Origin of the sequence: Variovorax sp. DXTD-1 (assembly GCF_003984625.1) — a bacterium.
GTDB lineage: Bacteria > Pseudomonadota > Gammaproteobacteria > Burkholderiales > Burkholderiaceae_C > Variovorax.
Window position 1 is genome coordinate 1 of record NZ_RWKH01000016.1, and the last position, 54,873, is coordinate 54,873.

Sequence of the window (54,873 nt, forward strand, 5' to 3'; positions counted from 1 at the left end):
AGCGGCAGCGGCCGCATCCTCAATCGTTGATGAGGTTGAGGATGTTGCCGTCCGGGTCCTTGAACCAGGCGACCTTCATGTCGCCCATGACATGGATGTCGCCTTCGAGCCGCGTATCGGGCATGTCGTAGTGCTCGAAGCGCACGCCCTTGGCCTTCAGCGCGGCCACGATGCGCTCGATGTCGCCATCGACCGGCCAGGTCACGGCCGTGGCCTGGTTGGTTCCGGCGAAGGCCGAGCGGTACACATTGATGCGCGAGGTGCCGCTGCGGTAGACGATCACCTCGTCGCCTTCCGCATCGACTTGCGTGAGTCCCAGCGTGTCTTCGTAGAAGCGGCGCGCCACGGCGAGATCTTTCACCGCGAGATTGGCAACCGCGTTGACGTTTCCAAGCATGCGAGTCTCCTGTGAAGCCCATCGTGCGGTGGAAGCGCGGCGGGCGAGCCAAAAATACTCAACCATCCGGTGAAGTATTCGACGTCCGCGGGCGGCTGTCAATCCGTCGGAAAATACCCCGCCAGCCAATAAGGGCCTCATCGCGAATGAAGAATCCACGCGGCCCCGCTTCCGGCACACTGCACCCCCGGTGCAGTGACCGCCATCCACGGCTGCAACCCCGAATCGTTCACACAAGAGACAAGCAACCTATGATCCGCAGACAACTCGGCACGCTGGCCCTCGCGCTCGCATTTCCCCTGGCTTTCACGGCGGCCACCGCGCACGCGCAGACCGCGGCCTATCCCGCGAAGCCCATTCGCATGATCGTGCCCTTCCCGCCCGGCGGCGGCACCGACATCCTGGCGCGCCTGGTGGCCCAGAAGCTCACCGAGACCAACCACTGGACCGTGGTGCCCGACAACCGCGGCGGTGCCGGCGGCACCATCGGCATTGCCGAGGCCGCGCGCGCCGCGCCCGGCGGCTACGACATCGTGATGGGCCAGAAGGACAACATGGTCGTTGCGCCCTGGCTCTACAAGAACCTGAGCTACAACCCGGTGAAAGACCTCACCGCCGTGGCCCATGTGGCCTACACGCCGGTAGTGATCGTCACGCAGGCCAACTCCAGATTCAAGACGCTCAACGACGTGGTGACCGCCGCGCGCGCCGCGCCCGACACCGTCACCTACGGCTCGCCCGGCAACGGCACCACCATTCACCTGGCCGGCGAAATCTTCAACGGCGCCGCGCAGATCAAGATGCGCCACGTGCCCTACAAGGGCTCCAATGCGGCCATGATGGACGTGCTCGCGGGCAACGTCGACCTGATGGTGTCGTCGGTGCCTTCGGCGCTGGCGCAGATCAAGGCGGGCAAGCTGCGCCCGCTGGCCGTGACCTCGGCCAAGCGCAGCACCTCGCTGCCTGACACGCCCACCGTGGCCGAGCTCGGCTACAAGGGCTTCGACGTGTCCACCTGGTACGGCCTGTTCGTGCCGGCCAAGACGCCGAAGGACGTGATCGCCACGCTGAATACGGAAGTGAACAAGCTGCTGGCCACGCCTGAAATGAAGGCCGCCATCATTGCCCAGGGCGCCGAGCCGCAGGCCATGACGCCCGAACAATTCGAGACACTGCTGAAGACCGACTACGACAAGTGGAAGGGCATCGTGCAAGCCTCCGGCGCGACTATCGAATAAGCGCCGGGCATCGCAGAATGTTGTCTCCACAACAGGCCGCATCGGCGGCATGGAGACAGCGATGGCACAGCGCAAGAATTCCAACAACGCCTTTCTGCTGAACACCGCCGCGCTGGCCGCGGCGGTGGTCGCCCTGTTGCAGGGCTGCGCGCAGACGCCGCAGCAGCAAATGGCCCCGTCGCAGGCCAGCGTGGCTGCGCATGTCGCCACCGCCACGCGCGCCGCCGGCTCCGACCTGACGGCGCTGCTGACCCTCTGCAAACCCGCTCCCGCCACCCGGCCGCCCCAGGCCGAGCTGGACAAGGGCCTGGCCGCATTCATCGCGCGGCCCGCGCCGCCGCCGGGCCAGGCATTCGACAACCTGTATTTCGTGGGTGCTGACTGGGTGAGCGCCTGGGCCATCAAGACCTCGGACGGCATCATCCTCGTCGATGCGCTCAACACCCAGGCCGAAGCCGCGGCGCTCATCGAAGGCGGCATGCGCAAGCTCGGGCTCGACCCGGCGCAGATCAAGTACGTGATCGTCACGCACGGCCATGGCGACCACTACGGCGGCGCGCCCTACCTTGCCGAGAAGTACCGCGCACGCGTGGTAATGAGCGAGGCCGACTGGACCATGACCGAGACCCGGCTCGAGTTTGCGACGCCGATCTGGGGTGCGCCGCCCAAGCGCGGTCCACGCGACATTTCGGCAAAAGACGGCGACCGCATCACGCTGGGCGACACCAGCGTCACGCTCTATCTCACCCCGGGCCACACCATGGGCACGATCTCTCCGGTGTTCGACGTCACCTCGAACGGCCAGAAGCACCGCGCCATGCTCTGGGGCGGCACGGGCTTCAACTTCGGCAAGGACGTGCCGCGGCTGGACAGCTACATCGGTGCAACGGAGCGCATGGGCGCCATCGTGCAGACCCAGCGCATCGATGTGCTGCTGTCGAACCACTCCAACATCGACGGCTCGCAAGCCAAGCTCGCCGCGCTGCGGCAGCAGCCTGCTCCGGCCGCAAACCCCTTTGTGCTCGGCACGCCCACGGTGGAGCGGTCGCTGGCGGTAATGGGCGGGTGCGCGCGGGCGCAGCGCGACAGGTTCCTGTTGCAGTGACGTTGCCCTGCTCCTTCCCCCTCTGGGGGAAGGCTGGGATGGGGGCAGTTCCTGCGCTTGAGGCTGCGCGGCAATGAAGGCCGTCGTGCCCCCGCCCCTGCCCTCCCCAGGAAGGGGAGGGAGAAAGACCGGGTCAATCCGGCGTGAACTTCTTGTTGAAGATCTCCACGTCCGATGCCAGCTCGAACGTTGCCACCTGCCCCATCTTTCCATCGCTCAGGCGGCAGGCGGAGAAAAGGCTGTAGCGGCCCTTGAAGTAGAACTCGTCCATCACGATCAGCGCGTAGGGGTACGGCACGAAGACCTGGTGCTCGAAGACGATGCGGTGCACGTTCCTCGGCGAAGGAAAGAGCTTGTAGTCGTTGGTGTCGATCGACTTTGCGGTGGCCATGTTCGTTCTCGGTTGCTTGTGCGCGGCGTTCAGGCCGGGTCGCGCACGTCGGCCACGGGGTTGCTGCCGAAATCGGCGCGCGCCAGGTACTTGAGCACCTTGGCCGCGGCGGTCTCGGGACTGTCGAGCATGCCTTCGTTCTTCAGCTTTTCGAAGCGTCCGCGGTCTGGAAACTTCTCGGCCGAGGCGCCGCGCAATTGCACCTGCATGTCGGTGTCGATCACGCCCGGCGCCAGAGACACGATGCGCGCGCCGTTCGGCAGGTGCGCCTCTTCGAGCGCCACGGCGCGCGAGTAGTGGTCCATGCCCGCCTTCGCGGCGCAGTAAGGCGCCTGGCTGCCCATGGCGTTGCGGCCCAGGCCCGACGAAATGTTCAGCACCTTGCGTGTGCCGCGCCATTCGCGGGTGGCGCCCAGGAAGGCGGCGGTCAGCAGCATCGGCGCTTCGAGGCCGATGCGCAGGGCCTGCGCCAGTTCGGCCGGCACCGCGCTCGCGAGCGGCGCCGGGTTGCCGACGGTGCCGGCGTTGTTGATCAGGGTCACGCCGTCGAAGCGCTGGCCGTCGAGTGTCTTGAGCCATGCGGAGACGCGCGCCGCCGCGGCCACAGGCTCCGACAGGTCCTGCTCCCACTGGATGAGCTCGGCGCCGGCCTTGGCGGCCAGCTCGGCCAATTGCGGGTCTTGCCTGCGCGAGATGCCGAGCACCATGTGGCCGGCCTGCAGCAGCTGCGCGGCCATGGCACGGCCCAGGCCGCGCGACGCGCCGGTAATCAGGGTGAGTTGGGAGGTAGTCATCAAAAGAACTTTCTTGAACGAAGGCGGGAGGTTAAGCGGTATGCAAACAAGGGCTCGGCGGCTCAACCGGTGCGGAACTGCGTGCGCAGGAAGTTGCGGTGCCGCGCGATGTGCTGCAGCTGTGCGGGTGCGATGGTGCCGCCAAGGTCGACCTCGTCCGCACCGTTGAGCACCGCGTTGGCGTGGGTCATGGCGCGCGCCACGACTTCTTCCTCGCTCACGCCGAGTTGCGCCGCAAGGTCGAGGGCCACGCGCCGCATGGCGCGCTGCGAGAGCATCCACATGGCGCCGAAGCGGTCCCATGCAAGAGCGGCCTCGTCGGCCTTCTCGCGCTCGGCAAGAATTTCGGCAAGCGGCTTGGCGAGCACCGCATCGAGCGCATCGAGCTTCTCGGTGAGCGCCTCGTTGCGTGCCATCGCTTCTTCGAGCGTGGGGCCGGTCTCGCCGGTGTCTGGTTTGCGCGTCTCGGGCGGCGGAACAAGGGCCGCTTCGGCATTCGCGGAAACGATCTGGAGCTGGTCTTCGAGGGTCATGAGGTTTCCGTTTCCGGTGAGGTGTTCTTCTTGTTCGATATCGCGGTCGCGCGCAGGCCCGGCAGGTCGAGCACGCGCAACCCACCGTACTCCACACGGATCAACCCCTGCGCCGAAAGGCCGTTGAGCGCCTCGTTCACGCGCTGGCGCGAAAGGCCGACGAGGTAGGCCAGCTCCTGCTGCGTGATGCGCAAGACTTCGCCCACGCCGGGGTACAGCACCGGGTTGAACAGCGACACCAGGTTGCGCGCCACGCGCGCGTCGGGGTTGTTGAGGCGGTCGATTTCCAGCGCCGCAATGAACTGGCCGAGCCGCTCGTTGAGCTGGTTCATCACAAAGCGGTTGAAGCCGATCGAGTGGTCCAGCAGCCAATGAAAGCTGTCGATCGGCAGGCCCGCCACCACGCTGCGTCGCAGCGCCTGGATGTTGTAGCGGTAGGGCTCGCGCTTCATGACCGTGCCTTCGCCGAACCATCCTCCGGGCGGTATGCCGGTGTAGGTGACGGAGCCGCCGTCGGCGTTGTCGTTGCTCATCTTGAGCAGGCCCTCGACCACGCCGAACCAGTAGGTGGGCGAGCGGCCGACGCGGCAGACCAGGTCGCCGACCTCGGCCTCGCCGACCACCAGCGCGGCTTCGGCACGGCGGCGCTCGGTGGGCGTGAGCGTGGGCAGCCACGGAATGCCGTCGAGCTCGGCGGCCTTGGCGGAGCGCACCCGATCCCTGATCGAACTGCCTGGCGTGCTGTGGTTTGAATGGCCGTGAAGCATCGGGAAACTTCGGGGAGTAGTGTCCCTAGGATTGTCGTTGGAACGACAACGCAGCGTCAAAGTGAGGCCTACGATCCGCCCACTGTGCAAACCACCGACCCCACCTTTCCCCGCCTGCTGCTCGCGCACGCCCAGGCCCAGCCCGATGCGCCCGCCGTCCGCGAGAAGGACCTTGGCATCTGGCAAACCTGGAGCTGGAGCGCCGTGGCCCAAGAGGTGCGCGAGATGGCCTGCGGCCTCGCGAGCCTGGGCTTCAAGCCCTTCGACAACCTGTCCATCGTCGGCGCCAACCGCCCGCACCTGTACATGGCGGTGCTCGCGGCGCAGAGCCTGCGCGGCGTGCCGGTGCCGCTCTACCAGGACGCGGTGGCCAGCGAAATGGTCTTCATGCTGCAGGACGCGGCCATCGACTTCGTGATCGTCGAAGACCAGGAGCAGGTCGACAAGCTGCTCGAATGCCGCGAGCTGCAAAAGAACGAGCAGCACGGCATCCGCCACATCATCTACGACGACCCCAAGGGCCTGCGCCACTACGACCAGCCCGGGCTCATGAGCTACGACCAGTTGCGCGAACTGGGCCGCGCCTTCGACAAGGCCAACCCCGGCTACTACGACCGCGCGGTGGCCAGCGGCGAGGCGGTCGACGTCGGCGTGATCCTCTACACCTCCGGCACGACCGGCCGGCCCAAGGGCGTGTGCCAGACGCATGCGAGCTTCATTGCGGCGGGCCGCGGCGGCGTGGAAACCGACAAGCTCGGCCCCGGCGACAACATCATGAGCTACCTGCCGATGGCGTGGGTGGGCGACCACCTGTTCTCGGTGGCGCAGTGGCTGGTGGGCGGCTTCACGCTCAACTGCCCCGAGTCGAGCGAAACGGTGATGAACGACATGCGCGAGATCGGGCCAAGCTACTACTTCGGCCCGCCGCGCACCTTCGAAGGCCTGCTCACGGCCGTGTCGATCCGCATGGAAGACGCGGCGGCGCCCAAGCGCTGGCTGTACGCAAAGTTCATGGCGCTCGCGCAGCGCGTGGGCGCGGACATTCTCAACGGCGCGCCGGTGGGCACGGGCGATCGGCTCATGTACGGCCTGGGCAACCTGCTGGTGTACGGGCCGCTGCGCAACGTGCTGGGCATGAGCCGCATCCGCGTGGCCTACACAGCCGGCGCGGCCATCGGGCCCGACCTGTTCCGCTTCTACCGCTCCATCGGCGTCAACCTGAAGCAGTTCTACGGCCAGACCGAGACCTGCGCCTACGTGTGCCTGCAGCAGGACGGCAAGGTCAAGCTGCAAACGGTGGGCACCGCCGCGCCGGGCATCGAACTGAAGATCGCCGACGACGGCGAGGTGCTGGTGCGCGGCGTGTCGGTGCTCAAGGAGTACTACAAGCGCCCCGACGCCACCGCCGAAGTGCTCGATGCGAACGGCTACTTCCACACCGGCGACGCTGGCGTGCTCGACAGCGAAGGCCACCTGCGCATCATCGACCGCGCGAAGGACGTGGGCCGGCTCGTGAGCGGTGCGATCTTTGCGCCCAACTACATCGAGAACAAGCTCAAGTTCTTCCCGCAGATCAAGGAAGCCGTGTGCTTCGGCAACGGGCGCAGCGAGGTCTGCGCGGCCATCAACATCGACTTCGAGGCCGTGGGCAACTGGGCCGAGCGGCGTGGCCTGGCCTACGGCGGCTATGTCGACCTGGCCGGCAAGCCCGAGGTGCTGACGCTGGTGGGCGAATGCATCGCCAAGGTGAATGCCGACCTTGCGAGCGAAGACGGCATGGGCGAGACGCAGATCGCGCGCTTCCTGGTGCTGCACAAGGAGCTCGACCCCGACGACGACGAGCTCACCCGCACGCGCAAGGTGCGCCGCGGCTTCATCGCCGAGAAATACGCGGTGCTTGTCGATGCGCTCTACGGCCGCAAGACCGAGCAGTACATCGAGACCCAGGTCAAGTTCGAGGACGGACGCACGGGGGTTGTCAGCGCCACGCTGAAGATCGTCGGGGCCCAGACCTTCCCCATCGTGAAGGCCGCCGCATGAGCAACCGAAAGATTGGCGACGTCATCCTCGACGTCCAGAACATCTCCTTGAGCTTCGGCGGTGTGAAGGCGCTCACCGACATCAGCTTCAACGTGCGCGAGCACGAGGTGCGGGCCATCATCGGCCCCAACGGCGCGGGCAAGAGTTCGATGCTGAACTGCATCAACGGCGTGTACTGGCCGCAGCAGGGTTCCATCACCTTTCGAGGCCAGACCTTCAAGCACATGAACTCGCGCCAGGTGGCCGAGATGGGCGTGGCGCGCACCTTCCAGAACCTGGCGCTCTTCAAGGGCATGAGCGTGCTCGACAACATCATGACGGGCCGCAACCTCAAGATGAAGAGCGGCCTGTTCGCGCAGGCGCTGCGCTGGGGCCCGGCCGAGCGCGAAGAGCTGAAGCACCGCGAGTTCGTCGAGCACATCATCGACTTTCTCGAGATTCAGGCGCACCGCAAGACGCCCGTGGGCCGCCTGCCCTACGGCTTGCAAAAGCGCGTCGACCTGGGCCGCGCGCTGGCCATGGAGCCGCAGGTGCTGCTGCTCGACGAGCCGATGGCCGGCATGAACGTGGAAGAAAAGCAGGACATGAGCCGCTTCATCCTCGACGTGAACGACGAGTTCGGCGCCACCATCGTCCTCATCGAGCACGACATGGGCGTGGTGATGGACATCTCCGACCGCGTGGTGGTGCTCGACTACGGCAAGAAGATCGGCGACGGCACGCCCCACGAGGTGCGCAACAACGAAGACGTCATCCGGGCGTACCTGGGTGTGGAGCACTGACATGGGCTTTTTTCTAGAGACACTGTTTGGCGGCCTCATGGTCGGCATGCTCTATTCGCTGATCGCGATTGGCTTCGTGCTGATCTACAAGGCCTCGGGCGTGTTCAACTTCGCGCAGGGCGCCATGGTGCTGTTTGCGGCGCTGGCCATGGCGCGCTTTGCCGAGTGGTTTCCGCAGTGGTTCGGCTTCGAAAGCCAGATCCTCGCGAACATCCTGGCCTTTGTCGCGGCCATGGGCGTGATGGTGATCGTGGCCTGGCTCATCGAGCGGCTTGCGCTGAGCAAGCTGGTGAACCAGGAAGGCATCACGCTGCTGATGGCCACGCTGGGCATCGCCTACTTTCTCGACGGCGTGGGCCAGACGATCTTCGGCAACGACATCTACAAGATCGACGTGGGCATGCCCAAGGAACCGCTGATGGTGCTGCAGGGCACCTTCCCCGGCGGGCTGCTGCTGAGCCAGGAAGACCTGATCGCCGCGCTGGTGGCCGCGGGCCTTGTGGTCGTGCTGGCCATCTTCTTCCAGAAGACCGCCACGGGCCGTGCGCTGCGCGCGGTGGCCGACGACCACCAGGCCGCGCAGTCCATCGGCATTCCGCTCAAGCGCATCTGGGTGATCGTGTGGTCGGTGGCCGGCTTCTCGGCACTGGTGGCCGGGATCATCTGGGGATCGAAGCTGGGCGTGCAGTTCTCGCTTTCGCTGGTGGCACTGAAGGCGCTGCCGGTGGTGATTTTGGGCGGGCTCACCTCGATTCCGGGCGCCATCATCGGCGGCCTGCTGATCGGCGTGGGCGAGAAGCTTTCTGAAATTTATCTCGGCCCCATGCTCGGTGGCGGCATCGAGATCTGGTTTGCCTACGTTCTTGCCCTGGTCTTCCTGCTGGTTCGCCCGCAAGGCCTGTTCGGCGAGAAGATCATCGATCGGGTTTGAGATGTTCTATAGAGAAAACGGCCAATTCAAGTCGAGCTACAGGGCCGACCAGCAGATCTTCCCGATCGCGCAGGACCGCATCGCCATCCTGGTGCTGCTGCTCGTGGCTTTCATCGTGGTGCCGCTGGGCGTGTCCGACTACTGGATGCGCGCCATCCTCACGCCCTTTCTCATTCTTTCGCTCGCCGCGCTGGGCCTCAACATCCTGGTCGGCTACTGCGGGCAGATCTCGCTGGGCACCGGTGCCTTCATGGCGGTGGGTGCGTATGCGGCCTACAACTTCCAGGTGCGCATCGACGGCATGCCGCTGATTGCATCGCTGCTGCTCGGCGGCCTGTGCGCCACGATCATCGGCGTGCTGTTCGGTATTCCCAGCCTGCGCATCAAGGGGCTGTACCTCGCGGTGGCCACGCTGGCGGCGCAGTTCTTTACCGACTGGGCGTTTCTTCGCATCCAGTGGTTCACCAACAATTCGTCCTCAGGTTCGGTGAGCGTGGCGGGGCTCAACGTGTTCGGCGTGCCGATCGAGTCGCCGGTCCAGAAGTACCTGTTCTGCCTGGTCTTCGTGGTGGTGTTCGCGCTGCTTGCCAAGAACCTGGTGCGCAGCGCCATCGGCCGCGAGTGGATGGCCATGCGCGACATGGACGTGGCCGCCGCGGTGATCGGCATTCGCCCGGTGTACGCCAAGCTCACGGCCTTTGCGGTGAGCAGCTTCATCGTCGGCGTGGCCGGCGCGCTGTGGGGCTTCATTCACCTGGGCGCCTGGGAGCCCGCGGCCTTCAGCATCGACCGCTCGTTCCAGCTGCTCTTCATGGTGATCATCGGCGGGCTCGGCTCGATCATGGGCAGCTTCTTCGGCGCCGCGTTCATCGTGCTGCTGCCGCTCTTTCTGAACCAGCTGCCCGGGTGGCTGGGCTTCTCGATCTCTACCGCGCTGGCCTCGCACCTGGAGACCATGATCTTCGGCGCGCTGATCGTGTTCTTCCTGATCGTGGAGCCGCACGGCCTTGCAAGGCTGTGGTCCACCGGCAAGGAGAAATTGCGGCTCTGGCCCTTCCCCCACTGATTTTTTGACTCGTTCGTAGAAACCGGCACAGAGGTGCCCACATAAGGAGACAGGCATGAAACTGAAATCGCTCGCTCTGACCGCCGCCCTGGTGGCCGGCACCGCCGGCACGCTGCTTGCGCCATCGCTCGCGCAAGCCCAGGCCAAGGAACAGTTCTTCCCGCTGCTGGTGTACCGCACCGGGCCCTATGCGCCCAACGGCACGCCATGGGCCAACGGCAAGCAGGACTACATCAAGTACGTCAACGCCGCAGGCGGCATCAACGGCGTGAAGATCGCATACGAGGAATGCGAAACCGGCTACGCCACCGACAAGGGCGTGGAGTGCTACGAGCGCCTGAAGGGCCGGCCCGGCGTGACGCTGTTCGACCCGCAGGCCACCGGCATCACCTTTGCGCTGACCGACAAGGTGCCCACCGACAAGATCCCGCTCATCACGCTGGGCTACGGCCTCTCGGCGTCGCAGGACGGCAGCGTGTTCAAGTGGAACTTCCCGCTGATGGGCAGCTACTGGACCGCGGCCGACATCCTGATCCAGCACATCGGCAAGAAGGAAGGCGGCATGGACAAGCTCAAGGGCAAGAAGATCTCCCTTGTCTATCACGACTCGCCTTTCGGCAAGGAGCCGATTCCGCTGCTGCAGGAGCGCGCCAAGCAGAACGGCTTCGAGCTGTCGCTCATCCCGGTCACCGCGCCCGGCGTGGAGCAGAAGTCCGCCTGGCTGCAGGTGCGCCAGTCGCGGCCCGACTACGTGCTGCTGTGGGGCTGGGGCGTGATGAACTCCACCGCGCTGAAGGAAGCCGTGGCCACGGGCTACCCACGCGAGAAGATGTACGGCGTGTGGTGGGCCGGCGCCGAGCCTGACGTGAAGGACGTGGGCGCCAATGCCAAGGGCTACAACGCGCTGGCGCTCAACACCTCGGGCACCGAGCCCAAGGTGATCCAGGAAATCCTCAAGCAGGTGCACGACAAGGGCCAGGGCACGGGGCCGAAGGAAGAAGTGGGCTCGGTGCTCTACACGCGCGGCGTGATCATCCAGATGCTCGGCGTCGAAGCGGTGAAGCGCGCGCAGGAGCGCTTCGGCAAGGGCAAGGTCATGACGGGCGAGCAAGTGCGCTGGGGCATGGAGAACCTGGCGCTCGACCAGAAGAAGCTCGACTCGCTCGGCTTCTCGGGCGTGCTGCGTCCGCTGAGCACGTCGTGCCAGGACCACATGGGATCGACCTGGGCGCGCGTGCACACCTGGGACGGCGCCAAGTGGGGCGGCATGTCCGACTGGTACCAGGCCGACGAGCAGATCATCAAGCCGATGGTGAAGGTTGCGGCCGAGAAGTACGCGGGCGAGAAGAAGCTCACCCGCCGCGATGCGGCCGACTGCAGTTCCTGATCACTAGTTGATGAACCGTGGCGGCTCGCAAGAGCCGCCATTCGCAAGAACAGCCTCTTTGCTGTCGTTGTTCTTTCGAATGCTTCGGACCACACCATGAGCGAATCCAAAATCCTTCTCGACGTCAACGGCATCGAGGTCATCTACAACCACGTGATCCTCGTGCTGAAGGGCGTTTCGCTCACAGTGCCCGAGGGCGGCATCGTGGCGCTGCTCGGCGGCAACGGCGCGGGCAAGACGACCACGCTGCGCGCCGTGAGCAACCTGCTCGCGGGCGAACGCGGCGCGGTGACCAAGGGCACCATCGAGTTGCGCGGCGAGCGCATCGAGGCGCTCTCGCCCTCCGAGCTGGTGAAGCGCGGGCTGATCCAGGTGATGGAAGGCCGCCACTGCTTCGCGCACCTGACGATCGAGGAAAACCTCATGACCGGCGCCTACACGCGCACCGACGGCAAGGCGGCGGTGCAGCAGACGCTGGAGAAGGTGTACGCGTACTTCCCGCGCCTGAAGACGCGCCGCACATCGCAGGCGGCCTACACCTCGGGCGGCGAGCAGCAGATGTGCGCCATTGGCCGCGCGCTGATGGCCAACCCGACGATGGTGCTGCTCGACGAGCCCTCGATGGGCCTGGCGCCGCAGATCGTCGAGGAAGTGTTCGAGATCGTGAAAGACCTGAACACCAAGGAGCGCGTGACCTTCCTGCTGGCGGAGCAGAACACCAACATGGCGCTGCGTTATGCCGACTACGGCTACATCCTGGAGAACGGCCGCATCGTGATGGACGGCGAGGCCAAGAGCCTGCGCGAGAACGAGGACGTGAAGGAGTTCTACCTTGGCGTCGGCGGTGCGGACCGGAAGAGTTTTCGCGACGTGAAGAGCTACAAGCGGCGCAAGAGGTGGCTGGCGTGAAGCCCTTTCGTGGTTTGGGGTGCTCCTGTTCAGGGGGCGCACCCGCCGACTGGGTACCTTTCTCCGCGAATGTCCCCCGCCCTTCGGCCTCCTCCTTTATTTCGCTGCGCAAGGCACCCCATCGACGTGCGCGTTATGAGCGATGGTCGTTGATCGGCCGCACACCAACAGCGTGCCCAAGTGCACAGGGCATCGGGTGCTCCGCACAGCGAAATAAAGGAGGAGGCCGAAGCCCGGGGGACATTCGCGGAGGGGAGTACCCGGTGGCCTTTGCACAAGCCCTGAAGGCTCCCGCACAGCGCCCGCAAACCAGCCTCACGGAATAACAGAACTGAAAGATGAAGGGTACGGACATGACCGACCACTACGACAAGCTAGAAATCCGTGACCCCGCCGAACGTGAGCGCGACCTCCTGGCTGCGTTGCCGAAGCAGATTGCGCAGGCCCAGACCGCCGCGCCCGCTTTCGCAAAGATCCTCGACGGCGTAAAGCCCGCCGACATCACGACACGCGAAGCACTCGCCAGGCTGCCCGTCACGCGCAAGACCGAACTGCTCGAACTGCAGAAGCAGCGCCGCGCCGACGATCCCTTCGGCGGCTTCTCGACCATCGGCCGCGGCACCCGCATGCCCCGCGTGTTCGCAAGCCCCGGCACCATCTACGAGCCCGAAGGCGAAGCACGCGACTATTGGCGTACCGCGCGTGCATTGCATGCAGCGGGCTTTCGCACCGGCGAGCTCATTCACAACAGCTTCAGCTATCACATGACGCCGGCCGGCTCCATCATGGAGAGCGGCGCTCGTGCCATGGGTTGCACCGTGTTTGCGGGCGGCACCGGCCAGACCGAGCAGCAGCTCGAAGCCATGGTCGACCTGAAGCCCGAAGGCTATGCGGGCACGCCGAGCTTCCTGAAAATCTTGCTGGAGAAGGCCGAAGAGAAAGGCCTGAAGTTGCCCTCGCTCACCAAGGCGCTTGTTTCCGGCGAAGCCTTTCCGCCCAGCCTGCACGACTGGATTGCCGCGCACGGCGTGAAGGGCACCCAGTGCTATGCCACTGCCGACCTCGGCCTCATCGCTTATGAGACCAGCGCACGTGAAGGCCTGGTGATCGACGAAGGCGTGCTGGTCGAGATCGTGCGTCCCGGCACCGGAGATCCGGTGCCCGACGGCGAGGTGGGCGAGATCGTGGTGACCACCTTCAACCCCGACTATCCGCTGGTGCGCTTCGGCACCGGAGACCTCTCCGCGGTGCTCGCGGGCACCTGCCCCACGGGCCGCACCAACAAGCGCATCAAGGGCTGGCTCGGCCGGGCCGACCAGACCACCAAGGTGCGCGGCATGTTCGTGCATCCTTCGCAGGTCGCCGAAATCGCTCGGCGCTTTCCGGAGATCGTGCGTGCGCGCCTCGTGGTGTCGGGCGAGATGGGCGACGACCAGATGACCTTCAGGCTCGAGTGCGCCGGCGCGCCGGCCGGGCTCGATGCGCGCATTGCCGATGCGGTGCGCGAAGTGACCAAGCTGCGCGGCACCATCGAGCTGGTGGCGCCGGGCACGCTGCCGAACGACGGCAAGGTGATCGAGGACGCGCGCAGCTACAAGTAGCGGCGGTAGAAGCGGCGCGTGATGGCGCGCACCAGCACCACCAGCAGCACCAGGTAGACCGCTGCCATTGCAACGGCGAGCATCAAGAGGTTGCCGTCGCTGCCGCGGCCCGAAAAGCTCACGCTGGCAACCCACACCAGCCCGCCGACCGCGAGGGCGATGCAGACCGCCTGCAGCAGGCCAAAAGCCGTGACCGCCGCCGCCACGGCCCTGAAGGGACGCGCTTGCGCGGGCGCCGGTGCGGCACCGAGCCATGCGCCCCAGAACGCCAGCCCATGGACCAGCAGCGGCACCGCGAGCCAGCCGAGAAGAAGCGGCACCAGGTCGGAGTCCCTCGACGTGTCGACCCAGCCGCTCGCGACGTTGCCGATCCACATCTGCAGCGAGACGAACATCGCGGCGATCACGAGCGCCACCGCGCGGCGGGTCGGTGCCGCGGCGGCGGGCGTTTCATCCTCGATGGCCATGCCGCGCTCGCGCAGCGCGAAACGGGCGGCAAGCCACACGCTCGCAACGAGAACAATCATCTGGATGACCGACTGCACCAGCATCGACATGGCCATGATCGAGCGCAGGCCGTACATGTCGACCGTCTCGTGCAGCGAGCCGCCCGGCATGAAGAGCACCTGCGCCTGGTAGAAGAGCGGCGTCAATGCAAGCGCATTGACGACCATCGCCGGCAGGAACACGGCGGCAAAACGGCTCGTTGGACTGCGAAGCTGCGCAACACGGGCGGCGCCGCGCTCGTCGAGCGCCTTGCGCGCATGGCACCACGCCAGCGTGGCGGCCAGCAGCCACACCGTGGCAACGCGGGACAGCAGCGGAACCCACACGCCCGGCTGCGCGTACACCCTGCGCATCTGCTCGCTGTGCGGCGATGAAGGCAGCAGCTGCACCGTCATGTTCACGATGAAGAGGGCCGCATCGATCGCCACCACGATCCATGCGAAGTCTCTGGGCAGGCGCTGCGCGCGCTCGAAAGATGGGGATGCCGCCATACGATGGGAATACTTTCGCCTTGATGAATCCGTCGCCCGGCGTGCGTGGGCCGGGCGATTCGAAAACGGCGAGCGTACCGGAACGCGGCGGCAATCCGGAGCCCACGCGATGCGGCCTGCTTGAGCTCAGTGCGCGAGCGCGGCCTCGGCCTCTTCAGGCGCGGGCCCCACGTACACCGATTGCGGCCGTATCAACCGCCCCTTCTTCACCTGCTCGCGCGCATGCGCAATCCATCCGCTCACGCGGCCGGCGGCGAACACGCAGGTGAAGCTCTCGCGGCCGAAGCCCAGGGCTTCGAGCAGCAGCGCGGTGTAGAACTCCACATTGGTTTCCAGGGCGCGGCCGGGCTTCTTCTCGCGCAGGATGGCGAGCGCTGCTTGCTCGGCGGCCTCTGCCAGTTCAAAACGCGCGACATTGACGCCGCCATCGACGCTCAAACGTCGCAGCGCCCCCTTCAGCGCATCGGCGCGCGGATCGCGCACGCGGTAGATGCGATGGCCGAAGCCCATCAGCCGCTGGCCGCCGGCCACGGCCGCTTCGAGCCACGCACGGGCATTGGCCGCGGTTCCGATGGCGTCGAGCGCGTCGAGCACCGGGCCCGGCGCACCGCCATGCAGCGGCCCCTTGAGCGCACTGATGCCGGCGAGCACCGCCGACGCAAGCCCAGCGCCGGTCGAGGCCACCACGCGCGCGGCAAAGGTCGACGCATTCAAGCCGTGGTCGCACACGGTGACCAGGTAGGTGTCGAGCGCGGCGACCTGCGCCTCGGTGGGTGTGCGGCCGTGCAGCATGCGAAGCATGTCGGCAGCCTGCGGCAGCGCTTCGTCGGGTGCGAGTGCCTGCACGCCCAGCCGCCAGCGCATCACCGCTGCGGTGTAGATCGCGGGCGCCGCCACCAGCCGCAGCGCGGTGGGCAGGTCGTCGCCGTCGGGCAGGCGCGCGAGCAGGGCGCGAACCGCTTCGATGGGCGGCAGCTTGCGCAGCATGGCTTCGTCATTGGGTTGCAGCCGCTCGAAGGCCTCGCGCCGTGCGCGGCCCAGCCCTGCGCGCAGGCCGGCTGCGTCGGGCAGTTTGTCGACGAAGCCCTGGAACAGCAGCGCCACCGCGTCTTCGTAGCGCCAGTGCTGCGCGATTTCATCGAGCTCATGGCCACGGATCACCAACCGGCCGGCGGCGCCGTCCACTTCGGACAGCACCGTGTGCGCGGCCACCACGCCTTCGAGGCCGCCATCTTCGTCGTTCATTTCTTGCATTCCTTGATGAGATGGCGTTCATTCTGTCGGCGCTAATATTGACGTCAATCTTGATTTATTCCATCAACATGACCAAACCACCGCTCTGGTTGCCCGCTGCCGAAGCACTCGAACTGATGCAGGTGCGCCCGCAGACGCTCTACGCCAGCGTGAGCCGCGGCCGCATCCGGGCCAAGCCCGATGCGGCGGACCCGCGCCGCAGCCTCTATCACCGTGACGACGTGCAGCGCATTGCCGCGCGCACGCGCGGGCGGCGCAGCAGCGAGGCGGTGGCAAGCGAAGCCATTCAATGGGGCGAGCCGGTGCTGGCGTCCGCCGTATCCACGGTGGCCGAGGGGCGGCTCTGGTACCGCGGGCAGGACGCCTGCCTGCTGGCGGAGCATGCGACGCTGGAAGACGTGGCGGGGCTGCTGTGGGAGAGCGCACCGCCGCGCTTCGCATGCACTGACTCCTTATCGGTGAACAGCACAGAGCAAGCGACGCCCCTGCAGGCCGGTCTGCTCGCACTCGCGGCGCGCGCCGCGGTCGATCCGCCCTCGCGCGGCCGCTCGCGCGCGGTGCTGCAGGCCGAGGCCGCGGAAGCGATCGGTACGCTCGCTGATGCACTGCTGGGCCCGGCCTCTTCCGCCGCCCTGCCCTTGCATGCGCGGCTTGCCGCGGCATGGCGCCGCCCCAAAGCGGCCGACGCATTGCGCCGCGCACTGGTGCTGATGGCCGACCACGAACTCAACGCGTCGACTTTCGCGGCGCGCGTGACCGCATCGACCGGTGCTTCGATGGCGGCGTGCCTGCTCACCGGACTTTCGACTCTCACAGGTCCGTTGCATGGCGGCGCCGCGGCGGCGGTCCAGGCGCTCGTGCGCAGCGCCGCCGCGTCGGGCAGCGAGGCCGCGGTGCGCGAGTGGCTCGCGCACGACCGGCCGCTCGCGGCTTTCGGCCATCCGCTCTATCCGCAAGGCGACGCGCGCAGTGCGGCGCTGCTCGCGGGCATCGAGCTTCCACCCGTGTTCGCGGAGCTGCGTGCCGCGGGCGAAAGGCTGCTGGGCGAAGCGGTGAACATCGACTTCGCGCTGGTGGCCATGGCAGCCGTGCACAAGCTGCCGGCCGATGCGCCGTTCACGATTTTCGCGCTCGCGCGCACAGTCGGCTGGGCGGCCCACGTGCTCGAGCAGCAGGCCACAGGGCAACTGATAAGGCCGCGTGCGCGCTACACAGGGCCGGGGTTCACGCGCTGAACGCAGCAGAACCCTTTTCAGCCCGCATCAATGAATGGCGTCTTCGTAGGCGAGTTCGAACACCTTCGTCATCTCGCGGTTGAATGCCGGCAGGTCATCGGGTTTGCGGCTCGTCACCAGGTTCTGGTCGACCACCACTTCCTTGTCGAACCACTGCGCGCCGGCGTTCTGCAAGTCTGCGCGCAGCGACGGCCACGAGGTCAACTTGCGGCCCTTGACGCCGCTCGCGTCGATGAGCGTCCACGGGCCGTGACAGATGGCGGCAATGGGTTTGCCCGCTTCGACGAATGCGCGCACGAAGGCCACGGCCTTCTGGTCGATGCGCAGCGCATCGGGGTTGACGACACCGCCGGGCAAAAGCAGTGCATCGAAATCATCGGCATTGGCGTTCTTGAGCGGCACGTCGACTTCGAAGGTGTCGGCCGGGTCGAGGTGTTTCCAGGCGCGCACGCTGCCATCGAGCGGCGAAACGATCTGCGTCTGTGCGCCGGCGGCGTCGAGCGCCTTGCGCGGCTCGGTCATCTCGGCTTGCTCGAAGCCGTCCGACACGAGAATGGCAACCTTCATTCCGTCGAGTGAAGATGAAATAACGGGCATGGGTGAAGACTCCTTAGACAAGAGTTCACCCTAAAGCCCGCCCCCGCGCCGTGCATCGGCACCAGCCGGGTCCGCCTGTCGGACAGTTCGACAGGCGGAAAACTTCTCTTACGCTTGGCCTGCCGTTACTTGCGGCAAGAAACCGGCAAGGCTTTTTGCGACAGGTCGTCGCCGGCCACGCAGTTCCAGGAAATGCCGTCTTCGGTCGCCGATGGCTCCATGCGCAGCGTGCCCTTTGCCTTGGGGAGCTCCACGTCGACCACCATGGTGTCTGTGTCGAGCGTCAGCACCGAGCCGCCGGGCAAGGACTCTGGCGCGCCGGCGGTTGCAAGCGATTCGGGAATCTCCTGCTTCTCCTTGTAGTAGTTGCCGAGCGCTTCGCGCACCGGTGCGGCTTCCGACCAGGCCTGCGAAACCGCGGCGCGCGACTCGTACTCCTTGTAGGCCGGCAGGGCCACCGCAGCGAGCACGCCGATGATGGCCACCACCACCAGCAGGCCGAGCGCGCCGCCGCCGGCGCGGCCGGTGTAGGGCACAAAGATCGCGAGCACATACGCCAGCGGATTGCGGCTCGGCAACTTGGCGGCCGGGTCGATGGTGCGCGCCACGCGCTTGGTGAGCCACGGATAGCCGGCGATCAGTTCATGGAACGAGGCCCAGAAACCGCTGTTGCCGGCCGATTGGTTGGCATAGCGCTGCAGGTCGACATTGCGCCATTGCTGCGCGCCGGCCGCCAGTGCCACGAGTGCGCGGGGTGGGGAGTCGGCCTGCTCGCAGCAGGCGGCGCCGTGCAGGTCGCAGGTGTATTCCTGCGCGCGCGAATAGGCGGCGCCGAGCAGCGGAATCCAGAGCACCGGTGCGCGCCAGATGTGGCCCGTGAGGTGGCCACGGCGGATGTGGCCGAGTTCGTGGCCGATGTAGAAGTTGATGCCGTCGGGCTGCGCTTCCATGGCGTCGACCACGTCGGACAGCAGCACGACGAAGTTGCGGCCGAAAAAGCGCGTGGCAAAGGCATTGAAGATGCCGTCGCCGTGCAGCAGGTAGGCCTCGGGCGGCTCCTGGATGCCGAGATAGCCGCAGCACGCCTGGAAGCGTGCATGCAGTTCAGGCAGCTGCGTGGGCGAAAGCTTGACGGCCGTGCCCTTGATCCAGGCGATGACGGCAGATTGCGCGAACACGTAGCCGATGAAACCGAGCAGCACATAAATGAGTGCAATGCCGAAAGTGCCGAACACCAGCGCCGCCCAGACCAGCAGGCCGAGCCCGAGCGTGATGTTGCCGAGCCAGCGCTCGCGCGGATAAACCCAGGGGTCCATTGAAATTCCTCCTCGATGCGGCCTTGGGCCAGCAGTGTTGTGGTTATTTTTCGCGCCCCCTCAGGCGCGAGTTGCGAGCGCGCATCATGCCCCAGGAAAGGGCATATTTCGGGCCCACCCTAAGGGCTATTCGCTAGATGTCAGGTCGCGGTCAGCCCTTATGATCGCGGCCATTTTCAATTTCACCGTCTCGGGAGACACCATGAAGAAACTGCTTGCACTCACGGCACTTGCCGCTGCCGCCCTCGGCGTCCACGCCCAGGATTTCCCCGCAGGCAAGACCGTCACCATCGTGGTGCCGTTCACGGCCGGCGGCCCGACCGACCGGGTGGCCCGCGACCTGGCCGAATCCCTGCAGAAGACCCTCGGCGCGACCATCGTGGTGGACAACACCGCGGGCGCCGGCAGCTCCATCGGCACCGCCAAGGTGGCCCGCGCCGCACCGGACGGCCACACGCTGCTGCTGAACCACATCGCCATGTCGACCATGCCGGCGCTGTACCGCAAGCTGCCGTTCAACGTGGAGAACGACTTCGAATACCTCGGCATGGTCAATGAAGTGCCGATGACGCTGATCGGCAAGCCGGGCCTGCCGGCCAACAACTACAAGGAACTGACGGGCTGGATCGAGGCCAACAAGGGCAAGATCAACCTCGGCAACGCCGGCCTGGGCGCTGCCTCGCACCTGTGCGGCCTGCTGTTCCAGAGCGCGCTCAAGACCGAGATGACGCCGGTTCCCTACAAGGGCACGGCGCCGGCCATCGCCGACCTGCTGGGCGGCCAGATCGACCTGTTGTGCGACCAGACCACCAACACCACGTCGCAGATCGAAGCCAAGAAGGTCAAGGCCTATGCCGTGACCACGTCCAAGCGCCTGACCACGCCGGCGGTGCTGAAAGACCTGCCCACGCTCTCCGAATCGGGCCTGAAGGACTTTGAAGTGACCATCTGGCACGGCGTGTACGCGCCCAAGGGCACGCCGGCGCCGGTGCTGAAGAAGCTCAACGAAGCCATCAAGGCCGCCATGAAGGACCCGGGCTTCATCAAGCGCCAGGAAGGCCTTGGCGCTGTGATCACGACCGACAAGCGCGTCGAGCCGGCCGAGCACAAGAAGTTCGTCTCGGCTGAAATCGCCAAGTGGGGCCCGATCATCAAGGCCGCCGGCGTGTACGCCGACTGATCGTTTTCGAATCTTCGGACAAGTAAAAAAGCCGCCGGACCTCAGGTCCGGCGGCTTTTTTTAATGCTGCGGCTCGTTGCTTTACTTGGGCCGGATCGCGTCCGCCGTGCCCTGGATGAAGGCCTTGATGCTCTCGATGTCGTCGCTCGAGAGCTTGCCCGTGAAGTCGGGCATGCCGCGCGCCATGGCCGGGCCCTTGAGGATGAACTTGTCGAGGTTCTCGATGTAGGCCGCATCCATGTAGCCGAGGTTCGGAATGTTGCCGCCCCGGTCCACACCCGGCACGCCGTGGCAGAACACGCAGTTGCTCACGTACAGCATGGTGCCGGCCTGGACCTTGGCGGGGTCGTACTTCACGCCCTGCACCAGCTTGTCCATGCGGTACTGCACGAAGTCGGGCATCTTGGCGGTGCCGCCGATCGCGAAGGTGTAGACCGTACCCGGCCCCTGCCGCTCGGTGGCGCGCTGCGCGAGGCCATAGACGCCGCCCCAGCCCACCGCGACCGACACGTACTGCCTGCCGTCGACCATGTAGGTCGACGGGGCCGCGACCACGCCGGTGCCGGTGGGTGTTTCCCAGAGCTTCTCGCCGGTCCTGGCGTTGTAGGCCAGCAGGCGCCCGTCCGCCGTGCCCTGGAACACCAGGTTACCCGCGGTCGTGAGCGTGCCGCCGTTCCACGGCGAGCCGTAGTCGACGCCCCACGCCTCCTTCTGCGCCACCGGGTCCCAGGCCACCAGCCGGCCGAAGGGCTTGCTCTTGGGCGGCTCGGCATTGGCGAACATGGCGGTGTTCCAGCCCATGGCGCCGTGCGGACGGCCAGGCACGTTCTGGTCGAACTTCCAGTCTTTGTCGTCCATGAGATTGAGCGGCACGTGCTGCGCGGGCACATAGGCCAGGCCCGTCTGCGGGTTGAACGACATCGGGTGCCAGTTGTGCGCGCCGAAGGGCCCGGGAATGCTGTCGCCGGGCTTTTCGTTCTGGCGCGCGGCGGCAATCTCGATCGGGCGGCCGTTGGTGTCGTAGCCGGTGGCCCAGTTCACCTCGACAAAATTCTTGGCCGAGATGAACTTGCCGTTGGTGCGGTCGATGACAAAGAAGAAGCCGTTCTTCGGCGCATGCAGGATCACCTTGCGCGGCTTGCCGCCGATCTGGATGTTGGCCAGGATCATGGGCTGGGTCGAGGTGTAGTCCCAGTTGTCGCCGGGCGTTTCCTGGTAGTGCCACACGTACTTGCCGGTGTCGGGGTTGAGGGCCACCACCGAGCCGAGGTAGAGGTTGTCTCCGCCGCCGGGACTGCGCTTGCTGCGCGCCCACGGCGAGCCGTTGCCGGTGCCCACGTACATCAGGTTGAGCTCGGGATCGAAGGCGAAGGTGTCCCACGCGGTGCCGCCGCCGCCGGCCTCCCAGTACTTGCCGCTGGGGTCCCAGGTCTTGGCCGCGCGCGCCATCGACTCGTCCTCGAAGGGCTTGGACGGATCGCCCGGCACGGTGAACCAGCGCCACTTCTGCTCGCCGGTGGCGGCATCGTAGGCCGTGACGTAGCCGCGCACGCCGTACTCGGCGCCGCCGTTGCCGATGATGACCTTGCCCTTGAAGACGCGCGGCGCGCCGGTGATGGTGTAGGAGCCCTTCTGTCCCTCGATGGTGTTTTTCTCCCAGACCTTCTGGCCCGTGGCCGCATCGAGCGCGATGAGGCGCCCGTCGTACGCGCCGACGTAGACCTTGCCCTCGTACAGCGCCACGCCGCGGTTCACCACGTCGCAGCAGCCCCTGAAGCCCTTGGACTTGTCGACCTGCGGATCGAAGGTCCAGAGCCGCTGCCCGGTGCGCGTGTCGACGGCATGCACCACGCTCCACGAGGCCGTGACGTACATGATGCCGTCCACCACCAGCGGCGTGGCCTCCACGCCGCGCGTGGACTCCAGGTTGTACGACCACACCAGGCCGAGCTGCTTCACGTTGCCGGCGTTCACCTGGTCGAGCTTGCTGAAGCGCGTCTCGGCGTAGTCGAGGCCGTAGCTTGGCCAGTCGGGTGTCTTCTTCCGGGCCGCGTTGGCGCGGATGAAATCGCCGTTCACCTTCTTGACGGCAGCGCCCGCGCGGTCTTGTGCGCTGGCGGAACCCTGCGCGGTGGCCATCGGCGCGCACAGGCTCAGCAATGCACCGGCAAGCGCAAGCAAGCCGGAGTGGATCTTTTTCATCGTGAGTCTCCTTTGTGCCGCAAGGATCGTTTTTGCCGTCCTTGCGTTCACCTTCGGGATTTCCCCAGTCCGGCGCTGTTCCATTGCGGAACACATTCGCAGGGGTCAGCAACTCCCCTTCGTCCCCTCCGATTACCCACTCCGAGGAGCAGCGAACAGCATGGCTTTCGAAAGGCTGGGCAAGGCCAACGCGCCGCGCCAACTCTTTTCAACGACGCCGGCGCAGCGCGTGGCGCTCGCGCGGCAGCAGTTCTTCGAGGAAGGCGTGCGGCCTTCGGGGCTGGTCGGCGAAGCGGTGATCCAGTCGTGGCTGCGCTGCACCCGCACGCACAGCGACAGGCAGCGCATCGTTCCCTTCGACGCGGTCACGCCCAGCCGGCTGCACGCCACGCTGGCGCGCAACCGCGAGCTGCTCGAAGTGGCGCGGCAGGAACTCGCGAGCATGGAAAGCGCGCTCGCGGGCACCGATTGCCGCGTGATCCTGACCGACGGCGAAGGCGTGGTGGTGCATGTCACGCAGCAGCCGGCCGCCGCATACCAGCCGGTGCTGCGCAAGACGGCGCGCGTGGGCGTGAACATTTCCGAGCGCATCGTCGGCACCACCGCGCCCGGCATCGTGGCGACCACCGGGCAGGCCTGCACCGTCGATGGGGCGGAGCACTACTTCGACGTGCTGTCGCAGATGCAATGCGCCGCAGCGCCCATTCGCGGCGTGACCGGCCAGCTCGCCGGCGTGCTCGACATCACGATGGAAGCGCGGCGCTTCGGTTTCGACGCGGCGTCGATGGTGGCGCTGTACGCGACGATCATCGAGAACCGCTTGCTGCAGGCGCAGTCGCGCGACCACCTGATCTTGCGCTTTCAGGCCAGCCCCAACCTGCTCGGCACGCCGATGGAAGCGCTGGCCGGCGTGGCGCCAGACGGCACCATTGCCTGGCTCAACGGCGCCGGCGCGCGGCTGATCGGCCGCCTGCCCGAAGACAGCTGCGAGCGCGACGTCGAATCGATGCTGGGCCACGATCTGGCGAGCCTGCTCAGGCTGGGCCGTCGCGAGTCCGCGCAGCCGATGCGCTTGGCGAGTGGCCTCGGTGTTTGGGTGCAGGCGCGGCTGAAGGCTGCGGACGGCGCGGACTTCAGGCACGCGGTGGCCATGCCCGGCGAGGCGGCGCCGGTGTTGCCGATCGAACCTGCAGCCGCGATGAAGGCGCCTGCGGCAGAAGGTTGCGCGGACCCGGCCATGCCGAACCCCATGCACGCGGAAGCGGCGCACGGTGAGACCCTGCGCGAGCACAGCCGCAAGCTGATCGAGGAAGCACTGGCGGCGCAAGGCGGCAACGTGTCGCAGGCGGCGCGCCAGCTCGGCGTGTCGCGCGGCACGCTGTACCGGCGCTTGCGCGGCTGGCGCGAAGAGGACGGCCAGGGCGCGCCGCTCGCCGCCGGCTGAACCCTCAGCGCTTGGGCAATGCGTAGGCGATCACATGATCGCCCGTGCGCGTGCCGAGCGAGCCATGGCCGCCCGCGGCCACCACCACGTATTGGCGTCCGTCGCTGCCGGTGTAGGTCATGGGCGTGGCCTGTCCGCCGGCGGGCAGGCGGCTGCGCCATAGCTCCTTGCCGTTGGCGACGTCGTAGGCGCGCAGGTAGTAGTCGAGCGTGCCCGACAAGAAGGCCACGCCACTGGCCGTCATGATCGGCCCGCCGAGGCTGGGCACGCCCATCGCAAAGGGCAGCGGCAACGGCGAACTGTCGCGCACGGTGCCGTTCTTGTGCTTCCATACCACCCTGCCGGTGCGCAGGTCCGCCCCCGCCACGTGGCCCCAGGGCGGCGCCTGGCACGGCAGGCCCAGCACCGAGGTGAAGGCGCTGAGCTGCACCGCGAACGGCGCGCCGAAGTTCTCGTTGAGCGCGGGCAGGCTGTCGTTGGGACGGTCCTTGCCTTGCACGTAAAGCGAGGTGTCGTCCTTGCGCGGAATGAGCTTGGACACGAAGGCCAGCGAAGCGGGCGTGGTGAAGGCCATCTGCCGCTGCGGATCGACCGCGACGCTGCCCCAGTTGAAGACGCCGAAGTTGCCCGGGTAGATCAGCGAGCCTTCGGTCGAAGGCGGCGTGTAGCGGCCCTCGTAGCGCAGGCGATGGAATGCGATGCGGCACGCGAGCTGGTCGAACACGGTGCCGCCCCACATGTCGGCCGGCGTGAGCGCGGGCGGATCGAAAGACAGGTCCGACACGGGCTGCGTGAGCGAGGTGTGGTCGCCTTCGGCCGGGCCTTGCGGCGCGGGCCGCTCATGCACGTTCACCACCGGCTTGCCGTCGCGCCGGTCGAGCACGAACAGCTCGCCTTGCTTGGTGGGCTGCACCAGCGCAGGCACCGTCTCGTTGCCGACGCGCAGGTCGATGAGGCTGGGCTGCGAGGGAACGTCGTAGTCCCACAGGTCGTGGTGCACGGTCTGGAAGCTCCAGCGCACGCGGCCGGTGGCCAGGTCGAGCGCCACCACCGACGACGAGTAGCGCTCGGCCCCTTCGGTACGCTTGCCGCCCCACTGGTCGGGCGGCTGGTTGCCCATGGGCACGTAGACCATGCCCAGCGCCTCGTCGACGCTGGAGATCGACCAGCTGTTGGGCGAGTTGGCGGTGTACGTGCGGTCGGCCGCGATGGGCGCGGTGTCGTCGGGGTTGCCCGAATCCCAGTTCCACACCAGGGCGCCGGTATCGATGTCGAAGGCGCGGATCACGCCCGAGGTCTCCTGGGTCGAGACGTTGTCGAGCACGGTGCCGCCGACGATGATGAGCGAGCGCGTCACGACCACCGGAGAAGTCGAATAGTACGAACCCGGCTTCACATTGGGCATGTTCTTCCAGAGATCGATCTGCCCGGTGCCGCCGCCGAAGCGCATGCAGGGCTTGCCGCTCTCGGGATTGAGCGCGAGGATGCGGCCATCCGCAGTGGGCATGAAGAGCTTGGCGTCGCAATCGCCACCGGCGGGTGCGGGTGCTGGCGCAGCGGGTGCCGGCGTAGCAGTGGAAACAGCCGCGGGCCGAACGGCACTGCCCGGGTCATACGAAAGGCCGCGGCAGGTCAGGTGCTGCAATGCGAGCGGGCGGCGAATCTCGGGCGTGTAGCGCCACAGCTGTTCGCCGGTGGTCGCGTTCAGCGCCACCACCGACTGGTGCGGCGTGCAAAGAAAAAGCCGCTCGCCGATTTTCAGCGGCGTGACCTCGAAGGTCGTCTCCTCGGGGTCGCCGCTCTGCCCGCGCACGTCGCCGGTGCGAAAGTGCCACGCCTCCTGAAGCTGGCCGACATTGGCCGGCGTGATCTGGTCGAGCGCCGAATAGCGCTGGCCCATGGCGTTGCCGCCATAGGCGGTCCAATCCTGCTTGGCGGGCGGCGGGCTGGCCGGTGTGGCGGCGGCCACAGGTGCCGTGGGTGCGGGCATGGTGCCTTCCACGCGCGTGGGGTCGCGCGTCCACGAGACCACCGCGGCCAGCAGAAAGGCCAGCAGCACCACGCCGAGAAAACCGCGCGCGGGCGCCACGCCAACGGCATTGCGGCGCGCGAGTGCGCGCGCCACCCACGGCGTGAGCAGGAACACGCCGATCACGAAGAACACATCGCCACGCGCCGCCAACGGCCACCAGTCGAAGCCCACCTCCCACAAGGCCCACGCCAACGTGACTGCCACCACGAGCGCATAGACCCACAGGCCCGCGCCGCCTCCGCGCGGCAGCAGCACCGCGGCAACGATGAGTCCGAGCCCCGCGGCCAGGTAGTACCAGGAGCCGCCGAGCACGACGAGCCATGCGCCCGCCGCAGCCAGCGGCAGGCCCGCAAGGCCGATGACGACGGCAGTGACAGTCAGCAGCGTGGAAGATGGCGCACGTAGGCGCGCGGCGGCATCGGCCATGGCATGAAGCTCCTTGTTGTTCCCGGGTTCTCGGAGACTGCGAAGTCAAGAACCTAGGCCAAGGCCACGGCGACGTGCGTAGGCGGTTTGCGCATGTGGCCGTGCAATGCCGGTGGCGATACCGCTTTGAAGCGAGTCGTTTAGTTCGAAGGTACTCGGTCTTCGCGCGCGGCGCGGGCACGGCGCGTGCGCGCATCGGGCTGCAGCGGCCGCAGGTATTCATGCAGCGCCAGCGCCGCCGCTCCGACAGCGGCCGCAAGCTCGCCGTAGCGCGCCAGGCGCAAATCGGGCGCGGGCATGCCGACTACGTCGGCTTGGCGCTTGACCACCTCGAAGGCCGCTTGCAACAGGGCGCGATGGTTGGTGCACGATTTGCCGCCGAGCACGATGGCGCGCGGATCGAAGGTGACCCACAGGTTCTGCAGCAGCACGCCCAGGACAGCCGCTGCATGCGCCATGCCGGGCCCTTCGCGTTCCAGCGCACGCGAGCCGAAGAAGGCTTCGGCGCAGCCATGGCGGCCGCACGAACACAGCGGCCCGTCGATCTGCAGGATGGTGTGGCCGATCTCGCCGGCCATGCCTTGCGCACCGGTGAAGAGGCGGTCGTTCAGCACCACGCCGGCACCCACGCCCACGTCGCAGCTGACGAAGATCAGCGGGTCTCCGCCTTCGCTGCCAAAAAATTCATACTCGCCGAGCGCGCCGGCATCGGCATCGTTCTGCAGCTGCACCGTCACACCTGGCAGGCCCACCGCGGCAAAGGCTTTTTCGAGCGCGGGCAGCAGGCTCACGTTGCGCCAGCCAAGGTTGGGCGCAAAGCGGACCACACCGGTGCAATCGTCCACCGCGCCCGGCACGCCGACACCGATGCTCGAGAGGCGCAGCCCGAGGCTTTTCAGCCGCGCATGCGCCGCCGCGGCCATGCGCGCGACCTGCGCACACGCGCCCGCGGGCGTGCCGTCGGCCAGCGCTCGCGTGTCGGCATGAAGCACCTCGCCCTGCAGCGAGACGCAGACGAGGCGCACGGTTTCGACCGCGATCTCGACGCCCATCAATGCGCGCACGCCGACGTTGATCTGCAGCGGCGTGGAAGGCCGCCCGAGCCCGTCGGCCACGGTGGCACCGGCTTCGCTGAGCCACCCCTCGTCGAGCAGTTCGCGCACCAGCAGGCTCACGGTCGATTTGGTAAGCCCGCTTTCCGCCGCCAGCCGCGCACGTGAGAGACCGGGCCGCGCGCGCAGCAGGCGCAGCAGTGCGCTGCGGTTCATGCGCTTGAGGAGTTGCTGGTCGCCGATGGTCATGAACCAGCCCCCGGCGCACGGACCACGACCGCGTTCACCTGTGCGCCTGCTCTTTTCCTTCGGGGCGCTTGCCGGCGATGATCATGCCGAGCACTTCGTCTTCGGTAACGTCAGCGGTGCGGTAGGTGCCCACGAGCTTGCCGTTCTTCATGACGGCGACGCGGTCGCTGAGCGAGAACACATCGGGCATGTCGTGCGTGATCAGGAAGATGCCGACGCCGTCGGCCTTGAGCTGCTTCACGAGCCCGCCGACCATGGCGGTTTCTTCGGGGCCGAGGGCGGCACAGGGCTCGTCCATGATGAGAATGCGCGCGTTGAAATACAGCGCACGCGAGATCGCCACCACCTGCCGCTGTCCACCCGAGAGCCTGCGCACCGGAATGCGAATGTTGGTGAAGTTCTTGTTCAGGCGCTGGAACACCTTGCGCGCCTGCACTTCCATGAAATGATCGTCGAGCGTGTTCCAGCGCGTCATCTTCTCGCGGCCGAGAAAGAGGTTGGACACGGAGTCGAGGTTGTCGGCCAGCGCGAGCGTCTGGTAGATGGTCTCGATGCCCAGCGCCTGCGCCTCGGCGGGGGTGCGGATGTGGACCTTCTCGCCCGCGATCAGCGTGTCGCCCGAATCGATGGGGTAGGCACCGGCGAGCATCTTCATGAGCGTGGACTTGCCTGCGCCGTTGTGGCCCAGCACTGCGACCACTTCTCCAGGGTGGAGGTTGATGCTCACACCGTCCACGGCTTTTACGCCGCCGAAGGCTTTGCGGATTTCGCGCAGTTCGACCAAAGGTTTTGCGGTGTCTGGCGTGGTCATCTGGTTTCCGTTGCGATTTGCGCGTTGTTTTTCAGGGCGAGTGCAAAGGCCACCGGGTACTCCCCTCCGCGAATGTCCCCCGGGCTTCGCCCTCCTCCTTTATTTCGCTGCGGGGAGTACCCGATGCCCTGTGCACTGAGGCACGCTCTCGGTGTTTGGCTGACCAACGACTGCTCCGCACAGCGCACTTTCATCTAGTTCTCCCCAAACTTGCGCCGATACAGCACGTCGAACACAACGGCCACGATCAGCACCTGCCCGATGATCACCATGCGCTTGCCGATCGGTACATCGAGCAGCAGCATGCCGCTGTCGAGCGACTGCATGATGAGCGCGCCCAGCACCGAGCCAAAGATGGAGCCGGTGCCGCCCGCGAGTGCGGTGCCGCCGATGACGGCCGCCGCGATCACGTACAGCTCCATGCCGGTGCCCAGCGAGTTGGTGCCGGCATTGAGACGCGCAATCGATACGATGGCCGCCACGGTGACCAGCACCGCGAGCAACGCGAACAGCATCAGCGTGACGCGCTTTACCGGAATGCCCACCAGCGCCGCTGCATCCGGGTTGCCGCCCATCGCGAACACGTAGCGGCCGAAGCGCGTGCGGTGAACGATGAACGAGAGCACGATGGCCACCACGGCCCAGATCAACACCGGAATCGGCAGCCCCTGTGGAGCATCCTTCGAGGCAATCTGGTAGTTGTTCATGACCGCCGCGAAGACGAACACCACGGCTGCTGGCACTGCCGTCAGCAGCACCTCCATCCACAGAGGCTCGTTGGGCATTTCATGACGGGCGCGCGCGCGGCGCTTCTGCAGCATTCGGGCGAACAGCACCAGTGCCACGAAGGCCGCGATGGCCCATGTTGCGGTGGTGCCGATGCCGCCGTCGTAGCCTCCGCCGAGCCGCTGAAAGAACTCGTCGTTCACCGGCTGTGTCTTGCCGTCGGCCACCAGGAAGGCCGCGCCGCGAAACGACATCAGGCCGCCCAGCGTGACCACGAACGACGGTACGCCCAGCATCGCCGTGAGCCACCCCTGGTAGATGGACACCAGCAGTGCGACGGCAAGGCCCGCCAGGCAGGCCGTGGGCCACGACCAGCCCGACGTGTATTGCAGGTAGGCGATCAGGACGCCGACGAAGCCCATGACCGAACCGACTGAGAGATCAATGTGGCGCGCGACGATGACCAGCACCATCACCGTCGACACGATGCCCACCACGGCCGTCTGCTGCGCCACGTTGTAGAGGTTCTCGGGCGAAAGAAACACGCCGCCGGACATCACGTTGAAGACCACGCCCATCGCGATCAGCAGCACGCTCATCAACAGCAGCCGCAGGTCGACGCCGGTGCGCCGCCACCAGCCTGGTGTTTGGTTGCTCATTTTTTTGTGCCCTCTCGAAGCTACGGGTGCGCGGCGGCTCTCCGGCCGGGCCCGCGGGCCGGCCGGCGCAGTGCTGCGCGGATCAACAGCGCGCGCTCGGGCTCGCTGCCGTTGCTGTTGTCGTTGCTACTTGCAGGCCGCGGGCGCGCTGGCCGCCGGGACGCCCTTGCAGAGCTCGTCCTTCTTGATCCAGCCAGCCTTCACGACCACGTCGAGGTTGTCGCGCGTGATCGGCACCGGCGTGAGCAGGCGGGACGACAGCGAGATCTTCTTCGGACCGGAATTCCATGGCGCGGCCTTTTCGACCGGCTTGCCCTGCGACAGTGCGATGGCAGCGCTGGCGGCCTCGCGCCCGAGTTCGCGCGAGTCCTTGAAGATGGTGGCGGTTTGCGTGCCGAGTGCGATGCGGTTGAGCGCCGCAAAGTCGGCGTCCTGGCCCGACACCGGAATGCCGCGCAGGCCCTTGGCCGTGAGCGCGGCCACCGCGCCGCCCGCCGTGCCGTCGTTGGCCGCCACCACCGCATCGACCTTGTTTCCGACCTTGGTGAGGATCTGCTCCATGTTCTTTTGCGCGACCTCGGGCTTCCAGCCTTCGGTGTATTCGTCGCCGACGATCTTGATGTCGCCCTTCTTCACGGCGGCGTCCAGCACCTCCTGCTGGCCCGCGCGCAGGAAGTCGGCGTTCGGGTCGCTCGGCGATCCCTTGATGATCACGTAGTTGCCCTTGGGCTTGACCTTGAACACCTCGCGCGCCTCCATGCGGCCGACCTCGACGTTGTCGAACGTGATGTAGAAAACACCGGGCGCTTCGATCAACCGGTCGTAGGCCACCACGGGCACCTTCTGGCGCGTGGCCTTGGTGACAGCAGGCAGGATCGCGTCCTTGTCCATCGCAAGCACGATGAGCGCCTTGGCGCCCTTGGACATCAGCCCCTCGATGTCGCCCAGTTGCTTTTCAGGCGAGCCACCCGCATCGGCGCTGATGTACTTGGCGCCGAGCTTCTCGAGCTGGGCCTTGATGGCGGCCTCGTCCGTCTTCCATCGCTCTTCCTGAAAGTTGGACCAGCTCACGCCGACCACGGTCTGGGCCAATGCGCTCACTGCGGTGAGGCCGAAGGCCATGGCGGCCAAGGTGTGCTTGAGTTGCATCGATGTCTCTCCTGTGGTGGTGCCCGGCGAAAACGCCGTGTAAGAAATTAGTTAGTTTGAAGGGCGAACTAACTATCCCATTGGTGTTGGGCCAAGGTCATCCGGGAATTCCCGATAAGCCTGGTTTCAAAGTGCAAGGCACTGGACCGTTGCGAAGCATTGAAGAAATCGATGCTCAGCGAGGAAATATATCGTTTTCGGTTATGAGGACTGCTGCTTAAAGTTTGCCCACCTTCAACTCCCAGCCGCGATGTCCGCCATGAATGCTCCTCACGAAAGAATCCCTTTTCACCTGGCTTTTCCGGTGCGCGACATTGCCGAAGCACGTGCGTTCTATGGCGATCTGCTCGGATGCCCCGAGGGCCGCAGCGCGCCGGAATGGGTCGACTTCGATTTCTACGGCCACCAGATCGTGGCGCACCTCGCGCCCGATGAATGCGGCCACAAGGCCAGCAGCGCGGTAGATGGCCACGAGGTGCCGGTGCGCCATTTCGGCGCCATTCTTCCGATGGAAAAGTGGCAGGCCATGGCCGACAAGCTCGTCGCGCGGCAAACCAGGTTCGTGATCGAGCCCTACATCCGCTTCAGGGGCGAGCCGGGCGAACAGGCGACGATGTTCTTTCTCGATCCCTCGGGCAATGCCATCGAGATGAAGTCGTTCGCGAATCTGGATTCGCTGTTCGCCGTTTGAGAAAGAAGCACCGCGTGAAAACACATTTGCTCCTCGCGGGCGCCACTGCCGCGGCTCTCCTGCTTTCGGCAGTAAACGCGTCCGCGCAAACCGATACCCTGAAGAAGATCAAGGAATCCGGTGCCATCACGATGGGCGTGCGGGACGCTTCGGGCGCCATGTCCTTCACGCTCGGACCGGGCAGCTACACGGGCTTTCATGTCGAAGTCTGCGAACGTGTCATTGCAGACATTCGAAAGGCGCTGCAGCTCGAGAAGATCAACGTGAAGTACCAGTTGGTCACGCCGCAGAACCGCATTGCCCTGGTGCAGAACGGAACGGTCGACATCGAGTGCGGCACCACCACCAACAACACGGCGCGGCAGAAAGACGTGGCGTTTGCGCCCACGCTCTACGTCGAAGGGGTTCGCATCGCCGTCAAGGCAGCTTCCGGCATTGCTTCCCCGGCCCAGCTTGCCGGCAAGGCCGTGGCCGCGACAACGGGCACCACGTCTGTACAAATCCTGCGAAAGCTCAAGCGCGACGGTGCCGGCGAGATTGCGGAAGTGCTGGCCAAGGACAACAGCGAGGGCTTCCTGCTGCTCGAATCGGGCCGCGTGGAGGGCTTTGCGGCCGACGGCCAGATTCTTGCCACGCTGATTTCCAAGAGCAGGGAGCCGGCGCAGTACAAGCTGCTCGACCAGGTGCTCAGCGTGGAGCCGATTGCAATCATGCTTCCAAAGGGCGATGCGGCATTCAAGAAGCTCGTCGACCAGAGCGTGGTGTCGCTCGCCAGGAGCGGAGAGGCGGCACGTATCTACGACAAGTGGTTTGTGCAGCCCATTCCGCCCCACAACTCGAAGGTCGGCCTGCCGGCAAGCGCACTGACCAAGGCTGCTTGGGCGAACCCGACCGACAAGCCGATGGAAGAGTACGAGGCGCGGTAGCGGGTCCGATGCATGACTCCGAGCGATGAGTCGTTGAACCGGGCATCGATTCTTGAGATGCTCGGGCCATGATCAACGAGCTCAGAACCTTCATCGCCGTGTGCCGCCACGGCACGTTTGCCGCCGCGGGCGAGCGCATCGGCCTGACGCAATCGGCCGTCAGCAGCCAGATCAAGCGGCTCGAGGAAGCGCTGGGCTTCGAGCTCTTCGACCGGACGGGCCGGTCGGCCACGTTGAATGCGGCGGGCGAGACGACGCTGGGGCGCGCGGAAGAAATCTGCGCGCTCTATGCAAAGCTCGGCGAGCTGCCGGAGGATGCCGCCCACGGCGGGCTGCTGCGGATCGGCGCCATTGCCTCGACGCAATCGACGCTGCTGGCGCGTGCGCTTGCCAGCCTGCGCAAGGAGCTTCCGCAACTTCGCGTGCATGTGTCGCCCGGCGTGTCGATGCGGCTGATGGACGACCTGGACGCCGGTGTCATCGACGCGGCGGTGATCATCAGGCCGCCCTTCGGCATTCTTCCGGACCTGACGTGGCAATCGCTGGTGCACGAGCCGTACGTGCTCATTGCGCCCAAGAAGATGCCGGGGAAGGACTGGCGCACCCTCATCCAGGAGCAACCGTTCCTGCGCTACGACCGCGCATCGTTCGGCGGACGCATGGTGGAACGGTTCCTGCGCCGCGAAGGCATCGTCGTCAACGATTCGATCGAGCTCGACGAAATTCCGGGGCTCATCCACATGACATCCAAGGGGCTGGGCGTTGCCTTGGTGCCGCTGGTCGAGGCGCACCTTCCGCTGCCTGCGAGCGTTCGCGTGCTCTCGCTTGGCGAGCTCACGTTCTACAGGGAAGTGGGCCTTCTGCAACGAAAGCCGCGAGCCAGTCCGCCCATCGTGGGACGGCTCGCGCACTGCTTGCAAGAAGCGGCCGAGGCAACCGAGACGCGTCGGGGGTAAGCCCCGTGCCGAAGGCTCGTCACGCTTGATACCATTTTTTCCCATGCGCCCGCATCACCGGCGCTGGAGACACAATGGATTCGAGCAATTCAAGCGCCACGCCAAGGATCCTCGGCGAGGCGCTGTACCGCACCATGGTGCGCATCCGCGCATTCGAGAACGCCGCCGAAGCGGCCAGCCAGGGCGGCGTGAGCGCCTATGGCCAGCAGGCCGCCGGTTCCGCCAAGGTGCGCGGGCCGCTGCATCTTTCAACCGGGCAAGAGGCGGTGCCGGCAGGCGTGTGCGCCCACCTGCGCGTGAGCGATTACCTCACCTCCACGCACCGCGGCCACGGCCACACGCTGGCCAAGGGCGCTGACCTGGCCCGCATGATGTGCGAGCTGTTCGGCAAGGCCACGGGCTTCAACGGCGGCAAGGGCGGCTCGATGCACATTGCGGACTTTTCGGTCGGCATGCTCGGGGCCAACGGCGTGGTGGCGGCCGGCCTGCCGATTGCCGTGGGCGCGGCGCACGCCCAAAAGGTGCTCAAGAAAAACGGTGACATCACGGTCTGCTTTTTCGGCGACGGCGCAATCAACCGCGGGCCCTTTCTCGAGGCGCTGAACTGGGCACGCGTGTACGACCTGCCGGTGCTCTTCGTCTGCGAGGACAACCGCTGGAGCGCGACCACGGCGAGCGGGCCGATGACGGCGGGCGAAGGCGCATCGGCACGCGCCGCATCGATGGACATCGCAGCCACGCAGGTCGATGGCAACGACGTGTTCGCGGTGCACGAAACCGCCGCGCGGCTGGTGCGCGACGTGCGCGACGGCGGCGGGCCGCGCCTGCTGCATGCGCTGACCTACCGGGTGAAGGGGCATGTCTCGGTCGATCTCGCGGCGTACCGCGATCCGGCCGAGCTCGCCGCGGCGCTCGAAACCGATCCAATTGCGCGTGCGCGCGGGCATCTGCTCTCGCATGGCGCGAGCGCTGCCACGCTCGACGCGATTGAGAACGCTGCTCGCGACGAGGTCGATACCGCCCTGGCCATTGCCGATGCGGCACCCTGGCCCGACGCCGCCGCCGCTTTCACCGACGTGCAGACCATCGGAGCAGGCCAATGGCACTGAACAAGGATTTAAGCTATTCCGAAGCCGCGGTGCTCGCGGCTCAACGCGAAATGGAAGCCGATGCACGCGTGGTGGTGCTCGGCGAAGACGTGGGCCGCGGCGGCATCTTCGGCCAGTACAAGGGGCTGCAGCAGACCTTCGGCGCCGAGCGCGTGATCGACACGCCGATCAGCGAGGCCGCGATCATGGGTGCCGGCGTGGGCATGGCGCTCGCGGGCCTGCGCCCGGTGGTCGAGATGCGCGTGGTCGACTTTGCACTCTGCGGCATGGACGAGCTGGTGAACCAGGCCGCCAAGAACCGCTTCATGTTCGGCGGGCAGGGCCGGGTGCCGCTGGTGGCGCGCATGCCGGGCGGCATCTGGGACGCCTCGGCCGCGCAGCATTCGCAGTCGCTCGAGGCCTGGTTTGCGCACCTGCCGGGCGTGGTGGTGGTGAGCCCCTCGACGCCGCAGGACAACTACAGCCTGCTGCGCGCCGCGCTGCAGTGCGGCGATCCGGTGGTCTACATCGAGCACAAGACGCTGTGGGGCCTGCGCGGCGATGTGGACGAAGACATGGCCGTGCCGCTTGGCAAGGCGCGGCGCGTGCGCGAGGGCAGCGCAATCACGATCGTGAGCTGGAGCAGGCAGGTGCAGGCATGCGCGGCCGCCTGCGATGCGCTCGCGGCCGAAGGCATTGCGGCCGACCTGATCGACCTGCGCACGCTCTGGCCGTGGGACCGCGAGACGGTGCTTGCTTCTTGCGCGCGCACGCAGCGGCTGCTGGTGGTGCACGAGGCGGTGCAGGTGGCGGGCTTCGGCGCAGAGATTGCGGCCAGTGCCGCCGAAGCCACCGGGTGTCGCGTGGCGCGGCTCGGCGCGCCGCGCATTCCGGTCGGCTATGCGCCGGTGCTGGAGGCGCAGTCGCGCGTCGGTGCCAAAGCCGTGGCGACGGCCGCGAAAAAGCTGCTGGGCTGATGTCGGGCCTTTGGAGGCCCATCAACTCGGCCGTTCAAGCCGCGAAGCCGCCGTCGATGTTGAGGCTCGCGCCCGTCACAAAGGCGGCCTCGGGGCTGGACAGGTAAGCCACCATGCCGGCGATTTCTTCGGGGTGCGCATGGCGGGCGAGCGCCATCAGCCCGTGCATGGCGGCGGCGTTCGGGCCGTCGACCGGGTTCATGTCGGTGTTGACCGGGCCGGGCTGCACGTTGTTCACCGTGATGCCGCGCGGGCCGAGGTCGCGCGCAAGGCCCTGCACCAGCCCCTTGAGCGCCGACTTGCTCATGGCATAGGCGCTGCCGCCGGGCCAGGGCATGCGCTCGGCGTTGGTGCTGCCGATGTTGATGATGCGGCCGCCCTCGCCCATATGGCGCGAGGCCGCCTTGGCCGCGACGAACACGGCGCGCACGTTGATGTCGAGCGTCTTGTCGAAGTCCTCGAGCGAAAAGTCGTCGAGGCTGCCGCCGAGGAACACGCCCGCGTTGTTCACCAGCACATCGATCTTGCCGAACGTGCGGGCTGCCTCGTCGATACCGGCCGTGAGCGCGGCGGCGTCGGCGCTGTCGATTTTCAGCGCCAGTGCGCGGCCGCCTTCGGCTTCGATGCTGCGTGCGAGCTTGTCGGCGGGAGCGCTGGAACTGGCGTAGCTGAAGGCCACGGCGGCGCCGTCGCGGACCAGGCGGCGCACGATGGCAGCGCCGATTCCGCGCGAACCGCCGGTGACGAAAGCGACCTTGCCGGCCAGGACGGGAGTAGCGGATTGGGGGGTGGATTGAGGGGTGGAGGCCATGTGTTTTCCTGAAGTTGTGAACTGGAAGACCTTCAGTGTCAGGATTTCATTACCCTCCCGGTAGCCGTCAATTGGTGCAATCAAATTCAACCATTGGTTGAAAATAAGCGAATGGAACCGCTCAATCACCTCGATTCTTTTGTCCAGAGCGCGGAAAGCGGCAGCTTCTCGGCCGCCGCCCGTCGGCTGGGGCTCACGCCCGCGGCGGTCAGCAAGAATGTTGCGCGGCTCGAAGCGCGCCTGGGCGTCCGCCTCTTTCAGCGCAGCACGCGCCGCCTGACGTTGACGGAAGGTGGTGAACGCTTCCTGGGGCAGATCGGCGGGGCGCTCGCAACGCTGAAAGACGCCGTGGCCGATGTTTCGAAGGACGACGGCCAACCCGCCGGAACGCTGAAGGTGAGCATGGGCCAGGCGTTCGGCCGGGAGCACGTGTTGCCGCTCATGGGCGACTTTCTTGCGCGGTACCCCTCGATCCTGCCCGACTGGCATTTCGACAACCAGCAGGTGGACCTGGTGGGTGAGGGCTTCGACGCAGCCATCGGCGGCGGCATCGAGCTGTCGCCCGGCATGGTCGCGCGTGAGCTGGCGCGCATCCACGTGGTGGCGGTGGCCGCGCCGGGGTATCTGGCAGGCCGCGCGTTGCCCGGCCATCCGGCGGAGCTGGCGCAATTCGATGCGCTGCTGCGCCGTTCTTCGCCCACGGGCCGGCTGCGCAGCTGGACGCTGCAGCACGCCAACGGCGACCAGACGACGGTGGAGCTTCCGCGGCCGCGCGCGATCTTCAACGACCCGGAGGCCATCGCCCATGCCGCACTCATGGGCCTGGGGGTGGCCATGCTGCCGATGCCGTTCGTCGAGCGGGGGCTGCGCACCGGCGATCTGGTGCGCCTGCTGCCCGAGTGGCATTTCGATGCGGGTGCGGTCTGGCTTTATTACCCGAGCAAGAAGCTGCTGCCGGCCAAGACGCGGGTGTTCATCGACTTTGTTCTCGAGCGCTTTCGCCGCGAGCGCTTCGCCGAGCGGATGCAGGTGGCCTAACCGGCATAACCGGCGCGCCACCGGGGTTTTTACCCGCGACGCACCATGCCCTTCACCTGTACAAACGCGCGCATGACTTCTTCAACTTTCAAATCGAATCGCCGGGCTGCGCTTGCCGCTTCCGCGGCAGTGATCGCCCTTGCGGCTGTTCCTTCGTGGGCCCAGAACACCTGGCCGAACAAGCCGGTGCGCATCGTCGTGCCCTTTGCAGCCGGCGGCACCACCGACATCCTGGCGCGCGCCGTTGCGCCCGAGCTCTCCAAGGCCTTCGGCCAGCAGTTCATCGTCGACAACCGCGCGGGCGCGGGCGGCAACGTGGGCGCAGAGCTTGTCGCGCGCGCGCCGAACGACGGCTACACGCTGCTGATGGGCACGGTGGGCACGCACGGCATCAACCGCGCGCTCTATCCCAAGCTGCCGTTCGACCCGATCAAGGATTTCGCGCCGATCACGCTGGTGGCGGCCGTGCCCAACGTGATGGAAATGAACGCCGACAAGGCCAAGACCCTGAACATCCGCAACGTGCAGGATTTCATCAAGTACGCCAAGGCCAATCCGGGCAAGCTCAACATGGCTTCGAGCGGCAGCGGCACGTCCATCCACCTGGCGGGCGAGCTCTTCAAGAGCATGACCGGCACCTACATGGCGCACATTCCGTACAAGGGCTCGGGCCCGGCGCTGCTGGACATGGTGGGCGGCAATGCCGACGTGATGTTCGACAACCTGCCCTCGTCGATGGCGCAGATCAAGGGCGGCAAGCTCACGGCCCTGGCGGTGACCAGCGCCCAGCGCTCGCCGGCGCTGCCTGATGTTCCGACCGTCGAGGAAGCGGGTGGCCCGGCGCTCAAGGGCTTCGAGGCGAGCTCGTGGTTCGGCTTGTTGGCGCCGGCCGGCACCCCGCCCGACATCGTGAACCGCATCCAGCAGGAAGTGGCCAAGTCGCTCGGCACGCCCGCCATCAAGGAAAAGATGCTGGCGCAAGGCGCCATTCCGAGCGGCAATTCACCGGCCGACTTCACCAAGCTGATTGCCAGCGAGCATGTGAAGTGGGCCAAGGTGGTGAAGGACTCCGGCGCGAAAGTAGACTAACCCCCAGTCTTCGCGCACTTCGTGTCGCTTCGCCAACCCCCTTTCAGGGGGCAACACCAGCGGCCCGGCAAAGCCGGTTCCGCGGTGTTTCTCGAAGGAGGCAGGGCTGGAATGCGCGCCGGTCAGGTGCCCCAGGTGACGTCTTTTTTCTCGGCCAGCGAATCTCGCAGCATGTGAAGCAGCGGCGCGGCGCGCTGGTGCAGGCTCACATGCTGCTTTTCGGCGTCATCGGCGTGGCCTTCGACGACGTGGTCGTCGTGGTTGTGGGGGGCGTTGCTGGCTTCGCGTGCCAGCGCGGACTCGAGCGCCGCGATGGCGGCGGGAATCTGCTCGACGGTGATGATGCCCTGGGGCGCGGCCGGCTTGCCGACGATGTCGAGCAGCTGGCGCGCATGCACCTCCAGCATCACGAAGTCAGGCGTAGCCCGCGATTGGAATTTGTACAGCATGGTTGTTTTTACTCACTTGTAGATGTAGTCACGGGCAAAAGGGTACACCGATTGCGAACCGCGCAGCGCACCGTGCTCCACCCTGCCGTCCGGCTTGGTGGAAAGCATCTGGTGCAGTGAGATCCAACCCTGCTCGAAGCTCATGGCGGAGCCCGCCAGGTACAGACGATAAGCCCGCAAGATGCGCTCGGCATTGCGGCTCTGGGGCCCGCCGGTGCGCTCCAGCACTTCGCGTGCGGTGTCGAGCTGCGCCTCGAGCGCGTCCGACCAGGCCCAGAGCGTGCGCGCGTAGTGCGGGCGCAGGCTTTCGGTGTCGACCATCTCCAGGCCCGCGGCGGCCGTTTCGCGCAGCACATGCGTCACGTGCAGCAATTCGCCGCCGGGGAAGATGTACTTCTCGATGAAGTCACCCATGCCCGCGCCCAGCTGCCGGTAGTCGAGCTGACCCGAGGTGATGCCGTGGTTCAGCACCAGGCCGCCGGGCTTCAGCAGCGAATGGATCTTGCGGAAGTAGGTCGGCATGTAGGCCGCGCCCACGTGCTCGAACATGCCGACCGACGCGATCTTGTCGAAAGGCGCATCGGCGGAAAGCTCGCGGTAGTCGCGCAGCTCCACGCGCACCCGGCCCTGCAGGCCTTTTTCTTCGATGAGGCGCTGTACATGCGCATGCTGGTTCTTCGACAGCGTGATGCCGGTGGCGTCCACGCCATAGTGCTCGGCGGCCCACATCAGCAGCCCGCCCCAGCCGGAGCCGATGTCCAGGAACCTCTCGCCGGGCTGCAGCAGCAGCTTGCGGCAGATGTGGTCGAGCTTGGCTTCCTGCGCCTGGGCAAGCGTCAGGTCGGGGGTGCGGAAGTACGCGCACGAGTAGACCCGGCGCGGGTCGAGCCACAGGGCATAGAAATCGTCCGAAACGTCGTAATGGAACTGGATCTGCTCCGCGTCCTTGTTCAATGAGTGCGAGCCGCGGGACTTGGCCAGCCGGGCCAGGCGTGTCCACCAGGTGGTGTTGGTCTCGGCGGGGTTGCCGGGCAGCATGCCGACCGTTGCGTCGATCAGGTCGCGCATTGCGCCTTCGATCTGGACCTTGCCTTCTACATACGCCTCGCCAATGGCGCCCACTTGCCTGGCCGCCAGCTTGGCGAGCGCCGACCACTCGCTGAACGCCAGGGTGACGCGGGACCCCGGCTTGGCAACTCTTCGGCCATCAGGCAATTCCAGCGCGATGGGCACGGGCAGCGACGCAAGCTGCGACTCGATCTTGGGTATCAAGCTTTGCATGGTGCGGCCATGGTATTGATTTTTTCAGTTTTTTGCATGACATCGCACAACCCATGCGGTACCCCCCGTGGTAGTGGTCCCGTTGACAGCAGATTGTTTATGCTTAAACTATTCAATCATGAACAGCCTTACCGCCGGCGCTTCCGCCGCACCCGCCATGGACCTTCAGCGCATCCTGTGCATCGGCGGCGGCCCCGCCGGGCTGTATTTCGCGCTGCTGATGAAGGCGCGCAACCCTGCGCTCGACATCACCGTGGTCGAGCGCAACCGCCCGTTCGACACCTTCGGCTGGGGGGTTGTGCTCAGCGACCAGACGCTGGTCAACCTGGCCACGGCGGACGGCGAAACCGCGGCGCTCATCGGCAACGAATTCCATCACTGGGACGACATCCAGGTCTTCTTCAAGGGCCGCCAGGTGCGCTCGGGCGGCCACGGCTTCTGCGGCATCGGCCGCAAGCGGCTGCTCAACATCCTGCAGGAGCGCTGCCTGGCGCTGGGCGTGAAGCTGGTGTTCGAAACCGACGCGACGGACGACCAGGCGATTGCCGCCCAGTACAACGCCGACCTGGTGATTGCCAGCGACGGCCTCAACAGCCGCATCCGCCAGCGCTATGCCGATGTGTTCAAGCCCGACATCGACCTGCGCAACTGCCGCTTCGTGTGGCTGGGCACGCACCAGACTTTCGACGCATTTACCTTTGCTTTCGAGCAGACCGAGCACGGCTGGTTCCAGGCGCATGCCTACCAGTTCGACGACAAGACATCCACCTTCATCGTCGAAACGCCCGAGGCGGTGTGGAAGGCCCACGGCCTCGACCAGATGGAGCAGCCCGAGGCCATTGCTTTCTGTGAAAAGCTGTTCGCCAAGTACCTGGGCGGCCATCCGCTCATCAGCAATGCCACGCACCTGCGCGGCTCGGCCAACTGGATCCGCTTTCCGCGCGTGGTGTGCGAGCGCTGGACGCACCGCATCGACGTCGAGGGCCGCTCGGTGCCCGTGGTGCTGATGGGCGACGCGGCGCACACGGCGCACTTCTCGATCGGCTCGGGCACCAAGCTCGCGCTCGAAGACGCGATCGACCTGGCGAATGAGTTCGAGCGCGGCGGCACGGTCGACCACGTGCTCGAGGGGTACGAGGCGCGCCGCAGCGTCGAGGTGCTCAAGATCCAGAACGCGGCCCGCAACTCCACCGAATGGTTCGAGAACGTGCCGCGCTACACCGGCATGCAGATCGAGCAGTTCGCCTACTCGCTGCTCACGCGCTCGCAGCGCATCAGCCACGAGAACCTGCGCGTGCGCGACACCGAATGGCTCGGCGGCTACGAGCGGTGGCTCGCGGGCGGCAAGCCGGTGGCGCCCATGCTGATGCCGCTGACCGTGCGCGGCCTCACGCTGAAGAACCGCATCCTGGTGTCGCCAATGGCCACCTACAGTGCGGTCGACGGCGTGCCTCAGGACTTTCTGCTGGTGCACCTGGGTGCGCGCGCGCTCGGCGGCGCCGCCATGGTGTTCGTGGAAATGACGAGCCCGACGCCCGAAGGCCGCATCACCCCCGGCTGCACCGGCCTCTACAACGACACGCAGCAGGCTGCGTTCAAGCGCATCGTCGACTTCGTGCACACGCAATCGAGTGCGAAGATTGCGATGCAGCTTGGCCACAGCGGGGCCAAGGGCTCGACGCGCGTAGGCTGGGAGGGCACCGACGAGCCACTGGAGAGCGGCAACTGGCCGCTGCTGTCGGCCAGCGCGGTGGCTTATGGCGAACAGAACCAGTTGCCGGCCGCCATGACGCGCGAGCAGATGGACGACATGCGCGAGCGGTTCGTCGAATCCACCCGCCGAGCCGCCGAATGCGGCTTCGACTGGCTCGAGCTGCACTGCGCGCACGGCTACTTGCTGTCGGCCTTCATCAGCCCGCTGACCAACCTGCGCACTGATGAGTACGGCGGCGACATCGAAGCGCGCTGCCGCTATCCGCTCGAAGTGTTCCGCGCGATGCGCGCCGCCTGGCCTGAAGACAAGCCGATGAGCGTGCGGATCTCGGCGCACGACTGGGCGCCCGGCGGCAACACCGATGCGGACGCGGTCACCGTCGCTCGCCTCTTCAAGGAAGCCGGCGCCGATTTCATCGACGTGTCGTCGGGCCAGACCACGAGGGCCGCGAAGCCGGTGTACGGGCGCATGTACCAGACGCCGTTCTCGGACCGCATCCGCAACGAAGTCGGCATTTCGACCATTGCAGTGGGTGCCATCACCGATGCGGACCAGGCGAACAGCATCATTGCGGCCGGGCGTGCAGACCTCTGCGCCATCGCGCGCCCGCACCTCGCCGACCCTGCCTGGACCCTGCACGAAGCGGCCAAGCTGCAGAGCCGCGATGTCGATTGGCCGAAGCAATACCTGAGCGGGCGCGACCAGATGTACCGCGAGATCGCCAAGCAGCAGCAGATTGCCGCGGCGGCCAATGCCGCAATGGCCGCGCAGAACAACGAGGAGACGCACTGACATGGACCTCGAAGCGCGCGCGCACAGCGAACACCCCGAAGCCCTGCGGCTCTGGCTGCGGCTCCTTACCTGCACGCAGCTGATCGAGAAGCAGGTGCGCAACGAACTGCGCTCGCAGTTCTCGACCACGCTGCCGCGCTTCGATTTGATGTCGCAGCTCGAGCGTGCGCCCGACGGCCTGAAGATGAACGAGCTCTCGCGCCGCATGATGGTGACGGGCGGCAACGTGACAGGCATCACCGACCAGTTGGTGACCGAAGGGTTGGTGGAGCGCGTCGACGTCGAGGGCGACCGGCGCGCCTGGCGCGTGCGTCTTACCGCGCGCGGCCGCAAGCTCTTCAACGAAATGGCGCAGCAGCACGAAGACTGGATCGTCGACGCCTTCGCGGGCCTCAGCGCCAAGGAAATCGCGCAGCTGCACAAGCTGCTCGGCAAGGTCAAGCAACACTCACACAGCCAGATGGCGGAGGCCGAATGAAGCACTACATCGGAGCGGGCAATCCCATGCGCGCGCAATTCGAGGCCAAGGCGCCTTACAAGGCCAAGCACTTCGCCTGGAGCTATGAGGCCGGCGTCGGCACCGTTACGCTCGATCGCCCCGAGCGCAAGAACCCGCTCACCTTCGATTCGTACGCCGAGCTGCGCGACCTGTTCCGCGCGTTGAACTACGCCACGGACGTGAAGGCCATCGTCGTTACCGGTGCCGGGGGCAACTTCTGCTCGGGCGGCGATGTGCACGAGATCATCGGCCCGCTCACCGGCATGCGCATGCCCGAGCTGCTCGAGTTCACACGCATGACGGGCGACTTGGTCAAGGCGATCCGCGCATGCCCGCAGCCGATCGTCGGTGCCATCGACGGCGTGTGCGCCGGCGCCGGCGCGATGATTGCGCTGGCCTGCGACCTGCGCTACGGGTCGCCCGCCACGCGCACTGCTTTTCTTTTCACGCGCGTGGGCCTTGCCGGTGCGGACATGGGTGCGTGCGCACTGCTGCCGCGCGTGATCGGCCAGGGCCGTGCATCGGAGCTGCTCTTCACCGGCCGCGCAATGACGGCGCAGGAAGGCCATGCCTGGGGCTTCTTCAACGCGCTGCACGAAAGCGATGCACTGCTCGAGGCTGCCACCAAGGTGGCGCGCGAACTGGCCGAAGGCCCGAGCTTCGCGCACGGCATGACCAAGACGATGCTCTCGCAGGAATGGTCGATGACCATCGACCAGGCCATCGAGGCCGAAGCGCAGGCACAGGCCATCTGCATGCAGACCGAGGATTTCAAGCGCGCCTACGAAGCCTTCGCCACCAAGCGTAAGCCGGTGTTCGGTGGGGACTGACGCCATGATGACGAAGATTCCCGCTCCGCCTTCGACAACGCACCTCGCGCTGCCGTTCTTCGACGAAGCCCATCGCTCGCTCGCGCGTGACCTGCTGCCCTGGTGCGCGGCGCAAGAGATCGATGAGCGTGACGACCGCGCGGCCTGCCGCGAGTGGGTAAGGCGCCTTGGCGACTGCGGCTGGCTGCGCTACGCCGTGCCCGGCACCGCGGGTGGCGCGCTCGAGCGTCTCGATTCGCGCGCGCTCGTGCTGCTGCGCGAAACACTGGGCTACCACTCGCCGCTGGCGGACTTTGCGTTTGCGATGCAGGGTCTGGGAAGCGGGGCCATCACGCTTGCGGGTACGCCCGAGCAGCAGTCGCAGTACCTCACGGCCGTGGGCAAGGGCGAGAAAATCGCGGCCTTTGCGCTGAGCGAACCCGATGCGGGGTCGGACGTGGCCGCGATGGCGATGCGCGCCGAGCCCACCGCCGAGGGCTGGCGCCTGAACGGCACGAAGACCTGGATCAGCAATGGCGGCATCGCCGACTTCTATTGCGTGTTTGCAAAGACCGACCCGACCGGTGGCACGCGCGGCATCACGGTGTTCATCGTCGATGCGAAGACACCCGGGCTCGACACCTCCGAGCACATCGAGGTGATGGCGCCGCACCCGCTGGCTACCCTGCGCTTCGACAATTGCGTTGTGCCGCGCACCGCGCAGCTCGGTGAGCTCAACGGCGGCTTCAAGCTGGCGATGCGCACGCTCGACATCTTTCGCGCCTCGGTGGCAGCCGCCGCGCTCGGCATGGGGCGCCGCGCACTCGCCGAGGCCATCGCGCATGCGAAGAGCCGCCGCATGTTCGGGCAGACGCTCGCCGACTTCCAGCTCACGCAGGCCAAGCTCGGTGAGATGGCCGCATTGATCGACAGCGCCGCATTGCTCACCTATCGCGCCGCGTGGATGCGCGACGACGCCGAGCAGCGCGGCGCGGCCGCAGTGGGGGATGTGTCCGCTGCGGCGGCCATGGCCAAGATGTGCGCCACCGAGAACGCGAGCCGCGTGATCGACATGGCACTGCAGATGCACGGCGGCCTCGGCGTGAAGGTTGGCACGAAGATTGAAAGCCTCTACCGCGACATCCGCTCGCTGCGCATCTACGAAGGCGCGACGGAGGTTCAACAACTGATCATTGGCAAATCCGTTCTGCGGGGATAAATACCGTGTCTGCCCAAGTCGACCGCTTCGTTCACGACCGCCTGCCGCCCGCCGAGCAGTTGCCGGTCTTCCGCTACGACCTTCCGGAGCTGCAGCTGCCCGATCAGCTGAACCTGGTCGAGGAGCTTCTGGACAAGGCGCCTGCCAAAGGCTTCGGCGACAAGCCGATGCTGCGCTCGCCGACCGGTACGCTGACCTATTCGCAGGCGGCCGTCGAGGTCAACCGCATCGCGCAGGTGCTGACCGAAGATCTAGCGCTCGTGCCGGGGAACCGTGTGCTGCTGCGCGGTGGCAATTCGGTCGCCATGGCGTTGGCGTGGCTCGCAGTGGTCAAGGCCGGCCTGATTGCAGTGGCCACCATGCCGCTGCTTCGCGCCAAGGAACTGGGCGACATCATCGAAAAGGCGCAACCGGTGGCGGCGCTGTGCGACGGCCGCCTGCTCGACGAACTCTCGATTGCGCAGCGCGAGCATCCGGTGCTCGCATCGGTGATTGCCTTCAACAAGCCCGATGCACCCGATTCGCTGTCGGCACGCGCGGCAGGCAAGAGCGGTGTGTTTGCCGCATGCCCCACGGCGTCGGACGACATCGCATTGCTCGCATTCACATCGGGCACCACCGGCAAGCCCAAGGCACCGGTCACCACGCACCGCGATGTGCTCGCGATGTGCGAGACATGGCCGCGCCACGTGCTGCAAGCGCGAAGCGATGACATCGTGATCGGCTCGCCGCCGCTGGCGTTTACCTTCGGGCTCGGCGGGCTGCTGGTGTTCCCGATGTGGGCCGGCGCCTCGGTGTACTTTGCCGATGCGCCGTTCACACCCGAAGGGCTCGTGAAGCTCATCAACGAGGTCGGCGCGACCATCTGCTACACCGCACCCACGTTCTACCGACAGATGGCACCCTTTGTTCGCCAGCACGGCGCGCCGAGCCTGCGCATCTGCGTGAGCGCCGGCGAGGCCCTGCCCGACGCGACGCGGCAGCTGTGGAAGGACGCCACCGGCATCGAGATGCTCGACGGCATCGGCGGCACCGAGGTATTCCACATCTACATTTCCGCTGCGGGCGACCAGGTGCGTCGGGGTGCGGTCGGCAAGGTCGTTCCGGGTTTCACGGCAAGGGTGGTGGACGACCAAGGCAACGAAGTACCGCGCGGTACGGTCGGCAAGCTGGCGCTGCAGGGCCCGGTGGGCTGCCGCTATCTGGACGATCCGCGCCAAACCGACTATGTGAAGAACGGCTGGAACTATCCGGGCGATTCGTTCGTGCAAGACGACGACGGCTACTTCTTCTACCAGGCGCGCGCCGACGACATGATCATCACGGCCGGATATAACGTCGGCGGGCCTGAGGTGGAAGATGCGCTGCTCAGGCACCCGGCCGTGGCCGAGTGCGGCGTGATCGGCAAGCCCGATCCGGACCGCGGCATGATCGTCAAAGCCTTCTGCGTGCTGAAGCCCGGCCATGAAGGCGACGACGCACTCGTCAAGGCGCTGCAGGACCACGTGAAGGCCAGCATCGCGCCGTTCAAATACCCGCGGGAGATCGAGTTTGTGACGGTGCTGCCGCGCACCGAGACCGGCAAGCTCCAGCGATTCAAACTGAGACAACTCAACAGCACCACATGATGAACAAACTCTTGCAGCCACCGGGCTGGCTGCCCCCCAAGGGCTATGCGAATGGCGTGGCCGCACGCGGCACCATGGTGTTCGTCGGCGGACAGATCGGCTGGAATGCGCAGCAGCAGTTCGAGTCGGACGACTTCATTGACCAATGCGGCCTGGCGCTGCGCAACATCGCCGAAGTGCTGCGCGAAGCCGGCGCCGGCCCCGAGCACATGGTGCGCATGACCTGGTACGTGACGGATCGCGACGAATACAGCCGGCGGCTCGCGGAACTCGGGCCCGTGTACCGCGAGGCGATGGGGCGCAACTTTCCGGCCATGACCTGCGTGCAGGTGGCGGCGCTGGTCGAGCACCGCGCCAAGGTCGAGATCGAGGTGACGGCGGTCATTCCGGACTGACCGGCAGAGCAATAAAAAAAGCCCTCGCAAAGAGGGCTTTTTTTATTTGGATTCATCGACCAAAGAAAAAAGGCCCTTTGAAATTCAAAGGGCCTTTTAAATTGGTTGCGCGAGCAAGATTTGAACTTGCGACCTTTGGGTTATGAGCCCAACGAGCTACCAGGCTGCTCCATCGCGCGGCAAGATGGAATTATACCTTATTCAGCAGCGCCTTGCTCGGCGGCTTCTTCTTTAATTTCAGGACGGTCGACCAGTTCGACCAGAGCCATGGGTGCATTGTCGCCAACGCGGAAACCCATCTTCAGGATGCGGGTGTAGCCGCCCGGACGCGCTGCGAAGCGCGGGCCGAGTTCGCCGAACAGCTTGACGACGCTGTCGCGGCTGCGCAGGCGGTCGAAAGCCAGGCGCTTGTTGGCAAGCGTGGGCTTCTTGGCGAGCGTGATCATCGGTTCGATGACGCGGCGCAGTTCCTTGGCCTTGGGGACCGTGGTCTTGATGACTTCATGCTCGATGAGCGAATTCATCATGTTCTGCAGCATCGCAAGGCGGTGCGAACTGGTGCGGTTGAGTTTGCGGAGTCCGTGTCCGTGACGCATGGTGCTTTTCCTTTACTTTATTAAACAGGCAGCCGTATCAGGTACTGCCCGGGCACGAGCCCTCATGGGCTCAATTCAAAATCAACGCTTGTCGAGGCCGGCCGGCGGCCAGCTTTCAAGCTTCATACCCAAGGTCAGGCCGCGCGAGGCAAGCACTTCCTTGATTTCGTTGAGCGACTTTCGACCCAAGTTCGGGGTCTTGAGCAGCTCGTTCTCGGTGCGCTGGATCAGGTCACCGATGTAGTAGATGTTTTCGGCCTTCAGGCAGTTGGCCGAACGCACGGTGAGTTCGAGCTCGTCGACAGGGCGCAGCAGGATCGGGTCGAATTGCTGTGCGCTGCGCGGTGCCGGTGCATCGAATGCAGCCAGTTCGCCGCCTTCGAGCTGTGCGAACACTGCAAGCTGCTCAACCAGGATTTTAGCCGAGGCGCGAACCGCGTCTTCAGCGGTGATCGCGCCGTTGGTTTCGATCTCGACCAGCAGCTTGTCCAGGTCGGTGCGCTGTTCGACACGAGCGCTTTCGACGGTATAGCTCACGCGTTTCACGGGCGAGAACGAAGCGTCCAGAACGATTCGGCCAATCGACTTGGTCGGCTCGTCGGCGTAGCGGCGCATCGTGCCGGGCACGTAGCCGCGACCCTTTTCAACCTTGATCTGCATGTCGAGCTTGCCGCCTTGCGACAGGTGCGCGATCACGTGATCGGGGTTGATGATCTCGACGTCGTGCGGGGTCTGGATGTCGGATGCCAGGACCGGGCCTTCGCCGTCCTTGCGCAGGCTCAGCGTGACTTCGTCGCGGTTGTGGAGCTTGAACACCACGCCCTTGAGATTCAGCAGGATGTTGACGACATCTTCCTGCACGCCGTCGATCGACGAGTACTCGTGCAGAACGCCGGCGATCGTGACTTCAGTGGCCGAATAACCGACCATCGACGACAGCAGAACGCGACGCAGCGCGTTGCCGAGCGTGTGGCCGTAGCCGCGCTCGAAAGGCTCGAGCGTGACCTTGGCCTTGTTGGCGGCAAGTTGCTCGACCTGAATGGTCTTGGGTTTCAGCAGGGTGGTTTGCATGCAGACTTCCTCTCAATACCCCCGGCTCGTTACACCGGTAAGGCTGGTGAAGCACCCATCGGAAGTGCCTCCCGATGGGAACAAAAAAATCAAATTCGGGCCGCGAAGGGCGGCCCGTTGTCGTCTGTTTAGCGCGAGTACAGTTCGACGATCAGCGATTCGTTGATGTCGGCTGCGAATTCGTCGCGATCGGGCACCTTCTTGAAGGTACCTTCGGCCTTGTCGGCATTCACTTCGACCCAGGCCGGAATACCGACTTGTTGGGCGAGCTGGAGCGCTTCGGCAATGCGGGTCTGCTTCTTCGACTTGTCGCGCACGGCGATCACGTCGCCGGTCTTCACCAGGTACGACGGGATGTTGACCGACTGGCCGTTCACCGTGATCGCCTTGTGCGACACGAGCTGGCGTGCTTCGGCGCGCGTCGAGCCGAAGCCCATGCGGTAGACGACGTTGTCCAGGCGCGATTCGAGGATGAACAGCAGGTTGGCGCCGGTGTTGCCACGGCGACGGTCGGCTTCCTCGAAGTAGCGGCGGAATTGCTTCTCGAGCACGCCGTACATGCGCTTGACCTTCTGCTTTTCACGCAGTTGCAGGCCGTAGTCAGACGTGCGCTGACCCGAAGTGCGGCCGTGCTGGCCGGGCTTGGAGTCGAACTTGGCCTTGTCTTGAATCGAGCGGCGGGCGCTCTTCAGGAACAGGTCGGTGCCTTCACGGCGGGAGAGTTTGGCCTTGGGGCCGAGGTAGCGTGCCACGAGTTTTCCTTTGTGTCATCTGCCGCAGTTGCCTGCGGGAGCCATCGGCGAAGACGCGGATGGCGGTGGGCTTAGTAAAAAAACAAATGCGCAGCCGCTCAAAAGCCGGCTGCGCCTTGCGGACTGACGATCAGATGCGGCGACGCTTCTGGGGACGGCAGCCGTTGTGCGGAACGGGCGTCACGTCGGCAATGGAATTGATCCGGATGCCGAGCGCAGCCAGTGCGCGCACCGACGATTCGCGACCAGGGCCGGGGCCCTTGATCTCGACGTCGAGGTTCTTGATACCTTGTTCGACAGCAGCACGGCCGGCCACTTCGGAAGCCACCTGCGCAGCGAACGGCGTCGACTTGCGCGAGCCCTTGAAGCCCTGGCCACCCGACGAAGCCCACGACAGGGCGTTGCCCTGGCGATCGGTGATCGTGATGATGGTGTTGTTGAACGAGGCATGCACGTGGGCGATACCGTCCGCAACGTTCTTGCGAACCTTCTTGCGAACGCGCTGTGCGGCGTTGTTTGCAGGTGCTTTAGCCATGCTGGTCTATCCTTATTTCTTCAGGGACTGCGCAGCCTTGCGCGGACCCTTGCGGGTGCGGGCGTTGGTGCGCGTGCGCTGGCCGCGCATCGGCAGGCCGCGACGGTGACGGAAGCCGCGATAGCAGCCGATGTCCATCAAACGCTTGATGTTCATCGTCGTCTCGCGACGCAGATCGCCTTCGATGGTGAACAAGGCGATCTGGTCGCGGATCTTTTCGAGATCGGCGTCAGTCAGGTCCTTGATCTTCTTCGAATATTCGATGCCGCTCGCTTCGCAGATTTGACGGGCGCGGGTGCGACCGATGCCGAAGATGGCGGTCAGGCCGATTTCAGCGTGCTTGTGCGGCGGAATGTTGATGCCAGCAATACGTGCCATGTGCGTCCTCTAATACTCTTCAATCAACCCTGGCGCTGCTTGTGGCGCGGGTCGGTGCAAATCACACGCACCACACCTTTACGGCGGATGACCTTGCAATTACGGCAGATGGTTTTGACCGAAGCCGAAACTCTCATTTCATTCTCCTAAAACTGTTTAACGTGGCGGTACACCGCCCACACCCAATATTCTCAATACTGAAACTCACGGCCCTACGATGTCTTGAAGTTGGCCTTCTTCAGCAGCGATTCGTACTGCTGGGACATCATGTAGTTTTGCACCTGGGCCATGAAGTCCATCGTGACGACCACGATGATCAGCAGGGAGGTACCACCGAAGTAGAACGGTACGTTGTACTTCAGGATCAGGAACTCGGGCAGCAGGCAGACGAAGGTGATGTACACCGCGCCAGCCAACGTCAGGCGAACCAGAATTTTGTCGATATAGCGAGCGGTCTGGTCACCCGGGCGAATGCCAGGAATGAAAGCACCACTCTTCTTCAGGTTGTCGGCCGTTTCCTTGCTGTTGAACACGAGTGCCGTGTAGAAGAAGCAGAAGAAAACGATCGCGGCAGCGTATAACAGCACGTAGATCGGCTCGCCCGGGCGCAGTGCGCTGGCAATGTCCTTGATCCAGCGGAAGCCGCCTTCACCGGTGCTGAACCAGCCGACCACCGTTGCCGGCAGCAGGATGATCGACGAGGCGAAAATCGGCGGAATCACACCGGCCATGTTCAGCTTCAAGGGCAGGTGCGACGACTGGCCGCCATAGACCTTGTTGCCGACCTGGCGCCGCGCATAGTTCACGAGGATCTTGCGCTGGCCGCGTTCGACGAACACCACGAAGTAGGTGACCAGCACCACGATCGCGATGATGAAGAGCGCGATGATCGGATTCATCGCACCGGTCGTCACCAGCGACGCAAGGCCGCCAATGGCGCTCGGCAGACCGGCCGCGATACCTGCAAAGATCAGGATCGAGATGCCGTTGCCCAGGCCGCGCTCGGTGATCTGCTCGCCGAGCCACATCAGGAACATCGAACCCGCCGTCAGGCTCACCATCGCGGTCAGGCGGAAGCCGAAACCGGGGGAGTTCACCAGGCCGGCCGACGACTCGAGAGCCACCGCGATGCTGAACGACTGGAACAAGGCCAGACCGAGCGCGCCGTAGCGCGTGTACTGCGTGATCTTGCGACGGCCAGCCTCGCCTTCCTTCTTCAATTGCTCGAAGGCAGGAACCACGTAGGTCATCAACTGCATGATGATCGACGCCGAGATGTACGGCATGATCCCCAACGCGAACACGGTGAAGCGCGACAGCGCCCCGCCCGAGAACATGTTGAACAGGCTCAGAATGCCGCCCTGCTGGCCCTGGAACAACGCAGCCAGCTGGTCCGGGTTGATGCCCGGCACAGGAATGTGCGCGCCGATCCGATAGACCACGAGCGCGAGCAGCAAAAAGACGAGCCGGCGGCGGAGGTCGCCGAACTTGCCTGTTTTTGCGATCGTTGCCGCGTTAGTTGCCACGAAGAACTTCTTTCAGTCCAGTGTGATCAGGCGATGCTGCCGCCGGCTGCTTCGATCGCAGCCTTGGCACCAGCGGTTGCGCCCACGCCCGTCAGCTTGACGGCCTTGGTGAGTTCACCGGTCTTGACGACCTTGACGACCTTGGCGAGCTGGCCAACGAGGCCGGCTTGCTTGAGCGCCAGGATGTCGACTTCGGCCAGGCCGAGCTGCTCGAGGGCAGTCAGCGTGACTTCGGCGTTGAACTTCAGCAGGTGCGACTTGAAGCCACGCTTCGGCAGGCGACGCTGCAGCGGCATTTGACCGCCTTCGAAGCCGACCTTGTGGAAACCGCCTGCGCGCGACTTCTGACCCTTGTGACCGCGACCCGCGGTCTTGCCGATACCGGAGCCGATACCGCGGCCAACACGGCGCTTGGCGTGCTTGGCGCCGGCTGCCGGCTTGATGCCATTGAGTTCCATATCAGTCTCTCTTACAGAACTTTGACCAGATAACTGATCTTGTTGATCATGCCCCGCACCGCCGGGGTGTCCTGCAGCTCGCTCACGCTGTTGAGCTTGCGCAGGCCGAGGCCGCGCACGGTCGCGCGATGCGATTCCTTGGTGCCAATCGGGCTCTTGACCAATTGCACCTTGAGGGTTTGTTGTTGCGTCGTCATTTGAATGCTTCCTGCCTTGCGAGAGCTCGCGCTCAGGCGAAGATCTCTTCGACGGTCAGGCCACGCTTGGCAGCCACTTCGGACGCGGTCGTCGAGTTCTTCAACCCGTCGAGCGTGGCGCGGACCATGTTGTAGGGGTTCGACGAACCATGGCTCTTGGCCACGATGTCGGTGATGCCCAGAACTTCGAACACGGCGCGCATCGGGCCGCCGGCGATGATGCCGGTACCCTTGGGTGCCGGGATCATGACGACCGAAGCGGCGCCGTGATGACCCGTCACGCGATGGTGCAGCGTGCCGTTCTTGATCGAGATCTTGAACAGGTTGCGGCGGGCTTCTTCCATGGCCTTCTGCACGGCAGCAGGCACTTCCTTGGATTTGCCCTTGCCCATGCCGACCTTGCCGTCGCCGTCACCGACCACGGTCAGCGCGGCGAAACCGAGGATACGACCACCCTTCACCACCTTGGTGACGCGGTTGATCGCGATCATCTTCTCGCGCAGGCCGTCCTCGGGTCCTTCGTTCTGCGTTCTTGCTTGAATCTTTGCCATTTTGAATCTCGTGTCCGGTTAGAACTGCAAGCCGGCTTCGCGGGCTGCGTCGGCCAGCGCCTTGACGCGGCCGTGGTACGCAAAGCCTGCGCGGTCGAAAGCGACCTTCTCGACGCCGGCAGCCTTCGCCTTTTCAGCGATGCGCTTGCCGATGGCCGTTGCAGCGGCGGCATTGCCACCCTTGCCCGAGCCGCCGAGTGCAGCGCGCACTTCGGCTTCGGCCGTCGATGCGGTGGCGATCACCTTGGTGCCGTCGTCGGAGATGACGGTGGCATAGATGTGCAGGTTGGTGCGGTTCACCGTCAGGCGAGCCACGCCCTGCGTCGCGATGCGGATGCGGGTCTGGCGCGAGCGGCGAAGACGCTGTGCTTTTTTGGTCAACATCATTTTGCTGCCCCTTACTTCTTCTTGGTCTCTTTGATCACGATCTTCTCGTCCGAATAACGGATGCCCTTGCCCTTGTAAGGCTCAGGCGGACGAACAGCGCGGATCTCAGCGGCGATTTGACCAACGCGCTGACGGTCAGCACCCTTGATCACGATTTCGGTCGGGGTCGCGGTGGCCACCGTGATGCCTTGCGGCATGTCGATGTTGACCGGGTGCGAATAACCGACTTGCAGGTTCAACTTGTTGTTGGACGCCGCGGCCTTGTAGCCGACGCCGACCAGGTTGAGCTTCTTCTCGAAGCCCTTGGTCACGCCAACCACCATGTTGTTCACCAGCTGGCGGATCGTGCCGCTCATCGCATTCGCTTCACGCGATTCGTTGGCGGGTTCGAAGTTCAGCTTGCCGTCATTGCTGACGATCTTGACCAGTGCGTTGCGTGCGAGGTTGAGCGTGCCGCCCGTGCCCTTGACGCTGATCTGGTCTTCCTTGATCGACACATCCACGCCTGCGGGGATGGTGATCGGCATTTTTCCTACTCGGGACATTTCAGTTACTCCTCGATGTCTCGGTTAGGCGACGTAGCACAGCACTTCGCCACCGACACCGGTAGCGCGCGCCTTGCGGTCCGTCATCACACCCTTGGGGGTCGTGACGATCGCAACGCCGAGGCCGTTCTGGACTTGCGGAATGGAAGCACTGGCCTTGTAGACGCGCAGGCCGGGACGGCTCACGCGCTCGATGCGCTCGATGACCGGACGGCCAGCGTAGTACTTCAGGGTAATCACGAGT

56 protein-coding genes and 1 tRNA gene (1 of these 57 only partly in view) are annotated in these 54,873 nt (G+C 65.6%); 25 read left to right on the plus strand and 32 right to left on the minus strand.

All coding sequences use genetic code 11. From position 1 onward, the window contains the following. Positions 1-19: 19 nt before the first annotated feature. On the minus strand, positions 20-397 hold the full coding sequence (locus EJI00_RS15900; RefSeq protein ID WP_126748479.1) for a VOC family protein: 378 nt from the start codon (positions 395-397) through the stop codon (positions 20-22). Positions 398-648: 251 nt separating this feature from the next. Between EJI00_RS15900 and EJI00_RS15905 the strand changes: the two genes are divergently transcribed. Together EJI00_RS15905 and EJI00_RS15910 are read left to right on the plus strand one after the other, a co-directional pair. Then, entirely contained in the window at positions 649-1,635 is a 987-nt protein-coding gene (locus EJI00_RS15905; protein WP_126748480.1) for a tripartite tricarboxylate transporter substrate binding protein, read from the plus strand. A 61-nt stretch (positions 1,636-1,696) separates the two neighbouring features. Further along, the gene (locus EJI00_RS15910; protein ID WP_126748481.1) at positions 1,697-2,740 is read left to right on the plus strand and encodes an MBL fold metallo-hydrolase; all 1,044 of its coding nucleotides are present in this window, start codon (positions 1,697-1,699) and stop codon (positions 2,738-2,740) included. A 133-nt stretch (positions 2,741-2,873) separates the two neighbouring features. Here the strand turns inward: EJI00_RS15910 and EJI00_RS15920 are convergent, their stop codons facing one another. The 4 genes from EJI00_RS15920 to EJI00_RS15935 all read right to left on the minus strand — a co-directional run bounded on the left by EJI00_RS15920 (position 2,874) and on the right by EJI00_RS15935 (position 5,225). Further along, positions 2,874-3,131 (minus strand): hypothetical protein, encoded by a 258-nt coding sequence (locus EJI00_RS15920; protein ID WP_126748482.1) that lies wholly within the window; start codon positions 3,129-3,131, stop codon positions 2,874-2,876. A 29-nt stretch (positions 3,132-3,160) separates the two neighbouring features. Further along, positions 3,161-3,925: an SDR family NAD(P)-dependent oxidoreductase gene (locus tag EJI00_RS15925; protein WP_126748483.1), complete on the minus strand. Its 765-nt coding sequence runs from the start codon at positions 3,923-3,925 to the stop codon at positions 3,161-3,163. A 62-nt stretch (positions 3,926-3,987) separates the two neighbouring features. Next, positions 3,988-4,458, minus strand: coding sequence for a hypothetical protein (locus EJI00_RS15930; RefSeq protein WP_126748484.1), 471 nt, complete (start codon positions 4,456-4,458; stop codon positions 3,988-3,990). Next, positions 4,455-5,225: a Crp/Fnr family transcriptional regulator gene (locus tag EJI00_RS15935; RefSeq protein ID WP_126748485.1), complete on the minus strand. Its 771-nt coding sequence runs from the start codon at positions 5,223-5,225 to the stop codon at positions 4,455-4,457. The genes EJI00_RS15930 and EJI00_RS15935 overlap by 4 nt, the downstream gene beginning before the upstream one ends. An 84-nt stretch (positions 5,226-5,309) precedes the next feature. On the opposite strand from EJI00_RS15935, the gene EJI00_RS15940 reads away from it, so the two are divergent. The 7 genes from EJI00_RS15940 to EJI00_RS15970 all read left to right on the plus strand — a co-directional run bounded on the left by EJI00_RS15940 (position 5,310) and on the right by EJI00_RS15970 (position 13,941). After that, complete coding sequence (locus tag EJI00_RS15940) at positions 5,310-7,265, plus strand: AMP-dependent synthetase/ligase (protein WP_126748486.1); 1,956 nt, start codon at positions 5,310-5,312, stop codon at positions 7,263-7,265. Next, positions 7,262-8,047, plus strand: a complete 786-nt coding sequence (locus tag EJI00_RS15945) for an ABC transporter ATP-binding protein (RefSeq protein WP_126748487.1) — start codon at positions 7,262-7,264, stop codon at positions 8,045-8,047. Before EJI00_RS15940 ends, EJI00_RS15945 begins: the two co-directional genes overlap by 4 nt. Position 8,048: 1 nt before the next feature. Next, on the plus strand, positions 8,049-8,978 hold the full coding sequence (locus tag EJI00_RS15950) for a branched-chain amino acid ABC transporter permease (protein WP_126748488.1): 930 nt from the start codon (positions 8,049-8,051) through the stop codon (positions 8,976-8,978). A 1-nt stretch (position 8,979) separates the two neighbouring features. Beyond that, on the plus strand, positions 8,980-10,044 hold the full coding sequence (locus EJI00_RS15955; RefSeq protein ID WP_126748489.1) for a branched-chain amino acid ABC transporter permease: 1,065 nt from the start codon (positions 8,980-8,982) through the stop codon (positions 10,042-10,044). Positions 10,045-10,099: 55 nt separating this feature from the next. Next, complete coding sequence (locus EJI00_RS15960; RefSeq protein WP_126748490.1) at positions 10,100-11,431, plus strand: ABC transporter substrate-binding protein; 1,332 nt, start codon at positions 10,100-10,102, stop codon at positions 11,429-11,431. A gap of 96 nt (positions 11,432-11,527) precedes the next feature. Further along, positions 11,528-12,340, plus strand: a complete 813-nt coding sequence (locus EJI00_RS15965; protein WP_126748491.1) for an ABC transporter ATP-binding protein — start codon at positions 11,528-11,530, stop codon at positions 12,338-12,340. 353 nt (positions 12,341-12,693) lie between these two features. Next, the gene (locus tag EJI00_RS15970) at positions 12,694-13,941 is read left to right on the plus strand and encodes a phenylacetate--CoA ligase family protein (protein ID WP_126748598.1); all 1,248 of its coding nucleotides are present in this window, start codon (positions 12,694-12,696) and stop codon (positions 13,939-13,941) included. Here EJI00_RS15970 and EJI00_RS15975 read toward each other — a convergent pair. Then, complete coding sequence (locus EJI00_RS15975; RefSeq protein ID WP_126748492.1) at positions 13,932-14,939, minus strand: hypothetical protein; 1,008 nt, start codon at positions 14,937-14,939, stop codon at positions 13,932-13,934. The two genes, EJI00_RS15970 and EJI00_RS15975, sit on opposite strands and share 10 nt — an antisense overlap. 126 nt (positions 14,940-15,065) lie before the next feature. Then, positions 15,066-16,184, minus strand: coding sequence for a citrate synthase/methylcitrate synthase (locus EJI00_RS15980; protein ID WP_126748493.1), 1,119 nt, complete (start codon positions 16,182-16,184; stop codon positions 15,066-15,068). A gap of 77 nt (positions 16,185-16,261) precedes the next feature. Here EJI00_RS15980 and EJI00_RS15985 point away from each other — a divergent pair, with 77 nt between their 5' ends. Then, positions 16,262-17,428 (plus strand): citrate synthase, encoded by a 1,167-nt coding sequence (locus EJI00_RS15985; protein ID WP_126748494.1) that lies wholly within the window; start codon positions 16,262-16,264, stop codon positions 17,426-17,428. Between the two features lie 27 nt (positions 17,429-17,455). Here the strand turns inward: EJI00_RS15985 and EJI00_RS15990 are convergent, their stop codons facing one another. Beyond that, positions 17,456-18,025, minus strand: a complete 570-nt coding sequence (locus tag EJI00_RS15990; RefSeq protein WP_126748495.1) for a type 1 glutamine amidotransferase domain-containing protein — start codon at positions 18,023-18,025, stop codon at positions 17,456-17,458. A 125-nt stretch (positions 18,026-18,150) separates the two neighbouring features. Then, positions 18,151-19,341, minus strand: a complete 1,191-nt coding sequence (locus EJI00_RS25545; RefSeq protein WP_126748496.1) for a M48 family metalloprotease — start codon at positions 19,339-19,341, stop codon at positions 18,151-18,153. A 202-nt stretch (positions 19,342-19,543) separates the two neighbouring features. Here EJI00_RS25545 and EJI00_RS16000 point away from each other — a divergent pair, with 202 nt between their 5' ends. Further along, on the plus strand, positions 19,544-20,521 hold the full coding sequence (locus EJI00_RS16000; protein WP_126748497.1) for a tripartite tricarboxylate transporter substrate-binding protein: 978 nt from the start codon (positions 19,544-19,546) through the stop codon (positions 20,519-20,521). Positions 20,522-20,602: 81 nt separating this feature from the next. Here EJI00_RS16000 and EJI00_RS16005 read toward each other — a convergent pair whose 3' ends face one another. Beyond that, entirely contained in the window at positions 20,603-22,723 is a 2,121-nt protein-coding gene (locus EJI00_RS16005) for a PQQ-dependent dehydrogenase, methanol/ethanol family (protein WP_126748498.1), read from the minus strand. Between the two features lie 160 nt (positions 22,724-22,883). Between EJI00_RS16005 and EJI00_RS16010 the strand changes: the two genes are divergently transcribed. Then, entirely contained in the window at positions 22,884-24,167 is a 1,284-nt protein-coding gene (locus EJI00_RS16010) for a helix-turn-helix domain-containing protein (protein ID WP_126748499.1), read from the plus strand. 4 nt (positions 24,168-24,171) lie between these two features. Here the strand turns inward: EJI00_RS16010 and EJI00_RS16015 are convergent, their stop codons facing one another. From EJI00_RS16015 to xylF, 5 genes are all read right to left on the minus strand, one after another. Beyond that, positions 24,172-26,625 carry a glucose/quinate/shikimate family membrane-bound PQQ-dependent dehydrogenase gene (locus EJI00_RS16015; RefSeq protein WP_126748500.1) on the minus strand — a complete coding sequence of 818 codons (2,454 nt, stop codon included), beginning with the start codon at positions 26,623-26,625 and terminating at the stop codon, positions 24,172-24,174. Positions 26,626-26,765: 140 nt separating this feature from the next. Further along, positions 26,766-27,926, minus strand: a complete 1,161-nt coding sequence (locus tag EJI00_RS16020; protein ID WP_126748501.1) for an ROK family transcriptional regulator — start codon at positions 27,924-27,926, stop codon at positions 26,766-26,768. A 34-nt stretch (positions 27,927-27,960) separates the two neighbouring features. Then, positions 27,961-28,737, minus strand: coding sequence for an ATP-binding cassette domain-containing protein (locus EJI00_RS16025; protein WP_126748502.1), 777 nt, complete (start codon positions 28,735-28,737; stop codon positions 27,961-27,963). Between the two features lie 194 nt (positions 28,738-28,931). After that, positions 28,932-30,122, minus strand: a complete 1,191-nt coding sequence (locus EJI00_RS16030) for a sugar ABC transporter permease (RefSeq protein WP_126748503.1) — start codon at positions 30,120-30,122, stop codon at positions 28,932-28,934. 126 nt (positions 30,123-30,248) lie between these two features. Beyond that, complete coding sequence (gene xylF, locus EJI00_RS16035) at positions 30,249-31,271, minus strand: D-xylose ABC transporter substrate-binding protein (protein ID WP_126748504.1); 1,023 nt, start codon at positions 31,269-31,271, stop codon at positions 30,249-30,251. Between the two features lie 250 nt (positions 31,272-31,521). On the opposite strand from xylF, the gene EJI00_RS16040 reads away from it, so the two are divergent. From EJI00_RS16040 to EJI00_RS16060, 5 genes are all read left to right on the plus strand, one after another. Next, positions 31,522-31,962, plus strand: a complete 441-nt coding sequence (locus EJI00_RS16040) for a VOC family protein (RefSeq protein WP_126748505.1) — start codon at positions 31,522-31,524, stop codon at positions 31,960-31,962. Between the two features lie 14 nt (positions 31,963-31,976). After that, positions 31,977-32,888 carry an amino acid ABC transporter substrate-binding protein gene (locus tag EJI00_RS16045; protein ID WP_126748506.1) on the plus strand — a complete coding sequence of 304 codons (912 nt, stop codon included), beginning with the start codon at positions 31,977-31,979 and terminating at the stop codon, positions 32,886-32,888. A 68-nt stretch (positions 32,889-32,956) separates the two neighbouring features. After that, the gene (locus EJI00_RS16050) at positions 32,957-33,844 is read left to right on the plus strand and encodes a LysR family transcriptional regulator (RefSeq protein ID WP_126748507.1); all 888 of its coding nucleotides are present in this window, start codon (positions 32,957-32,959) and stop codon (positions 33,842-33,844) included. 74 nt (positions 33,845-33,918) lie between these two features. Next, entirely contained in the window at positions 33,919-34,953 is a 1,035-nt protein-coding gene (locus EJI00_RS16055; RefSeq protein ID WP_126748508.1) for a thiamine pyrophosphate-dependent dehydrogenase E1 component subunit alpha, read from the plus strand. Beyond that, entirely contained in the window at positions 34,944-35,909 is a 966-nt protein-coding gene (locus tag EJI00_RS16060; RefSeq protein ID WP_126748509.1) for an alpha-ketoacid dehydrogenase subunit beta, read from the plus strand. The genes EJI00_RS16055 and EJI00_RS16060 overlap by 10 nt, the downstream gene beginning before the upstream one ends. A 34-nt stretch (positions 35,910-35,943) precedes the next feature. On the opposite strand, the gene EJI00_RS16065 is transcribed toward EJI00_RS16060, so the two are convergent. After that, a complete protein-coding gene (locus EJI00_RS16065; protein ID WP_126748510.1) occupies positions 35,944-36,720 on the minus strand; it encodes an SDR family oxidoreductase in 777 nt (258 codons plus the stop codon). A 111-nt stretch (positions 36,721-36,831) separates the two neighbouring features. Here EJI00_RS16065 and EJI00_RS16070 point away from each other — a divergent pair, with 111 nt between their 5' ends. Both EJI00_RS16070 and EJI00_RS16075 read left to right on the plus strand, forming a co-directional pair. Then, the gene (locus EJI00_RS16070; protein WP_126748511.1) at positions 36,832-37,758 is read left to right on the plus strand and encodes a LysR family transcriptional regulator; all 927 of its coding nucleotides are present in this window, start codon (positions 36,832-36,834) and stop codon (positions 37,756-37,758) included. Between the two features lie 72 nt (positions 37,759-37,830). Beyond that, on the plus strand, positions 37,831-38,847 hold the full coding sequence (locus EJI00_RS16075) for a Bug family tripartite tricarboxylate transporter substrate binding protein (protein WP_126748512.1): 1,017 nt from the start codon (positions 37,831-37,833) through the stop codon (positions 38,845-38,847). A 122-nt stretch (positions 38,848-38,969) separates the two neighbouring features. On the opposite strand, the gene EJI00_RS16080 is transcribed toward EJI00_RS16075, so the two are convergent. Together EJI00_RS16080 and EJI00_RS16085 are read right to left on the minus strand one after the other, a co-directional pair. Beyond that, positions 38,970-39,296 carry a DUF1840 domain-containing protein gene (locus tag EJI00_RS16080; RefSeq protein WP_126748513.1) on the minus strand — a complete coding sequence of 109 codons (327 nt, stop codon included), beginning with the start codon at positions 39,294-39,296 and terminating at the stop codon, positions 38,970-38,972. 12 nt (positions 39,297-39,308) lie between these two features. Further along, positions 39,309-40,577: an SAM-dependent methyltransferase gene (locus tag EJI00_RS16085; RefSeq protein WP_126748514.1), complete on the minus strand. Its 1,269-nt coding sequence runs from the start codon at positions 40,575-40,577 to the stop codon at positions 39,309-39,311. Positions 40,578-40,734: 157 nt separating this feature from the next. Here EJI00_RS16085 and EJI00_RS16090 point away from each other — a divergent pair, with 157 nt between their 5' ends. The 6 genes from EJI00_RS16090 to EJI00_RS16115 are packed head-to-tail and all read left to right on the plus strand — an operon-like array spanning position 40,735 to position 47,633. Continuing rightward, positions 40,735-43,083 carry a bifunctional salicylyl-CoA 5-hydroxylase/oxidoreductase gene (locus tag EJI00_RS16090; RefSeq protein WP_409514026.1) on the plus strand — a complete coding sequence of 783 codons (2,349 nt, stop codon included), beginning with the start codon at positions 40,735-40,737 and terminating at the stop codon, positions 43,081-43,083. Between the two features lies 1 nt (position 43,084). Then, positions 43,085-43,561, plus strand: coding sequence for a MarR family winged helix-turn-helix transcriptional regulator (locus tag EJI00_RS16095; protein ID WP_126748516.1), 477 nt, complete (start codon positions 43,085-43,087; stop codon positions 43,559-43,561). Further along, a complete protein-coding gene (locus EJI00_RS16100) occupies positions 43,558-44,412 on the plus strand; it encodes an enoyl-CoA hydratase family protein (protein ID WP_126748517.1) in 855 nt (284 codons plus the stop codon). The genes EJI00_RS16095 and EJI00_RS16100 overlap by 4 nt, the downstream gene beginning before the upstream one ends. A gap of 4 nt (positions 44,413-44,416) precedes the next feature. Further along, positions 44,417-45,610: an acyl-CoA dehydrogenase family protein gene (locus tag EJI00_RS16105; RefSeq protein ID WP_126748518.1), complete on the plus strand. Its 1,194-nt coding sequence runs from the start codon at positions 44,417-44,419 to the stop codon at positions 45,608-45,610. 5 nt (positions 45,611-45,615) lie between these two features. Then, complete coding sequence (locus EJI00_RS16110) at positions 45,616-47,238, plus strand: AMP-binding protein (RefSeq protein WP_126748519.1); 1,623 nt, start codon at positions 45,616-45,618, stop codon at positions 47,236-47,238. Then, positions 47,235-47,633 carry a RidA family protein gene (locus EJI00_RS16115; RefSeq protein ID WP_126748520.1) on the plus strand — a complete coding sequence of 133 codons (399 nt, stop codon included), beginning with the start codon at positions 47,235-47,237 and terminating at the stop codon, positions 47,631-47,633. The genes EJI00_RS16110 and EJI00_RS16115 overlap by 4 nt, the downstream gene beginning before the upstream one ends. 102 nt (positions 47,634-47,735) lie before the next feature. Here the strand turns inward: EJI00_RS16115 and EJI00_RS16120 are convergent. The 14 genes from EJI00_RS16120 to rpsH form a co-directional block, all read right to left on the minus strand. Continuing rightward, positions 47,736-47,812, minus strand: a tRNA-Met gene (locus tag EJI00_RS16120). An 18-nt stretch (positions 47,813-47,830) separates the two neighbouring features. After that, positions 47,831-48,229: a 50S ribosomal protein L17 gene (gene rplQ / locus EJI00_RS16125; RefSeq protein ID WP_028258418.1), complete on the minus strand. Its 399-nt coding sequence runs from the start codon at positions 48,227-48,229 to the stop codon at positions 47,831-47,833. 81 nt (positions 48,230-48,310) lie between these two features. Continuing rightward, a complete protein-coding gene (locus EJI00_RS16130) occupies positions 48,311-49,300 on the minus strand; it encodes a DNA-directed RNA polymerase subunit alpha (RefSeq protein ID WP_009124827.1) in 990 nt (329 codons plus the stop codon). Positions 49,301-49,428: 128 nt separating this feature from the next. Further along, a complete protein-coding gene (gene rpsD, locus EJI00_RS16135; RefSeq protein ID WP_013544104.1) occupies positions 49,429-50,052 on the minus strand; it encodes a 30S ribosomal protein S4 in 624 nt (207 codons plus the stop codon). Positions 50,053-50,182: 130 nt separating this feature from the next. After that, positions 50,183-50,587, minus strand: a complete 405-nt coding sequence (rpsK, locus tag EJI00_RS16140) for a 30S ribosomal protein S11 (protein ID WP_009124825.1) — start codon at positions 50,585-50,587, stop codon at positions 50,183-50,185. Between the two features lie 12 nt (positions 50,588-50,599). Then, entirely contained in the window at positions 50,600-50,965 is a 366-nt protein-coding gene (gene rpsM / locus EJI00_RS16145; protein WP_013544105.1) for a 30S ribosomal protein S13, read from the minus strand. A gap of 23 nt (positions 50,966-50,988) precedes the next feature. Beyond that, positions 50,989-51,102 carry a 50S ribosomal protein L36 gene (rpmJ, locus tag EJI00_RS16150; RefSeq protein ID WP_013544106.1) on the minus strand — a complete coding sequence of 38 codons (114 nt, stop codon included), beginning with the start codon at positions 51,100-51,102 and terminating at the stop codon, positions 50,989-50,991. A gap of 75 nt (positions 51,103-51,177) precedes the next feature. Then, positions 51,178-52,491 carry a preprotein translocase subunit SecY gene (gene secY / locus EJI00_RS16155; RefSeq protein WP_126748521.1) on the minus strand — a complete coding sequence of 438 codons (1,314 nt, stop codon included), beginning with the start codon at positions 52,489-52,491 and terminating at the stop codon, positions 51,178-51,180. A 26-nt stretch (positions 52,492-52,517) separates the two neighbouring features. Further along, the gene (gene rplO / locus EJI00_RS16160) at positions 52,518-52,949 is read right to left on the minus strand and encodes a 50S ribosomal protein L15 (protein WP_126748522.1); all 432 of its coding nucleotides are present in this window, start codon (positions 52,947-52,949) and stop codon (positions 52,518-52,520) included. A gap of 11 nt (positions 52,950-52,960) precedes the next feature. Then, entirely contained in the window at positions 52,961-53,146 is a 186-nt protein-coding gene (gene rpmD, locus EJI00_RS16165) for a 50S ribosomal protein L30 (protein WP_009124818.1), read from the minus strand. A gap of 32 nt (positions 53,147-53,178) precedes the next feature. Then, entirely contained in the window at positions 53,179-53,697 is a 519-nt protein-coding gene (gene rpsE, locus EJI00_RS16170) for a 30S ribosomal protein S5 (protein WP_126748523.1), read from the minus strand. Positions 53,698-53,715: 18 nt separating this feature from the next. Then, positions 53,716-54,081, minus strand: a complete 366-nt coding sequence (rplR, locus tag EJI00_RS16175; protein WP_021012927.1) for a 50S ribosomal protein L18 — start codon at positions 54,079-54,081, stop codon at positions 53,716-53,718. A gap of 14 nt (positions 54,082-54,095) precedes the next feature. Next, entirely contained in the window at positions 54,096-54,629 is a 534-nt protein-coding gene (gene rplF, locus EJI00_RS16180; RefSeq protein ID WP_009124809.1) for a 50S ribosomal protein L6, read from the minus strand. Between the two features lie 24 nt (positions 54,630-54,653). Next, positions 54,654-54,873, minus strand: partial view of a 30S ribosomal protein S8 gene (gene rpsH, locus EJI00_RS16185; protein ID WP_093020602.1) — the 3' portion only. It continues 176 nt past the right edge of the window; only the last 220 of its 396 coding nucleotides appear in the window; its start codon lies off the right edge, out of view — the gene reads right to left on this strand; it ends in the stop codon at positions 54,654-54,656.

Excerpts from the sequence above, each read along its gene's own strand:
- EJI00_RS16090 (WP_409514026.1), top strand. The coding sequence starts at position 40,735 with ATGGACCTTCAGCGCATCCTGTGCATCGGCGGCGGCCCCGCCGGGCTG.
- EJI00_RS15925 (WP_126748483.1), bottom strand. The coding sequence starts at position 3,925 with ATGACTACCTCCCAACTCACCCTGATTACCGGCGCGTCGCGCGGCCTG.
- EJI00_RS15930 (WP_126748484.1), bottom strand. The coding sequence starts at position 4,458 with ATGACCCTCGAAGACCAGCTCCAGATCGTTTCCGCGAATGCCGAAGCG.
- EJI00_RS15965 (WP_126748491.1), top strand. The coding sequence starts at position 11,528 with ATGAGCGAATCCAAAATCCTTCTCGACGTCAACGGCATCGAGGTCATC.
- rplF (WP_009124809.1), bottom strand. The coding sequence starts at position 54,629 with ATGTCCCGAGTAGGAAAAATGCCGATCACCATCCCCGCAGGCGTGGAT.
- EJI00_RS15975 (WP_126748492.1), bottom strand. The coding sequence starts at position 14,939 with ATGGCGGCATCCCCATCTTTCGAGCGCGCGCAGCGCCTGCCCAGAGAC.
- EJI00_RS15980 (WP_126748493.1), bottom strand. The coding sequence starts at position 16,184 with ATGAACGACGAAGATGGCGGCCTCGAAGGCGTGGTGGCCGCGCACACG.
- EJI00_RS15945 (WP_126748487.1), top strand. The coding sequence starts at position 7,262 with ATGAGCAACCGAAAGATTGGCGACGTCATCCTCGACGTCCAGAACATC.
- EJI00_RS16130 (WP_009124827.1), bottom strand. The coding sequence starts at position 49,300 with ATGCAAACCACCCTGCTGAAACCCAAGACCATTCAGGTCGAGCAACTT.
- EJI00_RS16070 (WP_126748511.1), top strand. The coding sequence starts at position 36,832 with ATGGAACCGCTCAATCACCTCGATTCTTTTGTCCAGAGCGCGGAAAGC.
- EJI00_RS15900 (WP_126748479.1), bottom strand. The coding sequence starts at position 397 with ATGCTTGGAAACGTCAACGCGGTTGCCAATCTCGCGGTGAAAGATCTC.
- EJI00_RS16015 (WP_126748500.1), bottom strand. The coding sequence starts at position 26,625 with ATGGCCGATGCCGCCGCGCGCCTACGTGCGCCATCTTCCACGCTGCTG.
- EJI00_RS16075 (WP_126748512.1), top strand. The coding sequence starts at position 37,831 with ATGACTTCTTCAACTTTCAAATCGAATCGCCGGGCTGCGCTTGCCGCT.
- EJI00_RS16010 (WP_126748499.1), top strand. The coding sequence starts at position 22,884 with ATGGCTTTCGAAAGGCTGGGCAAGGCCAACGCGCCGCGCCAACTCTTT.
- EJI00_RS15960 (WP_126748490.1), top strand. The coding sequence starts at position 10,100 with ATGAAACTGAAATCGCTCGCTCTGACCGCCGCCCTGGTGGCCGGCACC.
- rplQ (WP_028258418.1), bottom strand. The coding sequence starts at position 48,229 with ATGCGTCACGGACACGGACTCCGCAAACTCAACCGCACCAGTTCGCAC.
- EJI00_RS16030 (WP_126748503.1), bottom strand. The coding sequence starts at position 30,122 with ATGAGCAACCAAACACCAGGCTGGTGGCGGCGCACCGGCGTCGACCTG.
- EJI00_RS16115 (WP_126748520.1), top strand. The coding sequence starts at position 47,235 with ATGATGAACAAACTCTTGCAGCCACCGGGCTGGCTGCCCCCCAAGGGC.
- EJI00_RS15990 (WP_126748495.1), bottom strand. The coding sequence starts at position 18,025 with ATGCCCGTTATTTCATCTTCACTCGACGGAATGAAGGTTGCCATTCTC.
- EJI00_RS16100 (WP_126748517.1), top strand. The coding sequence starts at position 43,558 with ATGAAGCACTACATCGGAGCGGGCAATCCCATGCGCGCGCAATTCGAG.
- EJI00_RS15950 (WP_126748488.1), top strand. The coding sequence starts at position 8,049 with ATGGGCTTTTTTCTAGAGACACTGTTTGGCGGCCTCATGGTCGGCATG.
- rplR (WP_021012927.1), bottom strand. The coding sequence starts at position 54,081 with ATGTTGACCAAAAAAGCACAGCGTCTTCGCCGCTCGCGCCAGACCCGC.
- EJI00_RS16060 (WP_126748509.1), top strand. The coding sequence starts at position 34,944 with ATGGCACTGAACAAGGATTTAAGCTATTCCGAAGCCGCGGTGCTCGCG.
- EJI00_RS16085 (WP_126748514.1), bottom strand. The coding sequence starts at position 40,577 with ATGCAAAGCTTGATACCCAAGATCGAGTCGCAGCTTGCGTCGCTGCCC.
- rplO (WP_126748522.1), bottom strand. The coding sequence starts at position 52,949 with ATGGAACTCAATGGCATCAAGCCGGCAGCCGGCGCCAAGCACGCCAAG.
- EJI00_RS16020 (WP_126748501.1), bottom strand. The coding sequence starts at position 27,926 with ATGACCATCGGCGACCAGCAACTCCTCAAGCGCATGAACCGCAGCGCA.
- EJI00_RS16080 (WP_126748513.1), bottom strand. The coding sequence starts at position 39,296 with ATGCTGTACAAATTCCAATCGCGGGCTACGCCTGACTTCGTGATGCTG.
- EJI00_RS16095 (WP_126748516.1), top strand. The coding sequence starts at position 43,085 with ATGGACCTCGAAGCGCGCGCGCACAGCGAACACCCCGAAGCCCTGCGG.
- EJI00_RS16000 (WP_126748497.1), top strand. The coding sequence starts at position 19,544 with ATGAAGAAACTGCTTGCACTCACGGCACTTGCCGCTGCCGCCCTCGGC.
- EJI00_RS15935 (WP_126748485.1), bottom strand. The coding sequence starts at position 5,225 with ATGCTTCACGGCCATTCAAACCACAGCACGCCAGGCAGTTCGATCAGG.
- EJI00_RS15955 (WP_126748489.1), top strand. The coding sequence starts at position 8,980 with ATGTTCTATAGAGAAAACGGCCAATTCAAGTCGAGCTACAGGGCCGAC.
- EJI00_RS15910 (WP_126748481.1), top strand. The coding sequence starts at position 1,697 with ATGGCACAGCGCAAGAATTCCAACAACGCCTTTCTGCTGAACACCGCC.
- EJI00_RS16105 (WP_126748518.1), top strand. The coding sequence starts at position 44,417 with ATGATGACGAAGATTCCCGCTCCGCCTTCGACAACGCACCTCGCGCTG.
- rpmD (WP_009124818.1), bottom strand. The coding sequence starts at position 53,146 with ATGACGACGCAACAACAAACCCTCAAGGTGCAATTGGTCAAGAGCCCG.
- EJI00_RS16065 (WP_126748510.1), bottom strand. The coding sequence starts at position 36,720 with ATGGCCTCCACCCCTCAATCCACCCCCCAATCCGCTACTCCCGTCCTG.
- rpsE (WP_126748523.1), bottom strand. The coding sequence starts at position 53,697 with ATGGCAAAGATTCAAGCAAGAACGCAGAACGAAGGACCCGAGGACGGC.
- rpsM (WP_013544105.1), bottom strand. The coding sequence starts at position 50,965 with ATGGCACGTATTGCTGGCATCAACATTCCGCCGCACAAGCACGCTGAA.
- rpsK (WP_009124825.1), bottom strand. The coding sequence starts at position 50,587 with ATGGCTAAAGCACCTGCAAACAACGCCGCACAGCGCGTTCGCAAGAAG.
- EJI00_RS16005 (WP_126748498.1), bottom strand. The coding sequence starts at position 22,723 with ATGAAAAAGATCCACTCCGGCTTGCTTGCGCTTGCCGGTGCATTGCTG.
- EJI00_RS16040 (WP_126748505.1), top strand. The coding sequence starts at position 31,522 with ATGTCCGCCATGAATGCTCCTCACGAAAGAATCCCTTTTCACCTGGCT.
- EJI00_RS16055 (WP_126748508.1), top strand. The coding sequence starts at position 33,919 with ATGGATTCGAGCAATTCAAGCGCCACGCCAAGGATCCTCGGCGAGGCG.
- EJI00_RS25545 (WP_126748496.1), bottom strand. The coding sequence starts at position 19,341 with ATGGACCCCTGGGTTTATCCGCGCGAGCGCTGGCTCGGCAACATCACG.
- EJI00_RS16025 (WP_126748502.1), bottom strand. The coding sequence starts at position 28,737 with ATGACCACGCCAGACACCGCAAAACCTTTGGTCGAACTGCGCGAAATC.
- EJI00_RS15985 (WP_126748494.1), top strand. The coding sequence starts at position 16,262 with ATGACCAAACCACCGCTCTGGTTGCCCGCTGCCGAAGCACTCGAACTG.
- rpmJ (WP_013544106.1), bottom strand. The coding sequence starts at position 51,102 with ATGAGAGTTTCGGCTTCGGTCAAAACCATCTGCCGTAATTGCAAGGTC.
- EJI00_RS15905 (WP_126748480.1), top strand. The coding sequence starts at position 649 with ATGATCCGCAGACAACTCGGCACGCTGGCCCTCGCGCTCGCATTTCCC.
- EJI00_RS15970 (WP_126748598.1), top strand. The coding sequence starts at position 12,694 with ATGACCGACCACTACGACAAGCTAGAAATCCGTGACCCCGCCGAACGT.
- EJI00_RS15920 (WP_126748482.1), bottom strand. The coding sequence starts at position 3,131 with ATGGCCACCGCAAAGTCGATCGACACCAACGACTACAAGCTCTTTCCT.
- EJI00_RS16050 (WP_126748507.1), top strand. The coding sequence starts at position 32,957 with ATGATCAACGAGCTCAGAACCTTCATCGCCGTGTGCCGCCACGGCACG.
- xylF (WP_126748504.1), bottom strand. The coding sequence starts at position 31,271 with ATGCAACTCAAGCACACCTTGGCCGCCATGGCCTTCGGCCTCACCGCA.